General features: G+C 50.8%; 49 protein-coding genes and 1 pseudogene (2 of these 50 only partly in view). 10 read left to right on the forward strand and 40 right to left on the reverse strand.

Going from position 1 to position 57,671, the window contains the following annotated elements; translation table 11 throughout:
* Positions 1-67, forward strand: partial view of a hypothetical protein gene (locus tag PGR79_RS02225; RefSeq protein WP_015366303.1) — the end only. It extends 128 nt beyond the left edge of the window; only the last 67 of its 195 coding nucleotides appear in the window; its start codon lies off the left edge, out of view; its stop codon occupies positions 65-67.
* An 80-nt stretch (positions 68-147) separates the two neighbouring features.
* Here PGR79_RS02225 and PGR79_RS02230 read toward each other — a convergent pair whose 3' ends face one another.
* Complete coding sequence (locus tag PGR79_RS02230; protein WP_430920991.1) at positions 148-906, reverse strand: hypothetical protein; 759 nt, start codon at positions 904-906, stop codon at positions 148-150.
* A gap of 465 nt (positions 907-1,371) precedes the next feature.
* Here PGR79_RS02230 and PGR79_RS02235 point away from each other — a divergent pair, with 465 nt between their 5' ends.
* Together PGR79_RS02235 and bdcA are read left to right on the forward strand one after the other, a co-directional pair.
* Entirely contained in the window at positions 1,372-1,938 is a 567-nt protein-coding gene (locus PGR79_RS02235; protein ID WP_430920993.1) for a DJ-1/PfpI family protein, read from the forward strand.
* Between the two features lie 162 nt (positions 1,939-2,100).
* The gene (gene bdcA, locus PGR79_RS02240) at positions 2,101-2,814 is read left to right on the forward strand and encodes an SDR family oxidoreductase (RefSeq protein ID WP_213316229.1); all 714 of its coding nucleotides are present in this window, start codon (positions 2,101-2,103) and stop codon (positions 2,812-2,814) included.
* 50 nt (positions 2,815-2,864) lie between these two features.
* On the opposite strand, the gene PGR79_RS02245 is transcribed toward bdcA, so the two are convergent.
* The 20 genes and pseudogenes from PGR79_RS02245 to PGR79_RS02340 form a co-directional block, all read right to left on the reverse strand.
* Positions 2,865-4,211 carry a VasL domain-containing protein gene (locus PGR79_RS02245; RefSeq protein ID WP_316424039.1) on the reverse strand — a complete coding sequence of 449 codons (1,347 nt, stop codon included), beginning with the start codon at positions 4,209-4,211 and terminating at the stop codon, positions 2,865-2,867.
* 21 nt (positions 4,212-4,232) lie between these two features.
* On the reverse strand, positions 4,233-4,676 hold the full coding sequence (gene tssE, locus PGR79_RS02250) for a type VI secretion system baseplate subunit TssE (RefSeq protein WP_087859431.1): 444 nt from the start codon (positions 4,674-4,676) through the stop codon (positions 4,233-4,235).
* A gap of 1 nt (position 4,677) precedes the next feature.
* Positions 4,678-5,214 carry a type VI secretion system lipoprotein TssJ gene (gene tssJ, locus PGR79_RS02255; protein WP_183269068.1) on the reverse strand — a complete coding sequence of 179 codons (537 nt, stop codon included), beginning with the start codon at positions 5,212-5,214 and terminating at the stop codon, positions 4,678-4,680.
* The gene (gene tssG, locus PGR79_RS02260; RefSeq protein ID WP_395226337.1) at positions 5,195-6,220 is read right to left on the reverse strand and encodes a type VI secretion system baseplate subunit TssG; all 1,026 of its coding nucleotides are present in this window, start codon (positions 6,218-6,220) and stop codon (positions 5,195-5,197) included. The genes tssJ and tssG overlap by 20 nt, the downstream gene beginning before the upstream one ends.
* Before the next feature lie 29 nt (positions 6,221-6,249).
* Positions 6,250-8,013 carry a type VI secretion system baseplate subunit TssF gene (gene tssF, locus PGR79_RS02265; RefSeq protein ID WP_430920995.1) on the reverse strand — a complete coding sequence of 588 codons (1,764 nt, stop codon included), beginning with the start codon at positions 8,011-8,013 and terminating at the stop codon, positions 6,250-6,252.
* Positions 8,014-8,051: 38 nt separating this feature from the next.
* Complete coding sequence (gene tssA, locus PGR79_RS02270) at positions 8,052-9,623, reverse strand: type VI secretion system protein TssA (protein WP_113373194.1); 1,572 nt, start codon at positions 9,621-9,623, stop codon at positions 8,052-8,054.
* Entirely contained in the window at positions 9,623-13,069 is a 3,447-nt protein-coding gene (locus PGR79_RS02275; RefSeq protein WP_430920997.1) for an ImcF-related family protein, read from the reverse strand. The genes tssA and PGR79_RS02275 overlap by 1 nt, the downstream gene beginning before the upstream one ends.
* Positions 13,056-14,225 (reverse strand): hypothetical protein, encoded by a 1,170-nt coding sequence (locus PGR79_RS02280; protein WP_113373192.1) that lies wholly within the window; start codon positions 14,223-14,225, stop codon positions 13,056-13,058. Before PGR79_RS02280 ends, PGR79_RS02275 begins: the two co-directional genes overlap by 14 nt.
* A 4-nt stretch (positions 14,226-14,229) precedes the next feature.
* A complete protein-coding gene (locus tag PGR79_RS02285; protein WP_087859424.1) occupies positions 14,230-14,496 on the reverse strand; it encodes a PAAR domain-containing protein in 267 nt (88 codons plus the stop codon).
* Between the two features lie 167 nt (positions 14,497-14,663).
* The gene (locus tag PGR79_RS02290) at positions 14,664-17,552 is read right to left on the reverse strand and encodes a T6SS effector BTH_I2691 family protein (RefSeq protein ID WP_113373191.1); all 2,889 of its coding nucleotides are present in this window, start codon (positions 17,550-17,552) and stop codon (positions 14,664-14,666) included.
* Between the two features lie 13 nt (positions 17,553-17,565).
* Positions 17,566-18,561 carry a DUF4123 domain-containing protein gene (locus tag PGR79_RS02295; RefSeq protein ID WP_430920999.1) on the reverse strand — a complete coding sequence of 332 codons (996 nt, stop codon included), beginning with the start codon at positions 18,559-18,561 and terminating at the stop codon, positions 17,566-17,568.
* Between the two features lie 10 nt (positions 18,562-18,571).
* Positions 18,572-20,941, reverse strand: a complete 2,370-nt coding sequence (locus PGR79_RS02300) for a type VI secretion system Vgr family protein (protein ID WP_113373469.1) — start codon at positions 20,939-20,941, stop codon at positions 18,572-18,574.
* Positions 20,942-21,054: 113 nt separating this feature from the next.
* Positions 21,055-23,685 (reverse strand): annotated as a pseudogene (tssH, locus tag PGR79_RS02305) (type VI secretion system ATPase TssH).
* 171 nt (positions 23,686-23,856) lie between these two features.
* The gene (gene hcp / locus PGR79_RS02310; RefSeq protein ID WP_047067878.1) at positions 23,857-24,348 is read right to left on the reverse strand and encodes a type VI secretion system effector Hcp; all 492 of its coding nucleotides are present in this window, start codon (positions 24,346-24,348) and stop codon (positions 23,857-23,859) included.
* A 5-nt stretch (positions 24,349-24,353) separates the two neighbouring features.
* Positions 24,354-26,063 carry an OmpA family protein gene (locus PGR79_RS02315; RefSeq protein ID WP_113373188.1) on the reverse strand — a complete coding sequence of 570 codons (1,710 nt, stop codon included), beginning with the start codon at positions 26,061-26,063 and terminating at the stop codon, positions 24,354-24,356.
* 3 nt (positions 26,064-26,066) lie between these two features.
* Positions 26,067-26,720, reverse strand: coding sequence for a type VI secretion system protein TssL, short form (gene tssL / locus PGR79_RS02320; protein ID WP_087859419.1), 654 nt, complete (start codon positions 26,718-26,720; stop codon positions 26,067-26,069).
* The gene (gene tssK / locus PGR79_RS02325; RefSeq protein ID WP_430921002.1) at positions 26,717-28,057 is read right to left on the reverse strand and encodes a type VI secretion system baseplate subunit TssK; all 1,341 of its coding nucleotides are present in this window, start codon (positions 28,055-28,057) and stop codon (positions 26,717-26,719) included. The genes tssL and tssK overlap by 4 nt, the downstream gene beginning before the upstream one ends.
* 15 nt (positions 28,058-28,072) lie before the next feature.
* Positions 28,073-29,608 carry a type VI secretion system contractile sheath large subunit gene (gene tssC / locus PGR79_RS02330; RefSeq protein WP_087859632.1) on the reverse strand — a complete coding sequence of 512 codons (1,536 nt, stop codon included), beginning with the start codon at positions 29,606-29,608 and terminating at the stop codon, positions 28,073-28,075.
* A 41-nt stretch (positions 29,609-29,649) separates the two neighbouring features.
* Entirely contained in the window at positions 29,650-30,141 is a 492-nt protein-coding gene (gene tssB / locus PGR79_RS02335) for a type VI secretion system contractile sheath small subunit (RefSeq protein WP_087859417.1), read from the reverse strand.
* Positions 30,142-30,667: 526 nt separating this feature from the next.
* A complete protein-coding gene (locus PGR79_RS02340) occupies positions 30,668-32,050 on the reverse strand; it encodes a carbohydrate porin (protein ID WP_113373186.1) in 1,383 nt (460 codons plus the stop codon).
* A 594-nt stretch (positions 32,051-32,644) separates the two neighbouring features.
* Here PGR79_RS02340 and PGR79_RS02345 point away from each other — a divergent pair.
* Both PGR79_RS02345 and PGR79_RS02350 read left to right on the forward strand, forming a co-directional pair.
* Entirely contained in the window at positions 32,645-34,084 is a 1,440-nt protein-coding gene (locus PGR79_RS02345; protein ID WP_162750133.1) for an MFS transporter, read from the forward strand.
* Between the two features lie 43 nt (positions 34,085-34,127).
* A complete protein-coding gene (locus tag PGR79_RS02350; protein WP_113373184.1) occupies positions 34,128-35,807 on the forward strand; it encodes a glycoside hydrolase family 43 protein in 1,680 nt (559 codons plus the stop codon).
* A 184-nt stretch (positions 35,808-35,991) separates the two neighbouring features.
* Here the strand turns inward: PGR79_RS02350 and PGR79_RS02355 are convergent, their stop codons facing one another.
* Both PGR79_RS02355 and PGR79_RS02360 read right to left on the reverse strand, forming a co-directional pair.
* The gene (locus PGR79_RS02355; RefSeq protein ID WP_113373183.1) at positions 35,992-36,552 is read right to left on the reverse strand and encodes an Ail/Lom family outer membrane beta-barrel protein; all 561 of its coding nucleotides are present in this window, start codon (positions 36,550-36,552) and stop codon (positions 35,992-35,994) included.
* A 352-nt stretch (positions 36,553-36,904) separates the two neighbouring features.
* The gene (locus PGR79_RS02360) at positions 36,905-37,807 is read right to left on the reverse strand and encodes a LysR family transcriptional regulator (protein ID WP_113373181.1); all 903 of its coding nucleotides are present in this window, start codon (positions 37,805-37,807) and stop codon (positions 36,905-36,907) included.
* 141 nt (positions 37,808-37,948) lie between these two features.
* Between PGR79_RS02360 and PGR79_RS02365 the strand changes: the two genes are divergently transcribed.
* Positions 37,949-38,878 (forward strand): aromatic alcohol reductase, encoded by a 930-nt coding sequence (locus PGR79_RS02365; protein WP_113373180.1) that lies wholly within the window; start codon positions 37,949-37,951, stop codon positions 38,876-38,878.
* A 121-nt stretch (positions 38,879-38,999) separates the two neighbouring features.
* Here the strand turns inward: PGR79_RS02365 and PGR79_RS02370 are convergent, their stop codons facing one another.
* The 4 genes from PGR79_RS02370 to PGR79_RS02385 all read right to left on the reverse strand — a co-directional run bounded on the left by PGR79_RS02370 (position 39,000) and on the right by PGR79_RS02385 (position 43,447).
* Positions 39,000-39,593, reverse strand: coding sequence for a TetR/AcrR family transcriptional regulator (locus tag PGR79_RS02370; RefSeq protein ID WP_316552512.1), 594 nt, complete (start codon positions 39,591-39,593; stop codon positions 39,000-39,002).
* A gap of 247 nt (positions 39,594-39,840) precedes the next feature.
* Positions 39,841-40,710: an aldo/keto reductase gene (locus PGR79_RS02375; RefSeq protein ID WP_113373179.1), complete on the reverse strand. Its 870-nt coding sequence runs from the start codon at positions 40,708-40,710 to the stop codon at positions 39,841-39,843.
* Positions 40,711-41,076: 366 nt separating this feature from the next.
* On the reverse strand, positions 41,077-42,279 hold the full coding sequence (locus PGR79_RS02380; protein WP_430917319.1) for a multidrug effflux MFS transporter: 1,203 nt from the start codon (positions 42,277-42,279) through the stop codon (positions 41,077-41,079).
* Positions 42,280-42,655: 376 nt separating this feature from the next.
* A complete protein-coding gene (locus tag PGR79_RS02385; RefSeq protein ID WP_113373178.1) occupies positions 42,656-43,447 on the reverse strand; it encodes an SDR family oxidoreductase in 792 nt (263 codons plus the stop codon).
* A 147-nt stretch (positions 43,448-43,594) separates the two neighbouring features.
* Between PGR79_RS02385 and PGR79_RS02390 the strand changes: the two genes are divergently transcribed.
* Positions 43,595-44,488, forward strand: a complete 894-nt coding sequence (locus tag PGR79_RS02390; protein WP_086630276.1) for a LysR family transcriptional regulator — start codon at positions 43,595-43,597, stop codon at positions 44,486-44,488.
* Between the two features lie 33 nt (positions 44,489-44,521).
* Here the strand turns inward: PGR79_RS02390 and PGR79_RS02395 are convergent, their stop codons facing one another.
* From PGR79_RS02395 to PGR79_RS02410, 4 genes are all read right to left on the reverse strand, one after another.
* Positions 44,522-45,511: an aldo/keto reductase gene (locus tag PGR79_RS02395; protein ID WP_113373177.1), complete on the reverse strand. Its 990-nt coding sequence runs from the start codon at positions 45,509-45,511 to the stop codon at positions 44,522-44,524.
* A gap of 26 nt (positions 45,512-45,537) precedes the next feature.
* Positions 45,538-46,389, reverse strand: a complete 852-nt coding sequence (locus PGR79_RS02400) for an aldo/keto reductase (RefSeq protein ID WP_113373176.1) — start codon at positions 46,387-46,389, stop codon at positions 45,538-45,540.
* 206 nt (positions 46,390-46,595) lie between these two features.
* Positions 46,596-47,078, reverse strand: coding sequence for a DMT family transporter (locus PGR79_RS02405; RefSeq protein WP_113373175.1), 483 nt, complete (start codon positions 47,076-47,078; stop codon positions 46,596-46,598).
* A gap of 8 nt (positions 47,079-47,086) precedes the next feature.
* Positions 47,087-47,521, reverse strand: a complete 435-nt coding sequence (locus tag PGR79_RS02410; protein ID WP_087859630.1) for a DMT family transporter — start codon at positions 47,519-47,521, stop codon at positions 47,087-47,089.
* Positions 47,522-47,620: 99 nt separating this feature from the next.
* Here PGR79_RS02410 and PGR79_RS02415 point away from each other — a divergent pair, with 99 nt between their 5' ends.
* The gene (locus PGR79_RS02415) at positions 47,621-48,571 is read left to right on the forward strand and encodes a LysR family transcriptional regulator (RefSeq protein WP_087859402.1); all 951 of its coding nucleotides are present in this window, start codon (positions 47,621-47,623) and stop codon (positions 48,569-48,571) included.
* A 166-nt stretch (positions 48,572-48,737) separates the two neighbouring features.
* On the opposite strand, the gene PGR79_RS02420 is transcribed toward PGR79_RS02415, so the two are convergent.
* From PGR79_RS02420 to PGR79_RS02450, 7 genes are all read right to left on the reverse strand, one after another.
* Positions 48,738-49,844, reverse strand: a complete 1,107-nt coding sequence (locus tag PGR79_RS02420) for a PTS fructose transporter subunit IIC (RefSeq protein WP_087859401.1) — start codon at positions 49,842-49,844, stop codon at positions 48,738-48,740.
* 43 nt (positions 49,845-49,887) lie between these two features.
* A complete protein-coding gene (locus PGR79_RS02425; RefSeq protein ID WP_001028229.1) occupies positions 49,888-50,199 on the reverse strand; it encodes a PTS fructose transporter subunit IIB in 312 nt (103 codons plus the stop codon).
* A 46-nt stretch (positions 50,200-50,245) separates the two neighbouring features.
* A complete protein-coding gene (locus PGR79_RS02430; protein ID WP_087859400.1) occupies positions 50,246-50,710 on the reverse strand; it encodes a PTS sugar transporter subunit IIA in 465 nt (154 codons plus the stop codon).
* Between the two features lie 270 nt (positions 50,711-50,980).
* Positions 50,981-51,658: a D-allulose 6-phosphate 3-epimerase gene (alsE, locus tag PGR79_RS02435; RefSeq protein ID WP_087859399.1), complete on the reverse strand. Its 678-nt coding sequence runs from the start codon at positions 51,656-51,658 to the stop codon at positions 50,981-50,983.
* A gap of 21 nt (positions 51,659-51,679) precedes the next feature.
* Complete coding sequence (locus PGR79_RS02440) at positions 51,680-52,942, reverse strand: PTS ascorbate transporter subunit IIC (protein ID WP_087859398.1); 1,263 nt, start codon at positions 52,940-52,942, stop codon at positions 51,680-51,682.
* A gap of 31 nt (positions 52,943-52,973) precedes the next feature.
* Positions 52,974-53,240 (reverse strand): PTS sugar transporter subunit IIB, encoded by a 267-nt coding sequence (locus tag PGR79_RS02445; protein ID WP_087859397.1) that lies wholly within the window; start codon positions 53,238-53,240, stop codon positions 52,974-52,976.
* A 10-nt stretch (positions 53,241-53,250) separates the two neighbouring features.
* Positions 53,251-53,691 carry a PTS sugar transporter subunit IIA gene (locus PGR79_RS02450; protein WP_020078611.1) on the reverse strand — a complete coding sequence of 147 codons (441 nt, stop codon included), beginning with the start codon at positions 53,689-53,691 and terminating at the stop codon, positions 53,251-53,253.
* A gap of 222 nt (positions 53,692-53,913) precedes the next feature.
* Here PGR79_RS02450 and PGR79_RS02455 point away from each other — a divergent pair, with 222 nt between their 5' ends.
* A complete protein-coding gene (locus PGR79_RS02455) occupies positions 53,914-54,966 on the forward strand; it encodes a LacI family DNA-binding transcriptional regulator (RefSeq protein ID WP_015366285.1) in 1,053 nt (350 codons plus the stop codon).
* A gap of 179 nt (positions 54,967-55,145) precedes the next feature.
* On the opposite strand, the gene PGR79_RS02460 is transcribed toward PGR79_RS02455, so the two are convergent.
* Positions 55,146-56,762 (reverse strand): ABC transporter substrate-binding protein, encoded by a 1,617-nt coding sequence (locus PGR79_RS02460; protein ID WP_113373174.1) that lies wholly within the window; start codon positions 56,760-56,762, stop codon positions 55,146-55,148.
* 188 nt (positions 56,763-56,950) lie between these two features.
* On the opposite strand from PGR79_RS02460, the gene mpaA reads away from it, so the two are divergent.
* Complete coding sequence (mpaA, locus tag PGR79_RS02465) at positions 56,951-57,664, forward strand: murein tripeptide amidase MpaA (protein ID WP_113373173.1); 714 nt, start codon at positions 56,951-56,953, stop codon at positions 57,662-57,664.
* Here the strand turns inward: mpaA and ycjG are convergent.
* Positions 57,655-57,671, reverse strand: the end of a protein-coding gene (gene ycjG / locus PGR79_RS02470; protein WP_113373172.1) for an L-Ala-D/L-Glu epimerase. 949 nt of this gene lie beyond the right edge of the window; 17 of the gene's 966 nt are visible here — the last part of the coding sequence; the start codon falls outside the window, past its right edge; its stop codon occupies positions 57,655-57,657. The genes mpaA and ycjG overlap by 10 nt on opposite strands.

Here is a 57,671-nt window from a genome sequence, read left to right on the forward strand (position 1 = left end):
AAAGACCGGCCTGGAAGCAAAGCGTGTGGAAGCGGTAGCTCGCGATTACTTTACCAACGTGGATTAACGCAACGCTTCAGTATCACCAGAAAATACTAAAACGGCACCTTAAAGGTGCCGTTTTACATTCACTTCACTGATAAATAATTACGCTACGGGGATTTTTGAAATAATATATTCTAATGATTCATCAATATTCTCACCTGCCAGCATTTTCTTGCGCACGTCAAACGCCCGTCCGGTACGTAAGAACTTTAAAGAAACCTTATCATTATTCACCCCTTTATCGGTTAATACGACTTCACTCAACGGAACGATAAAGGTGTCTGAGTACAACTTTGGTTTAACTATCAATTTATCGCCAGAAAGACCAATCATAACGCGCTCCTTGAGGCGTACCCCATTCCAGATATTGAGAACTCCTACTGCGACCAATAAGTAGCCAATTCCCACGCCCATCACCAGAACAATAACCCCCATGCATAAAGCAATAGCTCCGGTAGGAACAAATCGGGATGTATCGCATGTTAATTTATAACTTTTGTCTTCAGGCTTCGATATATCAACCGCAGTTTTAGTACTGTAAATATCAAGACCTGCGTTGCAGTATCGTTCGTAGCTAAAAAGATAACCGATTAAAAACACCAAACCAATCGGCACCATAGTAATTCCACCGATATAAGCAAACACAATACCAACACGCGGAGCTTTCGGTAATAACAGAACGCTTGCAACCTGAGCAACTATAGCAAGGGGAAGTACTATTGTGACCAAATCTTTAATCAAACGCAGCGTTCGATCGTAGCCATAATAATCTGAAAGCGAGTTAACCTCATTGAGCACCAAAAGAAACATGGCTAAGTTAATAATAATACCAATCAATGTCAGACGGTGAATTTTATTCATTCATACTCCATTATGCTTACTCATCGTAAAATATTACTTTAAATAATAAATTTACACTATACCGGCAATATTAAAAGCCATTATTAACGCCCGCCAACGCTCAACCACTCGAGATACCCGAATATATTCACAGGTGTGAAAAATGGAAAGCATATATACGGCAGACAGTATATCCCAACGGATTACCCCCCCCAATTAAATAGAGGATAAGCCGATATTAACAAATACATTGCACCCGTCAACCAAAAAGGCAAAACTTAGAAAATAGAAGTTACTTATTTATCGATAAATTTTTTGCCACTCCATTTAATTCATATTTTAAATTTATTAGACATTATCCAACACACCCAAACTATATTTTATCGCTATTGTCGCTATCCTGTCTTATTCATACGTTAACTGTTGGCATTGTTCATTTTACCAGGCTATACCTTAGGCATCATTATTCATCAAGGAGCTGTCGCAATGGGCAAGAAAATATTGATGCTGGTGGGTGATTACGCCGAAGATTACGAAACCATGGTACCGTTTCAGGCGCTACAGATGATCGGCTATCAGGTTGATGCCGTTTGTCCTGATAAAAGCAAAGGCGACTATATTTTGACGGCGATTCATGATTTTGACGGCGCGCAAACCTACAGCGAAAAACCCGGTCATCGCTTCGTGCTGAACGCCGACTTCGAAAGCGCAGAAGAGCAAGACTACGACGCGCTGCTCATCCCCGGCGGCCGTGCGCCCGAATATTTACGCCTGAATGAGCAGGTAATTAAGCTGGTACAGGCTTTTGACGCTGCGCGAAAGCCGATTGCCGCCGTCTGCCACGGCCCGCAAATTCTCGCCGCGGCGGGGATTCTCAAAGGCCGTACCTGTAGCGCTTATCCGGCTTGTGCCCCGGAAGTGCGACTGAGCGGCGGCCAGTATGCGGATATCGGCATCGACCAGGCGCACGTTGACGGTAATCTGGTCACCGCCCCCGCCTGGCCCGCGCACCCACAGTGGCTGGCTAAATTCATCGAATTACTCCCGCAGTAAGGTTCTGGTCTTATCAGGGACTGGCATTCATTATCGCGTATCTGCTGTAGTGCCAGTCCTGCTAATCACGGACATTTTGTATCACTCACTATATTATTTCTTGACAGCTTTCACCGCTGAACAATATTGTATCAATCACTACAATATAGTGAGGCAAAGGTCATGGCTGTATTTGATAACAAATCGGTACTGGTATTGGGCGGGAGTCGCGGCATTGGCGCGGCGATTGTACGGCGCTTTCGTGCCGACGGCGCGTCGGTGGCTTTCAGCTACGCGGGTTCAGAGCAAGCGGCACAGCAGTTGGCTGGCGAAACCGGCAGTACCGCGGTATTTACCGATAGCGCCGATCGCGATGAAGTGATCAAGCTAGTTCGCGATAGCGGGCCGTTGGATGTACTGGTCGTTAATGCCGGTATAGCCCTCTTTGGCGATGCGCTGGAGCAAGATAGCGATGCGATCGACCGTCTGTTCCGCATCAACATTCATGCCCCCTACCATGCGGCCGTCGAGGCGGCGCGCACGATGCCGGAAGGCGGTAGAATTATCATAATTGGTTCGGTGAATGGGGATCGCATGCCGATGCCTGGCATGGCGGCTTACGCGTTAAGCAAGTCCGCGTTGCAGGGACTGGCGCGCGGGCTGGCGCGAGATTTTGGCCCCCGCGGTATTACGGTGAATATCGTGCAGCCAGGCCCTATTGATACCGATGCCAACCCGGAGAACGGCCCTATGAAAGAACTGATGCACAGTTTTATGGCGATTAAGCGGCATGGCCGCCCGGAAGAAGTTGCGGCAATGGTTGCCTGGCTGGCAGGCCCGGAATCATCGTTTGTGACGGGGGCAATGCACACCATAGATGGCGCATTTGGCGCCTGATATACAGGAGGGCTAGATTAGCTAGCCCTTTATCGCAGCAACCATAACGACTATTCCTTCATGTCTAATTTCAGCAAGGCATAACGAGTAATCAACTGCTGCAAATGCTGTTCTGCCTGATGTTGCTGCGCTGAACTTTGGGCCTGCTCTTGCGGCATCTCCGCCAGCTGACGCAGTTGTTCTTCGACCGGAACAGTACGATTAAACGACTGGGTCATTGCGAACACCGCTGATTTCAGCTCGCTTACGGTTAGATATTTTCCCTTTTGTTCATCCAGCGCATCAAGGCGCTGGGCCAATTGCTGCAACTGCTTCATTCCTTGATGCCATCCATTGAGATTTTCAACCGGCAGCGCGGCGGCGGCGAGCTGTTGCCGCCACTGCCGGGAGAGCGTTTGAGCCTGCTCAGGCCACAGCGTTAGCGCCTGCTGCACCAATCGCTCTCCATCATCGATAGCCCAATCCGGATTGAGCTCAGCCAGCCGCGCCAGCTGCTGCTGGGTCTGAAGTATCCCCTTATCAGCTGACGGCGAGCGCGGCTGAAAGGAACGCAGCTGCTCAGCCGAAAGCGCCACGGGCAATGGCGCCAGGCTGGCGGCGAATTGCACTTGCTCCTGGTCTGATGAATAGAGAACCCGCCATCCCCATATCGTCGCCACCGTTAACAACAGCATGGTGATCATACCGGCAGCAAAGGGGCGCCAGCGCTGTACCGCCGACGGAAGGTCACAAGCTGTCGCCATCTCCGCAGCGGTATCCGCGGGGGCAATGTACACCCGTTTTATCCGTTCAACCGACTCATCAACCTCAATAATTGCGTTCCCCGGCACGGTCACGCCGGCGTGCTGCGAATTATCGGCGCGAGCTATGCCATCGCTGTTTTCCAGCCGCACGGCGGCGTTATGTATCAGAGCGACCAGGACATCCAACTGACCGGCATGCTTTAGCTCGAGCCGTTGCAGGGCTGCATCGAGCGCTTTTAGATGTGTTTCCGCTTGATATAATTCGCTGAGGTCGGCATATGCCAGGGTTAACGTGCGCAGCGCCTGCTGTAACCGCTTGCTCAACCCGCAGACGATTTCCATCCGCGCATGCACCGGCTGCGGCCACAAAGCGCCCCATTGACGTGTAATCAACGTTTCAAGAATAGCGAGACCTTCATTGAGACCAAATAATCCAGCCAACTGCGTGCGGGCCAGCGTGTACCAGGCTGCTGTCTGAAGATCCACACCGTTGCGATCAAACAGCGACAGGCATAACTGTTCCGCATATCGCCAGTTAACGTCCGGGCGCGCCGGGTGGCTGAGCTTTTGCATTTCTTCACGCAGCTTTGCGTAGTCCGCCTGCGTGCGCGGGTCCCCCCCGGTAGTGAGGTGGCGTTCAGAATATGTCGTCATAAGGATTAACCAAAGTGAGTACTAAATGGCGGTACGGGCGTCCAGGTACTGTTGCTGTTTGAGATGGCGAATTAGCACCCTGCCCTCAGGCATAAACTCCGTGCCGTAACGTACCAGACCAATTTCCTTCAGTTCCGCGTCAATGGCATAACGCAGTTCGCCAGGCTGTGTCTGTTCCAACATCTCAACGCGGATGCTGCTTAGACGCGGCTCGTATTTGAGTAGTACTGCAGACAGCGTGGTCATAAGCTGGTGCGCGGTGCCCGGCATCCCCTGGAGGATTTTTGTCATATCCGGCAGCCCGTAGTCCGGGAGATGCGCCAATGCTCCCGCCCGGCAATTAAGAATACGCTGCATGTTATCGAGCACCGAAAGAATGACCTGATTTTCTTCGCTGACCTGATGCAGGTCGAGACCGCCGGAAAAATTACCGAACAACGTGTCGTAAAGCGAGGGGCGCGGCATCTTAGTTATCCTTCAACGGTTGCAAGGTTAAACGGTTATGGCCGGCTTCAATAACCCGCGGTTTGTCCGCGTCAAGATCGTCGCGAGTCAACACCAGCCGCCAGCTGTTACCAGCCAGGTCAGGCGCCATAAACATCCCCGCGATCGCGACGTATTGCGTTGCCGCCTCCAGCGGCATATCAACAGCCACGGATTCTCCGGGGCGCAGACGAATATCTTTCTCGGCAAGCCAATCGCCTTGGATCGCCTGGCTATCCTCAGCAAACAGCGAAGGATAATCTGTATCATCAAACACCTTACGATCTTTGAGCTGGTATATACGTACTACGGTCGCCAGCGATGCCCCTTGCGCATTATTATTCACCCCTTCCCGGGCGCGAATATCCAGATGCAGTGTTTTCACCTGCTTATAAAAAATAGACCTGGTCACTGAGACCGCCCCGTCCTTCACACTCTGCGTCAAGCCGCAACCGGCCAAGGCCGTCGAGAAAATCATCGCCAATAACGCAGCGGAATATTTACCAGCGATAGTCGCCATCTTCATCGTGCTCCCTTCGGTGAATATTTTCCTGGACGCGCTGATAACGCCCTGGATGAATGGTGATAATGTCATTCGAACTGCGATGTGGATTTAGCGGGCGCAGCACTGCAGTACGCCCTAACCGCACCGCTTTTGTTAACTGGCAGGTAAGCTGCGCTTCCGGCAATAAATGACGGGCGACGCATAGTTGAATGCGCACATCCAGGTGTGTGCCGAGCCAAACATGCAGCAACGCCATGAGGTCCTGGAGTCGTTCCCCCCCGGGCAACCATCCCTGCGCTTCCTCATGGTTGCTGGTCGTTAAACGTAACAACACCTGACCATTAACATCCGTGCCGTGGGTTCCCATGACCGGCCTGGCCGCCAGGCTAACGGGATGCCTCACGCTCATGGTCAGCGCCTTTTTCAACGGAATACGACAGCGGTCGTGATGAAAGATCTCGGCACGAGTTTCCGGCGCCAGCAGTTCAACCAACGCCCTCATTCCTTCCTCCGTTCGTCCCGGAAGAAGCATCAATGGCAGCAGCGCCAAAAAACGTGATAACGGTATATCCACCGCGGCCGCGCACCCCGTAATCCCCAACCCGGCTAACCCCAATAGGTACTGCGAGGTATTGTCTGTGCCGCCAGCCTGAAATGTCGCCGGATATGAATATTTACGCCAGATGCGGTAATACTGGCTAATCAACCGATGGTTGAAAATATCCAGAAAATCCGCTGCGGCGGCATACCCCTCGCGGCGCTGCGCGATATCATCAATATAGTGCGTCGGCAGCGGCGACTCGACTCCGTACAATCCCATAAACGTGACGCGAAGCGAGGGCGGTAAGTGCGAAACATCCGCTTCAGGCATTTCAAGTTGCCGAATTTCACTGGCCGGGAATCCCATTCCCGGATGTGGTCGAAAGCGTATCGGTTCATGCCGTATTTGCCAGCCTCCACCGGTCAACGGCGCCTCTGGCTGGCTCTGTTCAAGCAGCTGACTGAAGCGATAAAAATTCATGTACGGCAACCGCTCCCGAGCCTTCGCTATCAACCGGGCAGGCGCGGATTGTGATTCTCTTTCCACCGAATATATTTCCCTTCTGGCTGAACAATAAGCGTAAGCTGGTTGAATTGATTCATATCGGCATAGAGGGCAAAAAAGCGATTCAGCATTTCGCCGAACAGATGAATATCCCCTTCGCCGGTGAACCCTCGGCTGTCGAGGGTCACTTCAATTTCCAACCCTCGTAACAGGAACCCATCTTCAAAACGCTGAAGACGATGATGCTTGACCGACTGGATTGCCTCAAGACGGCGGTAATTCAGCTCATCATCACGCCAGTTATAGAGTGACAGCGTGCCGCGAAGTACCTCGGCGTTACTCATCATGTTTAAAAAACGAGTACCCAGATGGCTCATAACCCGCCAGTGAAAGCGATCCTCTGCGGGCGGATAAGCAGGCAACGTCGGCTTACACAGATTCCGCACGCTCAGCTGCGTTTCTGAAACCTGGTCACAGCGGTCAAGCACGGTGCTTTGCAACGCCCGGCGCGGTAATTGCCCGTTGGTGCCAGTGATACGTAGCGATACGGTTTCTCTTTCAAAACCCCGATCGGCTTCCCAGCGCTGACCGCCCAGGATTAACCAGGTGTCGTGCATTCCGCTGAAGCCGCGCTTCACGCGCGTATGGTAATACCGCTCCGGCGCATGGCGGCGCATCATTCCTCCCCGATGTCGGAAACTGGTAAAAGGGACATATCGCGCCTCGCCCGATCGCCCTGAGCCGGTGACGCTATCAACGGAATAAATCTCAGTATGTCCGTCCTGCAAACGTTTCGGCCGCAGCAGGTATTCGCTCTCCAGGCCGCTGATAGTTAACGGATCCGCTTCCAGGGTGAACAGGTTAATCACCGGTACGCAGTGCAGGCGTAGGCAGTCTTCGGTTATGGGTAAATCGCTTTGCCAAAGTTGGTTGAACACCACCTCGATATCAAAATGAGTTATCCCAGCAGGAAAGGTGTAATTGTCCAGACCCTGCAGATGGACAAACATAAATTTTTCGCGGAAGGAAAAATATTCCAGCAATAGCTGATAACCGCTAAAAGCACTCTCTACCTTCGGCCACAGGCCGTCCTCCTCGCCGAATCCACCCGGTGAGAAATAGCCGTTAATCTTTATCCGCTCAACTTGCGTTGGCAGGCGCAGATACATCGCGGCCTGGCGTTTGGTAAGCCACAAATGCAGGGCGCTGCCGGTTACAGCGTCTTCTCCGAGATAAAGCGGCAGGCGGCGCAGATCGGCGTGGGACCAGTCAGCCTGGCCACTGCAGGCAAAACGAATCCTCAGGAGCGAACGCCCGTCCGACTCGCTGACCATGGCAATTTTCGCCACCGTTATCGGATTCAGCGTCACATCGCGAGTGGTACGGTAGCGGCAAAGGGTATTTTTCGGCCCCACCGGGCGGGACGTTATCTCAAGACCAGCAGGTACCGTTTCCGCCATTTTCATCGCCGTAAGTTCCGGCATGAGAGCCACTATCGATAATGACGGAATAGTGCGCAGGTAATGTGGCCACAGCATACTGACCAACCCTTCGGTGAGCTCCGGTAGATCATCGTCGATCTTTTCACGCAGGCGGCCCATCGAAAACGCAAAGCCTTCAAGCAGCCGCTCCACGTAGGGATCCGGCGTACCGGCTTTGTCGAGATCCAACATTGCCGCCCGATCGGGGTGCGTTTGGGCGAACTCTTTTGCCGCTTCGCGTAGATAACGCATTTCAGCGTCAAAATAGCGTAGGGTTAAATCTTCCATCGTAGGTTTTCCGTTATTCATCCATGACGATCGGGCTTTTAAACACAGAGTACCGCCGCTCGGGCGGGATTAATGGCGATCAAATCCGCCAGTAAGCGGTCCATCAGCGGCTGCAAACGATTTTTGTCCGTTTCACTGCGCCCGGCCTTACCCCGCAAAAGTCGAAGATGGCGGGCCCAGACCTCAAACAGCAGCTCTGGTTCCCATTGCGCCAGAGAAAGTGTGGCGGCCTGCGCGTCAAGATCCGCCAACAAATGCTGCGCCAGTTCATTTTTTCCAGTCTGTTCGGCAACCCTCGCCATCAATAATCGCAGCAGCCAACGGCTTCGCGGAGTCGTTATTCCTGGACGATGCTGTAACCAGGACAGCGCCGCATCGGCTCCCTCGCTGTCGGCTAGCGCCAGCGCTTCGGGCTCCAGTTGAAGGATAGGGTCATCGCCGGAAGCCGTTACAGCGCCAGACACGGCATCGTCCCGGAAGGCGGCATTATCCAACACCAGTTGCTGAATCCAGTTTTGGGTCACCTCATCGGCAAACGGCGTGCCGTCGTTGAACGCCAGCTCCTCCAGGCCAATTAAGCGAGCCAGAAGTCCTTGTAGGTCATGTTGAATAATATTGGCTTCCGCCTCGCGCCCGGATTTCAGCAACGCCTGGTGAACATACCACTGCAAATCCAGCCACAGATGATTCGCTGCGCGGGAAAACATCTCGCTGGCCTGCTCCAGCAGCTCCAGCCAGCTCTGCTGCAGATACAAGCGCTTCAGCAACGCCCGCTGATCCGGTTTTGGCGGATCGATACGGGTCCTGCCGTCCGCCAACAGAGGGGGTAATTGGTGCAGCGTGTCATGGCGGATACTTCGTATCAGGTGATAGGCAGAGAGCCAACCGTCCGGTCGATCGCTGAGATATTTTGCCAGCACCCGCGCCTGTGTCAGAAGTTCCTGACCAGACGTAATCGTACCTGTCTGCGGCGCACTACTGACTGCTGCCGTTAGCGGTGTATCGCTGATATTCTGCGGTACTACGGCCTCCGGGCCGCCGGATTTCATCAACCGGGTTTCGAGGACGCCGCACAGCGCGCCGGGGACGGCCCCCTCCTCTGCCTGCTCGATAAGCAACAATGCTCCGGTAATGCGCATCGCGACGCTATTATTCACTTCGGGGAATAGCGAGAGGCTGTCGAGCATTCGCTGGCTGGCCAGCCAGTCAAGAGCCGCTTTTCTGCTGCGCTCCCGCTGCGGGTGCAGATGAAGGCCAAAACGCTGCATTAACCCCGCCAGCAATTCCAGCCCATCGGCCAGGCCGGCTTCGCCATCGCGATGCAGGCGAGCCCAGGCGTAGTAGGAAGCGACGCGGATATCACGAGTCACGGTCGTTAACAGTTTTTCCGCAAGCTGGCAAATGAGATCGGTATCCGCTCCCGAAAGCTTATTCACCTCTTCGCGCATCAGCTGGAAATCATCGTTATAGCCAGGGTCGTTGCCGGTCGGCGAATCGGCTGCGACTGGCTGCAGCCAGCTTTCCCATAGCAGCAGACGTTGCTGCGTTTGGGCAACCAGCGTTTCAGGCACGGCCTGGCAAGCATTAATCAATGTAAGAACCGATGCCATTAATAAATATCCTCCCCTCGGCTTTCACTCTCCAGGTCACTGTCTGTCGTTTCTGCGCTGACCATAAAAATGGTCTCTGGCAGGGTAAAGTTGCGCAGCGCCAACAGCGCCAGCGGCCCCTCGCCGGCTTCGGTACGGAGCGTATAGTTCAGCATCAGTCCATCCGGCGCTTTCCAGCTCAGGCTCCAGCTACTGCCTGTGCCCGGATAAGCTCTCACCGCGGCTTTATCCAGTAACCGGATCCAGCCCCACGCCCCGGTCAGGTCAGCGTACTGGCGTGTTCCCGCCCGGGTGCTGATCCAACTTAAACTGGCCCCCGGCGCTTCGGTGTCCGCCGGCCAGCTAAAGCGACGCCAGGCCGGCATCTGGTTCATGTAATTCAGTTTTTGACGATCGACCTCCAGCATTGTTTGCATCACGCCTTCCGCGGTTCCCGGACGCAGTTCGAAGTGCATTCCAGCCTCGCCGTTGGTAAACGCCACATCCGCAATATGGCTCAGGGTATTCATCGCACGCAGGAAGGCTGGGTTAAATGTCAGCCCCTGGGCATTGATGCTGTCCGCCACCCAACGGCTTCCCTCTTTATGCAGCACCCCATTAAGCCGGGTCTGCAGGAAATGACTGATGCGGCCACTCTCTGCATTGAGATACTTCGCCAGCAGAGGTAAAGAGACCTCGCTGCTCACATTTTTGAAGGGATAGCGCCCGCCGAATGCCCGGTTCCAGTCATCAAACACCGCGCTACGCCAGCGGGCATTGAGGCTTTCTGCCGCCGGAGTCAGCACCTGCTGCCAGGCTTGCTCCATCGGGCGGACAAACACCGTTTGGCCGAAGCCACGCCACTCCTGCCCTAGCCCTGCCGCCACCAGGCTACCGTAGTCTCGGGTGTCGGTAAGATCCACCGCGCGACCTTCAAAAACCGTCTGCGCCAGCGCCAGCGTCATCGCCTGCGGATCGGCCGCATTAGTCACCTGCTGCAGACGCAAACGAACCTGTGTCACGCGGGTCAGAAACGTTTGTAGATTCAAACGACTACCAGACATGCTGCCATCGCGATTATCCATCAGGGCGAGCACCGGGCCGAAAGTCGCATCCAGTGGCCCCCGCAGGCCGCCTTGCTGATCGATAAGCGGCTGATCTTCACGGTTAAACAAATTTTTCGCTGATTTGACCAGCGAATCGGTTATCGCCTCGCCGCGCTGTCCGGTTCGTCCCTGTACATTCAAGGTATTCATCAACGCAATCAGCGGCGACTGACGCACATCCGCCATCAGAGTTAGCTGATCGATGGCATCCGACAGCGTGGCGGCGCGCTGCCAACGTAGACTATTGAGAAAGTTCAGCCAGGCGCCGCTGAAATCGGCAAAATAGCGTTCCGCCAGGCGTTCGCGAAGCGCTTCCGGCGTCGCCGCCTGCGCTACCGGAAGCTGGTTATCGCTGAGCACCCAGTCGATTTCATCGCGGCGCGCGTTAACCACTTTTTCAATAGCCGGCTGCACGGCATGCTCCCAGGCGTTGCGGGTGAACATACCCGGGACTACCGCATCGGTGGTATACAGGCGTGAGGCGTCGGTGTCACCGGTCATATCCGCCAGATGCATATCAGCATACTGGTTCGCCACCTGCGCCAACATTTGCTGATAGAGGGTGGATTCGCTATTACGTTTACCTAACTGGCGAATTAACAGCGTACGGGTCTGGCTGACCAGCGTGGGATCGGCCGGCAACCGCCACTGCGGATGTAACGCCAGGCTGGCTGCGTAAAATCTCAGTAGAGACGTTCCGCGGCCCTGCCAGAAGCCGTCCGTCACGCCATCCCGCTGCGGCCAGTTGCGCATCAACTCGCGAGCAAACCAGCCTGCATCCATTTTTTCCGGGCGGGCGAGCATGAGATAGAGCTTCAATTGGTTATAGGCGGTTTTAGCCAGCCGTTCACGTAGCGGACTTTCCGGCGGCAATTGCACGAAAGCCTGTAACAGCTGCTGAAGATGTTCCGCCGCCGCATCACGAACCAGCGGTAGCGCCATGACGCCGTAGCGTGGGTAGAGCGCCGCCAGCAAATCATCATTCTGGCTTAATCCGGCGCGCGCGTACCAAGGCGCCCCGTGCGCTTTGCGGTATGTCAGTTGAGCCAGCGTTTTCTGCACGGCGGCCAGCGCATGCAGGCGTTCGGCAAGTGGCTGTTTTTGCGCTGCGGCTCGTTGCACCTGCACCTGCGCTGTGACCAGCAAATGGCGGTTGGCCGCAAAAGAGACGAACATAGCGCCTCCCCACAACAACATCAGCACCGCGCTGATAACGGTCATGATTTTTGCTAGAGAATAACCCGTTTTATGGGCTTTCAGTCCCGCGGGTAACGTCGCAAGCGACTCAAGCAGAACATCCCAGCGATTATCCTTCCGCCAGTAATGATCCGCGCCATGGGAGAGCTCCTGGACCTGAGATCCGAACATGATACCGGCCAACGGCAAAGGCCGCGCGGGTGACAAGAATGCGGATAAGGGACTAACAATAGATTCAGGAAACCGGGTCAATTGCTCGGCAAGGCGCAATAAAAATGCGTCTTCATGGCTGTCACTTACTGAGTGTATTCCACGAGCGATCAGCTGCCCGGCCAGATTATCCACCAACTGACGGAATTGCTCTGGCGTGCAATTGGCAGGCAACAGGCAACCTATTGATTGTGTTATTTGTCCTCGTCGTTCCCCAGCTCGCGGGTGTAAGGACCAGACGTATAGCGGTAGACGCCTGCGCTGCTGAACATAACGGGCATTCAGGGTATGGGCGATGCTGTCTATATCCATAGTGGATAAAGCCGGAGTTATTGCATCCCCACTCAGCACGGTCAGCTGGTCGAAGGCCGATGTTATCCATATGACGCCATCGGGTTGGCGGCGAAGCTTACAAACCGCATTATGCTTGGTGCGATCGCCCTGTTTTGTCAACTCAGCGTCCCACAGCAAAACGGTTCCATTCGCCTCAAGCCAGTATTGATCGATCAGGCCAGGAATAGCTTGCTCCACATCAGCGCTTTTACCCGTCACCATCAGGATACGAACTTTCGACGGCCAGAAATAACCATACTGCTGTTTCAGGTAGTCGTTTAATTCCGCGTAATACCTATTTTCTTCGCCATTGGTTTCATCATTTTCAGGCGTGCGGTAGGTATGTAGCGCTGAAAAGCGTTTCGCCAGGTATGATGTCGATGGATTTGCTTTGGTTGCATAAGCGTAGCGTTTGAATACTGAAAAATAGGAATTTAATCTAAGGAGTTTAAATGCGCATAAAAAAACAAACATAAAAGCAAACCAGCAAGATACTTTCCCCGCCTTACCTGTCAGTCCAAAATCATCTCCCCATAAATGTATTGCTATTGCAGCCAAAATGCCAATCACGCCGACCAATATGGCAACACCCAGTAATCTTAGTAAACTATATTTTTGCATCGCGCTTCCCCAGGATCTTTATTTTAGATAGCACGATCCCAGCCTCATCCTCTGACACAATAAGATTTACAGAACCGTTATCACCTGATGATGCCAGTGATAGAGATAACGCTGCCCACATATTATTTCTTCCCTGCCTACCCAGTATAAATTCCGTAAAATGATGTCTGACTTTTTCTTCACCATTATTAGCATTGAGAATTTTAATAGCTTGACCTAATGCTGCTTGATTCTTAAGTTTACCAATCCATATTTTTTCGATAATACCCGTAGACAACTGAAAGTTGAGAACATCTGCCAGGTCTTGAGTTAACTCAGCGGAATTTGTCGCCATCGCACGATAAATTCTGATTTTTTCCTTTAGCTGTTCATTCTTATCTGTTGCAGGAGGCGCGCAAAGCCACGCGCAAACACCATCGCTGGCACTATTTGCCCCATTACCGACAAGCGAAACCAGGGGGTCAAAAGTGATAATTAAGCGAAAGTTATTATCGGTATAATTAAGCCATTCATCAATTTGCTCAGCATAGTGAGTCATCATCCACGCAGGTGTTTGAATGCTCTCCTCCTGCATCCCTAATTTTCGCCATGCCAGCGTGAAGGATTGCCATGCTGCAGTATCAAGAGGCATACCCATAGGGAAGGCAATTTTCAATTTATTCTTTTTTGCTAATGTAATTAAAACAGAACGTAGTGGTGAAAGCAGTTCGTAAAATAATGTATTATAATCAACGTTAACAGGAAACATCACCGGTTGTTGCCCGATAATGTGTATCTCACCGCCTTGTTTCAGGTTCTCAACTTGCGCCTGCTCCGGGAACATGAAGTGATAATCTATAATACTGATATATTCCGACGCCCACGCAGAGTAAATCTTGTCCAATGCAGCATTCTCTGCCTTAATTACTGCATTTTTTTCAAGACAAATACCAAGCTGAAATGAACGCCATCCGGCGAACAGCAAAAGTATCGCCAGACTGCTTGCACATAATATAAGCGCATACAGGACAGAATTCGCATCATGCGTAAAATAATACCATGAGACACATGCAACCGCGATCGAAATTAGAGAGACAATGAAGAACAGTGTCATTTTTCCCCATGCGACTGGTGACACATCAATTAATTTTTGTTTCTCCGGTATATTCCAGGCCATTATATTATCCTATTCCCGTATCAGACAGACTAGAGATAACATAACAACCGCACAGGCATGCACAGCGATCAACGGCAACGGGTTTGTTATCGGATATCCACTGAAGACAACCCTCAATAATATAATTCTCACCATGGCCATCTAGCGGACATATTACTTTATCACCCAACAAAGCAACTGGTTGTCCGTCAACGATCGTTGTTGACGATGCCGAAATGACACGACCACCACTATTTAGCCGATCATTTAACCTCACAACACCTGTTAACATAAGCTTTCAATAATCCTTTACAAACAGTTTCCGTTAATATTACTCAATTACTGCGTAAGGTCGCCACAATAAGCTGAAAAGAGATAGATGGTTGAATAGTTCAGGTTTATACGCCCTGTTACTTCATCAATCCATCAATCAATACCTGTTGCCAGTACAGAAACAACTTAACCCTTATAAATAGGGTATGGTGATCTCTTTTTCCATTCATCCTGTTTGGTTTTTTCCTCTAGTTTAGAAACTAGCGGATCTTTATAAAGTGGATAAGATGACTCCTGAATTATTACATCTTGTTTAATCTCTTCTTGCGGTTCCGCCATTTTACTTAGCGCATATTCTAATGACTGCTGGCAGCGAGCTATTTCAGTACTGATGTCCTCTGCAGTAAAATCATCGGTGTTTTTTTCACACTCATTGCCAAAGATGCCTTGTTCAAACCACTTTTGCAGCTCATCGCGAGAATAGTATTGCGTCGCGACATAATCAACGAGCATGATCAGCAGCGACACTTGCCAGGAGGAAAGTAATCCTACCCATTCGATAGCTATTAGTGGACTGAGTGCCGGCTTTACCAGTCTTCCCAGCCATGTTCCGCGCGAAGCAACGGCGGTTTCCCAGCCAAAGCGGGCAATCAGCGCTTCCAGCAGCTTACCATTCGCTTTAACTATCGCTGCGAGATCGCTCAGGACTTTTACACTATAAAGACCAAGGAATAATTCTCGTTGTTCTGTATTATATTCTTGATACACCTTAGCTACATCCAGGCCAAGCAAAATGGCCGACGCAATCATCGTGCAACCGGCGCCCGACATTTTCAGATACTGCAAACCATTTTTCCCCTGCCAGGCCTTTTCCATTGCAGGCATAGCTACATCGATGATTCCGCTGGTCGTCACAAGGGCGGAGCTGGCGATTTTCGCCTGGCTGGCGGCATCGCCCTTGCTGTGACGATACAGATTGCCAAGTTCATAAATATTCAAGAAAGTTACCAGGATTCTGATACTGGTCGTCTTGAATACCGCTGCGCCTTCCTGTTCCTGGCCATATTCGGCAAAAGTTTCATTCAGTTTGTCAAAACGACCTTTGGCCAAATTAACATTAGCCTTCGCGAGTGGTTTATCCGGATTATAAAAAACGTTGCCGGAAATATAGGTATGGCGCTCATACATCCAGCCGAAATACCGGCTGGCAAAGGCTTTGGTTTGCGCTACGGATTTTCCTGCAGAAAGAGAAAATATCGCATGGATAATAACGCCGCGAATATTATCCAGTATGCGGCCGATTCCCGTGGCCGAAAAAATTCGTGCGCCGACGGTCGCCATATATTGGTCCATACTGTAAAGCACTTTTTGCGATAGTACGGAATTCTTAGCTAAATTACTTTTCAGGGCATCCGTGGCTTTTTCAAAGCCTTTAAAAATCTTAATCAATCTAACACTATTGGCGTCAAAGAATTCAAGAACCTGCTCCGGCAGTACCACGTCAGTTTCCGCCTGCCGGGCAAGGGTAAGTAATGCCTCTGCTTCGGCCATGATTTCCGGGTTATTATAAAAGTGCGTTCGCCAGACCAAATTCTCCGCATTAGCGGTACTATATTCAGCAATCCAGCGATCCAACAGTAGTTGGCCGTGGGGATGGATATCAATACCCGAAATCGCGAAGGCGACTATTTCACGGTAGCTAAGATTATCGACCGGATCGTTTGAATTGAAATCCTGCGTCTCGGCAATAAATAAGGGGGTTTGTAACCACTCAATACGGAACTCAATTAACCAGGTCAGCAGGTTACTCACTCGCGTAGTCAGTAAATCGACGGTTTCATTAAACGAACCCAACCGCGTTGGATTCAACATCCAGTCGTATTTCTCAAGTTCGTCAGCGGCGATACTGAATGCCATGGAGTCTATATAACCACGCGTATTCCAGGTTTCAAAATCCTCACGACTACGAATATCGCGTACATCAGTACCATCCTTTTTTTTATCCTCAAGATACCGTCGATATGTCTCATCCATTGCGGCTTGACCCAGCTGCGTTTTTTCAAGGCGTTCGGTTAACCGTGGATAATTACTATTGATAATAAGCTGCCTTACACCATTAATAAGATTCAGGGTCGATAACTCTACTTGCCGCTCGTCGGCAAATTTCTGCTGTAGCGCCAAAATACCGTTAGCCCAACCGGTGAGTTCATGGATTATACCCGTGGCATCATGTAATGCCATCATCAATGGCTTAACCGGGGTACCCTCAGCGCTGACCCCTCGTTGCTGCATTTGCTGCAGCGTACTTCCTACCGCGCGATTAGGCCGCCAGGGGTATAAGGTCCACTGCGGCTTTATCGCAGAGCCCGCTTTTATCTTCTCGCCCCACAACGAGGCTACCCAGCGCCGCCATTGCGGCAGCGTTTCATCGCACAGATGATATTCATATTTGGAAAAATAACTCACTTGATCAACAACCCCTTCATAAGGAAGTAGTTGGGCCGGACTTAATTGATTTCCCCGCATAGGGATATAATCAAGCACCGCCGATAAACTGTCTTCCGTCGCATCCGTTACTGGTGCTGTTGATGTTGGCCTATCCCAGTGCGATTGGCTCAGGCATTGCATTCTGGCCTCGCGACGATCGCTGTCGTTTTGATAACTATCCAGCGTTGTCTTGCTCCATTGACGCTGGCTGAACGCTATCCAGATATCATTTTCCAGCACATGCGCAGGCAAGGTTATGAAATCTTTGCCGCCCTGATTGTAGGACCCTTTAATACAATCCGGTTGCGATTTCGGCTGCACGTTTTCCGCGGAAAGTTGTTTCCATAAGCTGCCATCATCGCTTACCGACCAGGCCTCCCATGAAGGTATATGCGGGTAGTAGATATAAATAAATCCCCGGCGCATAGCACGTAACGCATAATGATAGCCGTCGTGATGCGGATAATCACTCGTCGCCGGCCGCGCCCACTGTGGTAATTCCCCTTCGATACTGTCTGGCACCACAGCATAACGTACCGGTAATAATGCCGGCCCCTGCGCCTTACAATGGCATTGATGATTAGACATCCCTGTACTCCTCTTATTGTTCGCCCTGGTATTGATATTGCGTGCACTCTTCCTTTATTCGCTGCCATTGGCGCTCACTGAAATTTGCCACCCTTGCACGATATGTTTGATTGCTTTCTATTGGGCCTTTCTGAAGCGCCTGCAATAAATCTATATGGCGATCAAAATCGGGAGATATGGTTAAAGCATGCGTGCCATAAAGGGTCAAATCTTGTGGTTGATGAAATGGAAATTCCCATGCACGGCGGAGCGCCGGAATAATCCGGGTAAATACCTGCTGCTCGGAAAATCTCAACTCATTAATATATGAACAGCGATATTGGCACATAATGCGATTTACAATGCCGATAAACTGAATATCGCGCCAATTATCTTCACTCAATGACAGAGAATAAGATAATCTAATATTCTGTTGTTCCGCCCCCTTCCTTTGAACCCATTGACCATCTCCATCAATAGAAAACCAGGCTGCTAATGGTCCAAATAAACGTTGCTGCTGCCAGTTATCTAATAATGACCATAACGGCAGCGCGACGGCAGGATCATAAAAGCGTAGCAGCGTATTCTGCCCTTCACGCTCCTGCAGCGCGCTTTTCGCTAAATGAAGTGCTAATGCCTCCGGCGAAGTCGAACAAGAAAGCCAGCCACATATTAACCGGCCATATCCTTGAGTGATACGTTGCGGATGAATTTCATTACAAGCCAGCTCTGCGCTCATCTCCAGCAACAGCACATCATCAGCAATGGATAAATCGAGGGGAATTAAACGTGGTTCGAACTCCGCTGACAGATAACGAGGCGCAACAGGAACTCTGATATATTCCCTTGCCAGTAGAGGCGTATATAGCGATTGTTCTTGCTGACGAAATCTGGCGATCGCGGCGTCGATCATTAAAATACACAACTGATTTTTGGTGACAAAGCTATTATTAAGTTGCTGCTTGGTATTTTTAATCTTCAAGCGCAAGACATCTTCAGCATAATTATAATTTACTGACGCTTTCATCATTTATTGTTCTTTAATTAAAGGTTACCGTTGGACTTTGAGTTCCGCCAGCGGTATCCATGGCTGAAGCACAGGGTGCAGGGAGATCTATGCTGGAATGCAAGGACGCAGCCGCCATTTTTTGCAGGTTTGTACATTTCAGGCGAAGACTACCTGGAGCGCCGATTTCAACATCGCCATTTTTCAAGCGAATATAGGCGCCGCCGCAGTTCAGCAACAGTTCTGTCGCCGCCGAAATAATCACTTGTTCGTCTTTGCTGGCAATAGTGAGCGTTTTTTGGGCCAGAAGATCCAGTGCATCATTTTGAGCCTGAATGTCGACTTTACCTTTACCGGCATAAATTTTTATTCCCATCAATTGCGCAAATAAACTAATCGTTTCTTTCACCCCGAGACGGAATTTCTTGCCAATGCTGATATCCGCATTCGAGCCGGAAGTAACAATTAAATTATCGCCTGATGACAGCTGCATAGTGGCGGGAGTAACCTGCGCAATCCCGGCAGGGGCTGACAGTAACAGCGCCTGTTGTTTTAATTCCGCTAATGTTTCGGTCAGTAGTTGTTTTTGCTTTTCAATATCCGTCAGTTCAGCTTTTGCTTTCTCGGCGGCAGCACGAATACCTTCCACGTCCTGAAGCGCAGCCTGCAACGCATCCTTCGCAGCCTGCATATCCAGCTGTAACCCTCCGGCTTTTGGTTGCAGATCGGCGCTAATAAACAGGCCTTTCCCCGCACGTATCGCCCCCCACGAATCGGTACGTAGTTCAAAGCCTTCCCCGCGTAGCGCGCGCTCGGCATTCACCTGATGCCCCAGATTCAGCTGTGTTTTACCGCCATATTCGGTACTGAGTTTGATATGCTCTTCACCGCGCTTATCCTCCATCCGCAGCTTGTTGTTGGTCGGCGTGCGGATCACGTTGCGCGTACTGTTCTTTTCCGTCACCAGATCAACATGGCGGGAATCGTGTAAGGCATGAGCGATATATGGGCGGTCCGGGTCGCCTTCATGGAAGGCGATTGCCACTTCCGTTCCCTGGATCAGTGGGAAATGAAAACCGTACTCGTCACCACCGTAAGGTTTGGCGAGGCGCACCAGCATACTTTCCCGTCCCGGCGACTTTCCATCCCGATCGGCGTCAAATTTCACCCGATACAATCCGCAGGCGTCCTGCCAGGCATAGATATCACCGGTTTTAGCGCTGGTCACTCGTGCCGTCATCGTGCCGGTCACCAATGGACGCGGTAGCAGCGGCGGACGCCAACAGATTGTCTCACGATATGGTACCGCCTGCAGGCTGACCTGCAGCGCGTCTTTGCGGCTGGCGCTTAGCGCAACGCCGGTGATCAACAGAGGGTCTTGCAATAATGCAGGTAAAGCCGGCGGCAGATTATCAATGAGAGTCAGGACTTGTGCCGGCGCTAGCCATGGCGCCGTGCTAACGCCAGTGACTAACGTTTGACTGGCCAGAAAACGCTCATGGTCGAGACGCGCGTAAAAGTTGGCGGTTTCCACCTGCGGCTCGATTTTGTCTCCGCGCGCCAGATGACGCGGCTGGTAGTGATACACTTCGCCATACGTGTTGCCTTCGCCATCCCCGCGAGTCATGTCCGCAGGCGCTGACTGAAGGATGCTCTGCGCGTCTCGGTGGTTATAATCCCGGGTGATAACACTCGCTTCAACCACGTTATGCGTCGAACTCAGTCCCCAAATCGATTCTTCTCCGCTGTCGCTCATCCCTGATGGGCTATTAACCGGAAGTGTTTTACCAAAGATCAACGCGCGCTGCGCATCAGCAAAATGCACAACTTCGCTCTGCGCCTCCTGCTGCAAAGTGAAGTAATAAAATATGCCTACTTCGGCCAGCAAGCGCTGAATGAATGCCAGATCGCTTTCCTGATATTGGTTTATCTGCTCACGTTTTGGATAATTATGTTTGAGATTAAACTCATACTCCCAGCCGTGTAGGTTATGTTCCTGCAGGATCTGCACGACCACTTCCGGCACCGACTGGTTAACGAAAAACCGGTGGCTGCGAAATTGTTTATCGAGCAGGGATAAGTACGGTTCCAGGGTGATCTGATAGGCAGCCTGATCGGCAGAGCTGCTGATGCGGCTGAAGGCGGTGATAACGCCGTGAACCCGCCGACTTTGCGCCAGGCTTCGTAGAATACCGCCCCCCATAGTCAGCGAGGCGGGTTTGCTCAGCATATGCGCGACATCAATATCTTTATCCGCGCTGGTAAAGCTGATGCTGTAATGATAAAGCTGGCTTAACATTTCTGTGCCGCTAAACGATTCCACATCAAGCGGCGATGGGCATGAGGGTATATCCAACTGATAGCGATTCAGGGCAATTGTACGTTCACCGATCAGCGCATCCATCAAACTCATTCTCTTCTCTCCATGAAGGCCTCAACGCCCTGCAAGTTTAGTTTTGCTTTTTCATCTCCCGCGCCATAACGTTTTTAACCGTCACTGGCGCGGCAAAATAACCATCAGGCCTCGCGGAACTCTATAACCACTCCGCCGTCTTCATCGACCCCCAGGAACAGATGCTGAGGTTTTTGACCTGCCGCTATATGGCTTAACAGTTGCTGACTCAGGACCGGAAGGATTTGCTGATTAAGCAGACTATCTACGTTCCGTGCGCCGGTATCAGGCAGCAGGCAGGCATCCGTCAATGCGTCATAGAGGCCTTCAGCTACCTCAGTTGTCATACCGTAATGACGATGCAAACGCTGACAGACCTGCTCGAGCTTCATGCCGACAATCCTGCGCATTGCTGGCTGGCTGAGCGGCTGATATATCACCGTCTGAAAACGAGCGAGTAAGGCGGGCTGAAAATGATCGCGCAACACGGGTCGCAACAGCTCATGCAATTCGGGACCCGTCGCTTGCGGCGCCTCCTCCAGCATTTGCATTAGCAGATCGCTACCGAGGTTTGAAGTCATCAGGATCACCGTATTGCGAAAGTCGATTTCCCGGCCTTCGCCGTCGCGCATAAAGCCGCGGTCAAACACCTGATAGAATAGATTCATCACATCTCAGTGGGCTTTTTCGACTTCATCAAGCAGCACCACGCTGTACGGCCGCTTACGTACCGCCTCGGTGAGAATACCGCCCTGCCCGTAACCGACATATCCCGGAGGGGAGCCCTTCAACTGAGAAACGGTGTGCGGTTCCTGGTACTCGGAAAGATTGATGGTAATAAGCGATTTCTCACCGCCGAAAAGCTCATCAGCCAGCGCCAGCGCGGTTTCCGTTTTGCCGGTGCCGCTCGGCCCCACCAGCAGAAATACGCCCTGCGGGCCGTGTTCAGACGCGAGCCCGGTTTTGGCGGCCCGCAGTCTCTGGGCGATGGCGCTCAGCGCATTATCCTGCCCCACAACCCGTTTACCGAGATTCAACTCGAGGCTTAAAAGTTCGCTCTGCTCGTCCTTCAGTAATGAAGAGAGCGGAACCCCCGTCCAGTCGGCAATTACCGTCGCCACGGTGCGTACATCCACATCCAGTCCCAGCAGCGGGCTATTACGTTGTACATCGGCGAGCTGGCGCTGTAATTCGCCGATCTCTCCCCGGCGTGAGGGATCGGCCCGGCAAACCAGCAATTGCTCTGTCAGCTTCAATTCCTGGCCGTACTGTGTTTCCAGTTCGTCGAGCTGTAAAATGATGCGCACTTCTTCCTGCTCAATTGTCGCCAGCCGTCCATTGTCGCTATCGTTACCGAGTATGGCATCTTCCAACAGCGCCTGTTTTTCCAGTTCCAGCGCCGTGATTTGCCCCTTCATCCGCGTCAGCGGTTCCGGTACGGTATCGATACCCATGCGAATACGGGCAGATGCGGTATCCAGCAGATCCACCGCCTTATCTGGTAACTGTCGGCCGGTAAGGTAACGGCGGGAGAGCGTAACGGCCGCGCATATCGCTTCATCAGTGATATGCACACCATGGTGTTCGGCGTAGCGGGATTTCAGCCCGCGCAACATCAGGCAGGCGGTATCGTCGTCCGGTTCATCAACTTTGATCATCTGAAAACGACGCTCCAGCGCAGCGTCGCGCTCGAAGTACTGCTTGTATTCACTCCAGGTTGTAGCAGCGATAGTGCGCAGTTCGCCACGGGCCAGCGCGGGCTTCAGCAGATTGGCGGCATCCGCGCCTCCTGCCTGGTTACCTGCGCCGATAATGGTATGGGCTTCATCGATGAACAGCAGCACCGGTACGGGCGACTGCTGTACCGCTGCGATAATATTCTTCAGCCGCTGTTCGAACTCGCCTTTAACGCCCGCCCCGGCCTGCAACAAGCCAAGATCCAGCGTGCGTACCGTAACTGGCTTCAGGCTGTCGGGAACGTTACCCTCCGCGATACGTAACGCCAGTCCTTCCACCAGCGCGGTCTTGCCGACGCCCGGCTCGCCTACCAGTATTGGATTGTTTTTTCTCCTGCGTGACAGGATGTCCACCATTTGGCGAATTTCACTGTCGCGGCCAAATACCGGGTCGATCTTGCCCTCACGAGCACGGGTGGTGACATCAAGAGTGAATTTATCCAGCGCGTTCTGTAGCGCAGGATTCAGCTCGCCGGCTTTTTCAACGGTTTCTGCCGGGCGGCCGACAAACTCGACGTCGCCAGCATGATTCAGTTCTTCTGATTGTAATTCCGGACGTTCATCTGATTGCGTATCCAGTAGCGGGCGCAGATGCTCAAGCTGCTTTTGCCCAAGCGTTAATAGCGGCCATAGACTATCGCAACGCACCCGGGCAGGATTATTGACCAGCGCCATCAGCAGATGAACGCTGCGAATAGACGTTTCTCCCGCCAGCGAAGCTCTCAGCCACGCCTCCTGCATCAGACTCTGAATGCTGCCGGATAGTTGCGGCCGACTATGCACCGAACGCGGTAGTTTTTCCAAAAAAGAGAGCAGGTCTTGCCAGATAGCATCCATATCCCACTCATAACGCCGCGCCAGCACCGTCAGGTCGCCCTCGCCCTGCTCTAACAGTTTCAACAGCCAGTGTTCGGGAAGAATTTGTGCATGCGCGCGGGCCTGACACAGCGAGGCTGCGCCTTCCAACGCACGGGCGCAGTAAGGGTTTAAACGGCGTAACAGGATGGCTGGATTTTCCATGAGACTCTCTCTTTATCGATTCCGGACACGCTACCGCCCATCGCTGTTTCCCGTTATACAGGAGACCAAAGCGCACGAGGTCGAGCAGGCAAATTGTGTTTTCTTTGCTAAGCACCTGCGATAACAGAGGCTTAGCAAAGAAAAGCAGACGGAAACCGTCTGCTTACGGGATTAGGCAGTCGTACGTTCATTCCATGAATCGGAATGAATGATGTTGCCGTCTTTATAGGTCCAGGTGATTTTTTCGTAGCGCAGTTCAATCTGCTCCAGATGATTGTGCTTCTCGTAGGCTGGATTCTTAATGTCATGCATCATTGGATTAACTTTCACCACCTTCACGTTTTCCAGTTTGGTGTTGAAGTACTCGACTTCCTGACCGGCATCGTTGATTTTGTACCACTTGAACTCGGCAGATTTCAGGGTCTGGCCGGTGGTGACCGCCTTGTACAGGTACGGGCTGGAGGAGTCGATTTCCTTGGTAAACAGGAACGGCGTATGGATACGCGTGCCGGTCAGTTTGCCGGTGTTGTTATCGGTCGGGATGTACAGGTTATGTTCCTGTGCGACAACTTCAATGCTGCCTTCACGATCTTTCACATCCACGGAACCTTTGATGTCCGCGCCGCCATCATCCTTGAGCCAGAGATAGACTGGTATTGCCATGTTAATTACTCCATTTCATTTTTTGACGCGCCATCATCCTGAGATGGCGCAGGTGTGTTGTCTGACGCCAGACAGGCGGTCGCCTGTGGTACCAGACTGATTTCGACACGACGGTTCAGCGCCCGGCCTTGCGGCGTGTCGTTGCTGGCGACAGGACGGCTTTCGCCATAACCCTGCACCGCAAAACAGCTCTCCGGCACATCGCCGGTGTCACGCATCCAGTTGCGCACAGATTCCGCACGTTTCAAGGACAACGCCCGGTTTGCAGCATCATGTCCGACGCTATCGGTATGCCCGGCAACTACGATAAGCCAGCCAGGTTTTGCCTTAATATTCACCAGTGAATTCACCAGCAGCCTGGTGGAGCCGGGTTTCAGCGTCCATTTGCCAATGTCAAACAACGACATGCTATTGAGACGGATAGTTTGTGGCCCTTGTATAATCTTTTTGATTACTGGCCGGGGCGGCGGTGGCGGCGTCCAGTTATTAATCGCGGTTTCAATCAGCGGTATCAGCCGTGCCCCAGGATAGAGTCCGAGCCCGTAACGCAGCGGCTCGCCGCGCCGCTGCCAATCGTCCAGTAAACGGCTGTCGGCCTGCAGACGCCGTTGCGCCAACAGCTTGGGCGCAGGTGGTGTTCCACTAAGCTGCTGATACGCAGCCAGATGGTCGCCAATGCTATCCAGCAGCCGCTGGTTATTAATAAAAGATGCCAGCATTGCCAGCGCCAGAAAGAGGAAACATGCCCCCCCAAACAGGCGCGCGTCCTGCATGCGGCGACCGATCCCGTGATTGCGGGGTAAATAAGAAAGAAGGAGATCCGGAAGCGGTAATATTCCGCTTGTTTTAGCGCATGCCGGGGAGAGCGAGGTCACCTCAGCAAGCTGCTGTTGCCACATATTCCCGGCGCATGCCGCTACCGGCGTAAGGCAGATACCAACGGCGGAGAAGCCCAGGGGAGGAAGCTCTCCCTGCCGGACGGACAAAGGTTGAAATATATGCTTCGCCATTAGCGCCAGGATACTGTCTAACCAGAGTACGTGCCCAAGAGCTGACGCGTCATGTCCGTTTGCCCGCTGCCATTCGGCAATCGGTACCGCCACATCGTCATTCTGTCGTACCTGCATTCCCGCTAGTTCAGGCGTTACCGTGAACCAGCGGTGCTCGTCTGCGTTCTCGAGGCTTGGCGGCGAAACCCAGGACACGCACCAGACCGGCGGTTTGCCATTCAACCATGTCCGACACAGCCCAATACTACGACGCCATCCCTGCAAGAACTGCGTAAAGCGCTCAGCGCAGTCGTGAGATTCCGGGGTGATTGCCAGTAGTACGGAAACCTGCGATACCAACGCAGGGCGCGCCGCTGACAGACGCTGCGCCAGCAGGGGGAGCTGTTCCGTATTTGCCGCCCGTAAATACCAGGCTTTTTGAGTTTCGCGGTAAGCCGTGTTAGCTGGAAATAAAGTGAGGTTATCGCCGCAAACCAGCACCACCGCCCCCAGGAAATTCTCCGGCGGCAGGTCAACTACGCAGATCTGTCCCGCTAGCAAATGACGTCGACGATGCTGGCGCCAGAGCTCGGCGCCGCATATCAATAAAATACCGGCGCAGAGCACCGCTCGATTACCGGCGGAAAATGAGCAGAAACCCAGCGCCAGCCACAGCGCCAGTATGGCGGCAACGACCGTGAGTAGACCACGGAATCCAATGCGCATGCCTTAACCTCGCCCTGCTATCTGTAATACCATTTGCGATAACACAGACGAGAAGGTGAACCATAACCCAGCCAGTACAACGATGCCCGCTACCCAGCCCAGCCAATAGCGGCGGCGACCGCTGCGTAGCCCCGCGGCCCGAACCACTACCGGCGCCTCCTGCGTCAGTGAGAATGGCGGTACCCGCTGGCTGAGCATCCGTACCACATCCTCCCGCCGTTCGTCGTCAACGGCGCGATATGCTCCGACAAAACCGAGTTGTAGCGTTCTGAACAAGCAGGTTAGCACCATGACATCAGCGGCAGGTTCACGCAAAATCGCACGAATGCGATCCCATAATTCTTCTCCGGCATTCAGAGTCCCGAAGAATTGCGCCTGCAGAGGGTCCTTGCGCCAACGGCGATAGCCGTCATCCTGTAGGTCGCGGTTCAACACGCTTTCATCAAGCAGTGCGCAGTAGGCATAGAGCATCCGTTCGCTGTTTGTCGTGCTAACCCCGGCCTTCGTCAGAGACTCGCGAGCCTCAGATATCCACCGACAGGCGCGGCGATACAGCGCATCGCCGTCTTTAATCTGCTGACCGTTACGTAACTGGCTAACCATCAACCAGCCAGGATAAAAGACTCTATTGATCATATCGATATCAGGCGTTTTCATGAGCGCAGCACCGCAAACAGTTCAAGTTTCACTTCACCGAGAGACTCCGGGGTATAAAACGTACAGTTTCCAGCTTCCAGCATGGTGCGAGCCGCATCTGTCGACAGATCCAACGCAAAGTATTGGTTTTCCAGCCGTAAGGGAATTGCAGCAGGCACATGACTCAACGGTTTTATGACTATGCCGCTGAGAGCAACATTCACGACTTCTGACACATCGTCATGGCTACCAGCCTTACACAGCTGCGGAAAACGATTCTGCAACTGGTAATTAGGCATCGAAGAGCGTACGGACAGATAGAAGTCCGCGCCTTCGCGCAGCCGCGAATCGTGTAATTTCCCACGCCAAATCTCCCTGTCCGCGCCCTGCTCCAGCGCGATGGCGATGACACGGGACGGCAGGCTGGCCTCAAGTAAGCTATCCAGTAGCGCAAACAAAGGCGGGAAAACTAGCTCCGGAGATTGGTGCTGGTAAAGGGGAATATCCTCCACGTGGTGTTCGAGGGAAAATGTCAGCAAACTCCCCGCAAGCCTTACTAGTTCACGGTATAACAACTCCGGATGACGCGAGGGCGTTTGGTGTAATTCGGTCAGCACCGGCGCCATGCTATTCAGCGCGTTAAGCAACCAGAACAAAGCGACGTCCGCTACCGCAAAATCAGCCATCCGTTCGTTACTTTCCCGGCGCATAGCCATCAGGCGTCCACGCCGTATCTGCAGGCGATGCAGTAAATCGCCAAGTTCGCCGACCAAGGTTGGGCAAGCGGATAGCGCCAGCATCGGCGGAATAAATCGCCGATCGAGAGTCCATACTCCCTGCGCATTGCGGATGAGCCTCGCGACCGGGCATGTCAACCATGCATCGTTTTCCTGAGTGGAAACACGTAGCGTTAGCCCATGCCGCAATACCGCCAGTTCGCTACGTTCGTGGCCCGCAAGTTCCTGTACGATTACCCTCTCGGATCGCCAACGATACGGGCGAACGCTCTCTTGTCCGTCGTCGAGATTACCGCCGCTGGCACTGAGCAGCGGTAAGCACAGTAAAACATCAACGCTTTCCTGTTGCAGACCCGAGAGATCGCAGACCGGCGGCAAGGTATCGGCCAGATCGGTGTCAATCAGCGTACCGTCCGTAAAACGAACCACCAGACGAGTGGCATTGAGTCGGGATAACGCCAGCGCACCTTCATCAAACTCAGCCGCCAGTACCCCCCAGGGAAAACCTAGCGCCATCTTTGAGACCGTATCCGCAACATGAGCTTCCCAACGAGACTGCTGCTGGAACTGTTGCGGCGTCAGAAAGGCGCCATCACTCCATAACGGACGGTAAATCTTCATCACACCTCCTGTACGTTACGCTTTTGCCTTCGGCATCTGGCTAACCAGCGACAAATTGACGTCCATACCTTCAACCTGGAAGTGCGGTACCGCATACAGCTTCACGCGGAAGAAACCTGGATTATCCTCAATATCTTCCACTACCACTTTCGCGTCTCGCAGCGGGTGAGAAGCCTGCAGTTCATCGCCCGGATCGGTCATCTCAGTCACCAGGCCACGAATCCAGGTGTTGAGCTCGAGCTCAAGCAGGCGTCGGTCCTTAGTGGTACCGATGTTTTCACGTTGAATCAGCTTCAGGTAATGCGCGATGCGAGACAGCAAGAAAATATACGGCAGGCGCGCGTTGATACGGCTGTTGGCGGTCGCATCAGCGGTGTCATACAGCGCTGGTTTTTGAGTAGAGTTAGCCGAGAAGAAACAGGCGTAGTCACGGTTCTTGTAATAAGACAGCGGAATGAAGCCCAAATTAGCGAATTCGAACTCGCGAGTTTCCGGGATCATCACCTCAGAGGGGATTTTCACCTGGTTGCCCGTGCCGAGGTCGTAGAGGTGAATAGGCAGATCTTTCACCGCGCCGCCCGCCTGCGGGCCACGGATTTGTACGCACCATCCGTTCTGGATGAAGCTGCGGACCATATTGGAGGCAAAGGCGAATGATGCGCTGGTCCAAAGGTATTTTTCGTGATCCGGACCTTTAACCTGTTCTACGTAGTTAAAACTGCGTACCGGTACGGTATCCGGACCATATGGTAGTCGACCCAATACGCGCGGCATCACCAGCCCGATATAGCGGGCATCATCAGTTTCGCGGAACGATTTCCACTTTATATATTCGGCACGATCGAAGTAGTTGCCGATATCTTTAATCGCCGCCACTTCTTCCATGGTATCTTTCATAAAGAACGCAGGCCCAACTGCGCCGATAAACGGCATATGGGCAGCCGCGGAGACTTTAGAAATATTGCGCAGCAGCGTCATATCCTGCGGGCTGGCATCAAACTCATATGCCGAGATGACCGAACCGATTGGCTCGCCGCCCGGGGTGTCATATTCCGCCGTGTAGGTATGCCAGTACAGACCACTCTGAATCAGCTCAGGCGCGTCTTCGAAGTCCTGGCGGAGATCATCCTTTGAAACATCCAGAATTTCGGTTTTTACGTTCTGACGATAATCAGTGTTGTCCACCAGCTGTTTTAATCCCCGCCACAGAGATTCCACTTTCTGGAATTCCTGATGATGCATGACGACATCAAGCTGACGGCTAATTTGATAATCCAGTTCGGCGATATGGTGGTCTATCAGCGTCTTGTCGAGCTTTTCCACCTGTTTGCCAGATTGGCGGATGCAGTCCATAAAGACCTGCATCGCAGCCGTCAGGCGTTCGCCTGCCGTCGCATCTGACAGCACGGTATCATCTAAAAAGGCATTAATATCTCCCAGACTTGATGCTGGGCTCAGATTAATTTTTTCAAACAGGGAAGCATATACCCCCTCTTTGTTCAGTACGGTCGTCTGCCCCTGAACGAGGCTTGTTTCAGTATTTACAGACATCAGCATATTCCCGGTTAATCCATTAAAAGAGACGATCCAGATTATTTCTCGGCAAGCGCATTCATTTCAGCGCGCAATTCGTCGGACAGTGCCGGATCTTTAAGAATTCGCTCAAGCTCTTTTCTGAAAGTTACGTTATCAAGTAGGTTTGATTTGAGATCACGCAATAAATTACGCATCGCCAGCATGGCACGGAGTTGAGGTATTTGCCGGGCCACCTGCTCTGGTTCAAAATCTTTTATATTGGAAAAGCTCAGTTTAATGCCTTCCTCTGAACCGTCTCCCGATAGCGTATTTGCAACAGTGAGGTTGACCTCCGGGTTTAATTCAGAAAGTACATTGTTAAAATTATTTTTGTTGATATCTAGCTTCTGGCGCTCAGCTAGTGGCCGATGTTCTTTGCCATTGCTGAAATCGCCAACGGTCAGGAGTTTAAGCGGCAGCTCAACTTTCTTCTGCGCCCCTCCGGTATGTAACGCCAATTTTAAATTGATACGTGCCTTTGGCACCTCATTCTGGAATGAATCAGCCATAACGCTCCCTTTTCCTTAAGGAATGAATGTGGAGGAAATCTCATTTGGTCAAAAGTCATGTTTGAAAAAACCCGCACAATATAACAAGCGCGTCATTCTAAAATCCAGCGCAAATAAGATTACCAGTAATTTAACACAAACGCCCACAGCACCAGACGCTATAAAGTAGCGACACTTCACAAAAGAATGTTGACGAATAAAATAAAGACAACATAAAAACCCAAAACAATAGTGAAAGGCAGTTTTTTATATAAACTCATTGTTTTTATTGGCACAGATCAATATTCCCATTGAGAAATAATCATGATCAATGCATTAAGTCATCACAATCTTTAAATCAATAAACATCGCAGAAAATATATAATTAAGGAAATTATTAAAACGCAGAGTTATAAAATTATTCGATGGAAACGGATTGGTTGAATTGGAGTCAGAAAAAGAACGGCCATCTAGTCCGTATAAGATAAAAGAATTAATGAACAGGCTGGCATAGGCCAGCCTGATTTTTTGTTAAATCCATCAATTTTTAGAACCATGCCTCAAACATACCGCCGATGTTCAGCGAATCCAGTCGCTCGTCGCTGGTGCCGTCTACTTTCGCGGTGTGCTCGTTATTCACCTGACCGCCGGTCACATAGAAGCGCAGCATCGGGCGGAACTCCGGCCCCATGCCGATGGCGATATTCTGCGACAGCGTCAGCTTCCAGCCGTGGTTATCCCCGCCCTGGTCGTAGTCAACGCGCTGGTAGCCCGCTTCCAGCCAGGTCGAGTGCACATCGTTCCAGAAGTACATCGGCCGGACGATCGCACCGTAGTTTTTACGGTTGTCGGTATTGTCCTTGCCGTTGTCGTAGTCGTGGAAGGCCAGCAGATATTCGATCTGCGCCTGCTGGGTGAATTTATGGCTGCCCTCAAAGCTGGCGTAGACCGTGGTCAGGTCGTCGGTTTTGTTGTAGACGCTGTTATCCGAGTTGTCGGAGTAGCGCAGGATCACCTTGTTCACCCCGCTGTCGTTGGTGTGGCTCAGCACCAGCCCGCCCTGCCAGGCATCGAGGCGCGCGTCGCTGTCCACCGCTTTTGAGTCAAAGCCATAGTTGGCATATACCTCTACGTCGATCGGCCCGGCCTTGATGTTGTGGGTTTTGGTGGTCAGCGCGTAGTGGCCGTTATCGCCGGTATCGGAGCTGCCGGTACAGGTGATGCGCGACGGGTTGGTCTCGTCGGCCATCACTTCCGGGCTACAGGATTTCACCTGCGACACCGTCGCCACGTCGAACTGCACGCCGCCGATATCGAAGTTCTTCACCCCGGCGCCCTGGCCGTCGTGGTTCATCCAGAAGTAGTCGTTGATCCCCTGTTGCGGGCGCTGGTGGAAGTCGCGGCCGGCCCAGATATAGGCGTTGGGGTTGGATTCAAGGACGTTGGTGACGCCGACGTAGGCTTTTTTCAGGTTAACCTCGTCGCTCCAGTGGTCAAACATGACGTTGAGATCCCAGATGGCCCCCTGCGCGCTTTTGAATGCTTTGCTGATCTGGAATTCGCCGCCGTTGCTTTCGTTACCGAGACGGCCGATCGCCGAGGCGCCGTTATAGGAGCCGTCGACGCCGACATATTTCTGGTCGCCGGTCTGGAAGTGGGCGCCATAGCGGGCGTAACCGCTAAATTTCAGGCCGAAGGGGATCGCCAGGTCCGGCGAAGCGGCGGTGGTTTGCGGGTTGGTAATAACATCGACCTTTTTATTGGCCGCGGCGTCGATTTTCGCCTGGCGGTCGGCCAGCGCTTTATCGACGGCTTTCGCGACGATAGCGTCGATCTGCTCCTGGGTAAACTCTTGGGCTGTTACAGAGGTAAACGGAGAAAACGCGGCGATGACCGCCATAGTTAATGGAAGCTTTCTTATCATTGTCATCATTATCTCAATAGAGGTTAATTTTATTCAGGCAATAACAACCTCACTCTGGCCACGCAGAATATGTTGCTACTGTGAGAACAATTTAATTTTTATTTTGTACGGCTACAGAGGTTTTATACGAATAACGTTCTCCTTTCCCACAATTAAATTAATGATTAGCGCTAAAACAAGCAACGCCGCAGAGACTTGCCGCATGGATTTCATTGTATGGTGAACAAAACCATTAATCGTGCTGCACTTGACCTAAGATTGCATGAACGCTCCAATATTGGTGGATGTAAGAAATGTAACAACTATGACACATCCTGTATTCTATAAACCGGTTGCTCAATTACGTTATTTCACTCAGCGATTGAGAAAACACTCAAATGTGAGCCATCTCGCAAATATCACTTTCATATAATCAACATCATAAAATCCATATAGAGTACAGAGATAATGCCAAACGACCTTTGCTTTGAGGATCACAGAAGTAAAAAAACATAATTAATTAATTTAAAAACGTAATAGATTCTTCGAGATCATTTGTGTCAGAAAGTGTTTCACATTCACACAACAAACCGGAGTCTGCTCAGAATGAGTAAAAACATAATGCAAAATCGCAATGATGAATATCATAAATTAACTCGCGGGGAACGTATTGGCTACGGTATGGGCGATTTTGCGCAAAACCTGGTTTTTGGCACGATCGGCGGCTTTCTTGCTCTACATATGTTGACGGTAAATACGATCAGTACAGCCACTGCGGGGTTCATTTTTCTTTTTGTCCGAATCATCAATGTTTTTTGGGATCCGATGGTTGGAACCTATGTGGACAAAAGGACATCCGCGGCAGGGAAATATCGTCCCTGGCTATTAAGAGCCGGCGTGCCGCTAGTGATCCTTTCCGCTTTGCTTTTTGCCCCTATTCCGGGCGTCAGAGGTTCCGTACCGTTTGCTTTTATCATCTATTTAGCGCTGGATTTAGTTTATTCCCTGGTCAATATTCCTTACGGTTCTCTTAATGCCTCGCTAACAAGAGACCCGGAGTCGATTGATAAATTAACCAGTACGCGAATGATGCTGGCTAATAGCGCCAATCTTCTGGTGTATACCCTGTTCCCAATGTTCGTGCAAATGGCGTCACCAAAAGATCGTAACCTAAAGGATACTGGTTTTTTTGGCATAGAACTCAATCTGGGAAACTATACCGACCCATCCGCAAATTACGCATGGTTCGGCGTCTACTCTGTTTATATGTTATTAGGCGCGGTGGCACTTTTTATTTGCTATAAATTCACTAAAGAACGTGTCGTTGCAACCGCAGAGCAGACGGCAAACGTCAAAACAACCGATTTGTTCCTTGAGCTCAAAAATAACCGTCCCCTTGTCATTCTTGGATTATTTTTTATGCTGGCCTTTACCTTCATGTTCTTTATGAACACGGTTAATGGCTTTTTCAATCAATATGTGGTTGGTCACTCTGAGTGGATGGGTGCCGTTGGCCTGGTCGCCTCAATACCGGGTATTGCGTTCCCCATTTTTTGGCCAAAACTCAAGAAAATTTTTGGAAAGAAAGGCTTCTTCCACATTTTCCTGGGGATGTTTATTGTCGGTGAGTTATTAACGTATGTCTGGTCACGGGAAGGTATGCACGATGCGCTGTGGCTTGCTTATATCGCCACATTTATTAAACAGTGGGGCTTAACCTCAGCCACTGGATTTATGTGGGCACTGGTACCTGAAGTTATTGCCTATGGCGAATTAAAGTCTGGTAAGCGAAATGCGGCAATCATCAACGCAATTATGGGACTCTTTTTCAAGATTGGCTTTACCATCGGCGGAGCCATTCCTCTGTGGCTGCTGGCCGTCTATGGTTTTAATGAAACCGGCGCACAACAAAGCGCGAGCGCTATCGACGGGATCATGATGACAGCGGTTTGGATCCCCATCGCCTTAGCGGTTGTCTCGATGATCGTCATGCAAATTTATCCTATCTCAGACAAACACGTCGGCGACATTAACCGCCAACTTGATGAGATTCGGGTGTAAAACCAATACGAATTAATTTTTAAATTTATAAAGGTGTAATGATATGTCTCTTATCCAAAACCCTATTTTGCGTGGCTTTAATGCCGACCCCAGCATTATCCGTGTTGACGACACCTACTATATCGCCAACTCAACGTTTGAGTGGTTTCCCGGCGTCCGTTTGCATGAGTCAAAGGATCTGCAGCACTGGAATCTGCTGCCGTCGCCATTGTCGACCACTACTCTTTTAGATATGAAAGGCAATCCGTCTTCAGGCGGCATCTGGGCTCCGGCGCTCTCTTACGCGGATGGCAAATTCTGGTTAGTGTATACCGATGTGAAAGTCACCGAAGGTGCCTTTAAAGACATGACAAACTACCTGACTACCGCAACAGATATTCGCGGCCCGTGGAGCTCGCCGATAAAACTGAATGGCGTAGGCTTTGACGCTTCACTTTTCCATGACGATGATGGCCGTAAATATATCGTGCAACAGACTTGGGACCATCGGGAGTACCACCATCCTTTTGATGGGATTACCTTAACAGAACTTGACACAACAACTTTAAAATTAATGCCGGAAACTGCGCGTACCATCTATCGCGGTACCGCGGTGGCGCTCGTTGAGGGACCGCATCTCTACAAACTGAACGGTTATTACTATCTCTTTGCCGCTCAAGGGGGGACGGTGTTTACTCATCAGGAGGTGGTTGCCCGTTCCACGACGTTAAACGCGGACAGCTTCGAAACTGAACCAGGAGAAGTATTTTTAACTAACGTTGATACCCCGGACAGCTATATCCAGAAGCAAGGACACGGCGCTTTGGTTTCGACGCCCGAAGGCGAGTGGTATTATGCTTCGCTGTGCGCGCGTCCGTGGAATCGTCCTGGGGAATCAATCTATGATCCTCGCGGCTGGTCCACGCTTGGCCGGGAAACGGCTATCCAAAAAGTGTACTGGGATGAAGATGGCTGGCCGCGCATTGTAGGCGGTCACGGCGGTAAAACGTTTGTCGAGGGGCCAAAAGACGCCATTTATACCGAAAGCGCGAAAGATAATAGCCAGCACGATGAATTTACAACGCCAACGCTTAATCTTAACTGGAATACCCTGCGGGTCCCTTTTAGCAAAAAAATGGGTACTACAGGCGACGGAAAGCTCACCTTAATCGGCCAGGGATCATTAGCGAATACCCATGATCTGTCGTTGATTGCCCGCCGCTGGCAAGCCTTTTATTTTAATGCCCAGGTTAAAGTCGCCTTTAATCCTTTCAGTTACCAACAGATGGCCGGATTAACCAATTACTACAACGATCGCCACTGGAGCTTTGCTTTTGTTACCTGGAATGAAATTAACGGAAGAGTCATCGAGGTCGCCGAGAACAATCGCGGAAAATATACTTCGTACCTGAAAGATAATGCGATTAAGGTCCCTGACGACGTCGAATACGTATGGTTACGGACGAAAGTCAGAAAGCAGACCTATAGCTATGAGTATAGTTTTGACGGCGTCGGGTTTATTGAAATTCCGGTAGTTTTAGATGCCGCCGTTCTTTCTGATGACTATGTCCTACAGAGCTATGGCGGTTTCTTTACCGGGGCATTTGTAGGGCTTGCGGCAGTAGACTACTCCGGCTACGGCGCCTGTGCTGATTTTTATGATTTCAATTATCAGGAGCTTGGCGACTCGTTAATTGGCACGGATGTTTATAGTTGGGAGGCCGGGGAACGACGAGCTAATTAACCAGCACTGCGGCGGTTTAAAATCACTACAGGCAGGAACTGGCCTGGCAAGCCGGTTCCTGACCGACTGTGACACCGTCGGACTCCTCCGGCGTAAACCTGTCACCTCTGTTGCCCGTTTTGTAGGCGGGCAATAAAATTCTCCCGAGCGGAAGATCCGACCGGGAGGGAGGCTGTTTTTATTATCAGAAACGATAGCCAATGCCAACGTTAAAGCCATTAATTGAGTAATTACCTGCCAGGTCTGCTTGAGTTCCTTCATATCCGATATTAACGGAAAGGTTCTCCACAGGATTAATAATCACACCGGCGCCGTAAGCGAAAGAGGTCGATTTTTCAGAGATATCTTCATAATTAGCGGTAACATCTCCTGCATTTATCCATTTCGTCGAGCCTGTAGCTTTAACATAGGCCGCACCGCCCAGCGCATATAACGAGACATAATTGTTAATGCGGTACGCTGGCCCCACGAGTAAGGAGTAGTATTTCACATCGACACTATTTTTTATTGAGTCGCCATAGTATAAATAATTCTGCTCACCGTCGCCCTGCATATAAGAAAAAGAGGCAACGACACTTAACGTGGAGTTAAACTCATAACGATATTGCAGATTTACACCATTGATATCATCAAAGTCCTGCACTTTACTTTGCGCATAACCGATTGATACCGTATGATTATCAGCCAACGCCATGCCGCTTGCCATCGCCGTTGTCAGTAATACCGCCACACAGATTTTATTCATATGTATAGTCCCTTAACATTAATCCTTAAATATAATATCAGCAAATACATTACGCAGTACTCAGGCTTACTATTTGCGCTATGCATACTGAAATAAAACCACAAACAATTCTATACCTTTTCTCAAAAATAATAAAAATTAGGATTTCGTTTAGACGGAGCTGATTATATAAAAACCATAAACAATGACGTTTTAAATATTTTCTGAAGCCTGGTACTCTTCTTATCCCCTGGATTTTCTGCTGTTTTTTTAATCCCCACACGGATATCCGTAGCGATGCATTTTTTGGCTTCCGGCTGCTTTCTTCTCACTTCAGCAACGTTAGTTTGAATCAGGCATGCCACGATTTTAATCATCCGTTAATGGTTTGATGCAAAACCGCTCTGCTCCACTCATAAAAAGCGCGTACCGAAGGAGGAAGATAGCGGTTTTGCGGATAAACCAGCGAAAGCGGTAAATCAAAAGAGAGGTGCTCCATACAGAGAACGAGCGCTCCGCTTTGCACATAGGGCGCAACCAGATAGCTGGCGACACGAATCAAACCAAAGCCTTGTATTCCAGCCTGGATGTAAGCGTCAGTATCATCAACAATCAGCGTCTCTTTCATACGGAGCGCGCAGTCACCATCATCCAACGTAAAAAACCAGTCGGTGGTACGCCCGGTGCGATGATTCAGGTAGCCAACGGCGTGATGTCTTTGCAGGCTGTCTACGTTATCCGGTTTACCATGGGCGGCAATATAGTCTGGCGAAGCCAGAACCATCCATCTGAAGTTCGCGAGCGGGCGGGCGACCAGCGTCGTTGAATCTTCGATCCTGCCGGCGCGGATCACGCAGTCATATCCCTCCTGAATGATGTCTTCGACGTTATCACTGGAACAAAGTATCAATTCCAGCTCAGGATACTGATGCAGAAATGTAGCCAGCCGGGGAAGTATGCAATGGCGGGCGAGCGACTGCGGCATTCCGACTTTGAAACGGCCTCTGGGTTGTGCAGACCTGCCGGGAAATGAAGACTCCATCGTCGCAATATCAGCCAGCACCTTTTTACATTCATGATAGTAACGTCGGCCGTCGGCGGTCACGCTGAGTTTGCGGGTGGTGCGTTGTAATAGTTGAATACCCAGGTACGTCTCAAGTTCCTTAACGACCCGCGATACCGTTGAACGCGGTAGTCCCAGCACTTCTGCCGCCCTTGCGAAGCTATGGACATCTACCACGCAAACATAGACCTGCATTGATTCCAGCTTATCCATATACCCACCGCGCCTGAACGCATTGATTATCCCATTTATACGAACAGTCTAACCTGCATTCATTGTCTTATCGAATACAGAACACTGACATAACCTCTCTCTACTCGCTAGTAACCGGCGATTTACCAAAAGAGGTTCAATATGAAAGAGCGTGATATTACAACGGGTGAAAAAGTATTAGTGCTTGGCGCGGGACAACTGGGCGCTGCTGTGCTGCACTATCTGCTTCCAGAGGTCATAGCGCGTAATGGCAGCATCTGCGTTATTGTGTCGCCAGGCGCCATGGATGAACAGGGTAAATTGTTTTCTGATGTTCATCAAAAACTGGCTGACGCGGGAGCTGAGTTTATCTCTCTTGATGTCGCCGCCAGCACGACTGAAGCGTTAACAACCTGCTTTATGAATTTTGAAACCATTATCAACTGCATGGGCTTTGTCGCCGGTCCGGGAACACAGATAAAGATCGCACACGCCGTCGTGGATGCTGGCGTTAACCGCTATTTCCCCTGGCAGTTTGGCGTAAATTACGATGTGGTAGGTAAAGGCAGCGGTCAGCCCGTCTGGGATGAACAGTATGACGTCAGAATACTGCTGCGGGCACAGAAGACCACGGAATGGGTCATTGTTTCAACCGGCATGTTCACCAGTTTTCTCTTCGAACCCGCATTTGATGTGGTGAACCTATCTGAAAAAACCATCAAGGCATTAGGAGGATGGGAAACTCAAGTCACTGTGACATCACCGGAAGATATTGGTCGGCTAACCAGCGAAATTTATTTGCATCAGCCGCGGATCGCTAACGAAGTGCTCTTTGTCGCAGGAGAGACGACTTCTTATGGAAAGCTGGCTGAAACGGTTGAACGCGTGACCAAACACACCTTTGACAAGAGCGTATTAACACTCTCAGGCTTACTGGACGCCCTGCGTTTAAATCCTGACGATCCGATGCTTCGCTATCGCGCGGCTTTCGCGCGAGGAGATGGCATGTGGTGGCCAATGAGCGACACCTGGAATGTACAGAATCATATAGCGACCCAGGATATTGAAGCCTGGCTTAAAACCGTTATTTAACTCACACAATACTGTAGCTGTAGCCTGGTCCGCGACAACACCGATGCTCACGCGCAGTTTTGCGCCCCGCAGCGAGGTGTCGCGCGGACAAACCTTCTCACCCGCAGAAGCAAGGCCTGTGTCACCGTGAAAGTATTTGACGCAGCGCCAGCCCCGCCAGGCGCACGGTTTCCAGTAACCGCTCCAGGCTATCCCCTGCCCGCGCTTTCGCAGAAAGTCCGGACATCAACGTACTCATAAAGTCAGTTAAGCGAACGGCATCCTGCGGATATTGCTCCGCAATATAGTTCCGAATACTCTCTTCGGCAGCAACATGCAATTCACAAGCCGCTTCACGTGCCTCAGGATCGTTGCAATGGGTTCCTTCCAGTACCAGGCAACCAGCAGCGCTCCGGTCGGCAACGTAGCGCCTTGCCGCCTCATGCAGAACATCAATCAAACATTCAACCACCGGACGATCGGCACGTAAAAGCGTCGCAAAAGGGATTGCGCCGGTGCGGCTATAGCGATCCAGTACGCAGGTATATAACCCAAGTTTACTGCCAAAAGCGGCATAGAAGCTGGGCGGGTTAATCCCGAACGCTTTTGTCAGGTCAGCAACGCTCACCGCGTCATAACCTCGCGAGTGGAAAAGGTGTTGCGCCGTTTCCACCGCCTGCATTGGATCGAACTTACGTGGGCGCCCTGGGGTTCGATTCGCTTTCGTCGTGCTCACGACATTACTCCTTGAAGACATGATCTTTCGAAGCATATTGTAATCGTTATTACAATATCATAAGAAACAGGTCTACGGTCATCCAACGATACAGATGCCCTGAAGAAGTGGTGGGTTGGTTTACAACGTTCGGCTTACTTTTTCTCCGCGTTTTTGGCTGCGGTGGTCGCATTATTGCAGGCAGCCACTTTTGTACCGTGGGATAAATAGTACTTCGCTATCCGATCTCGCACCCTTTTCTACCCGCTCAGTCATGGATTTTAACCCCCAGACAACCGCGAACAAATTCAGGATTAAAATGTTTCACCGCTTCACCCACATAGCCTAAATCCAGCGCGCTGATTTGCGCCATTTCGCTATCAGTCAATGAGAAATCCCAGAGGGAAAAGTTTTCTGCAATACGTTCCTGCCGGGTAGATTTAGGAATTACCGTGACACCGCGCTGCACGTTCCAGCGCAGAACAATCTGAGCAATGGTTTTTTGATGGGCAGCGGCAATCCCCTGAAGCATTTCATCTTCATACGGTTTATGTCTTCCGCCGCCTAACGGCGCCCAGGCTTCAGGCTGAACGTTATAGCGCTTCATGGTTTCCAGCGCGGCGGGTTGCGCGAAGTAAGGATGTAATTCTACCTGGTTCACCATAGGCTTAATTCTGACGGTTTCACAGAAATTGGCTAAGACATGCGCATAGAAGTTGGATACGCCAATGGCTCTCAATTTACCGGCTTCATAAGCCTGTTCCAACGCGCGCCAGGCGCTGAAATAATCGCCCATGGCCTGATGCAACAAATAGAGATCAAAGTATTCCAGACCCGATTTTTTCAGCGACGCCTCGATACCGGCTTTGGCCATATCGCCGTTGGCCATGTCCTGAACCCACAGTTTTGAGGTAATAAATAATTCCTCACGGGTACACAGCCCTTCGGCGATGGCCTCACGAACCGCGTCACCTACGGCATCTTCATTACCGTAGACGGCTGCGGTGTCAATAAGGCGATAACCGGTACGAATAGCGCTTAACACCGACTGCTTACACTCTTCCTTATCGGTGACCTTAAACACGCCAAAACCGACCATCGGCATTTTGAGGTTGTTACTTAATACTGAGTATTCCACGGCAAAGCTCCCGTTATGTTAAAACACCATTTTAGGCGAGGAACGCCACCATGATTAGCCCGTCATTCATGATTTGACCTATGCTGTGAATTCATAAATACAGACAGGTTATTTTGGTAAAGGCGCCAGAACCCCAGGAAAGAATCAGGACTCAGCGATCAGGTTTATTACCCTGACTATAAAGTAAATGACAGAGATACTCACTCAAGGACCAACCTCTACGTTCGGTATGATCCGGCCAGGTGACCCCATTTCAGGTGTACCAGGAAATTAAGTTGGCGATGTCAGAAGCGCCGGAGAACACCACAGAAAAATGATGGCAAATAAAACGCGGATCCCCTGAAAACGCAACGGACCGATCCGCCATCAATGCACTTTTCGTTTGATTACCATTACCAGACTCAACAGTGTAAATACCATCATGATCCACGACATTGTCCACGGCGTGCCGTCGCTCATCGCCGAGAGTAAAAGCGATGACACAATCCCGCTGCCGTACTGCAACGAGCCGATCAACGCCGAAGCCGACCCCGCCATATTGGATGGCACGGTATCCAGCGCCGCCGCCGTCGATGCTGCGGCAATAATGCCGTTCATGGAGAAAAAGATAAAAATCGTCACGACCATCATCGCCATGCCGCCAGTCTGCATTTTCGCGCCAGCGGCCAGCACAACAGTTGCCAGAGCGGCAACAAGCGCCGCAACCCGCAACAACGTATGCAACGGATGACGCTGCACCAGACGGCGATTAATGGAGCTCAGTCCCATCACACCAATGATATTGATGCTAAACAGCCAGCCGTAATGCTGTGGGTCAACATGGAAATAGCTGATGTAGACAAACGGCGAACCGGCAATAAAGGCGTAAGCGGCCACGTAGAAAAAGCTGACGCAGAGGGTATAACGCATAAATTCGCGATTCTGCAGTAACGAAATATAGTTGCCGAAGGCGCTGCTCAGCGGCGTTGTCAGTCGCTTTTCACCCGGCAGCGTTTCCGGTAACCACCAGAGCGCAATAAACATCGTCCCACCCAGTACCACCAACAGCCAGAACACGGCGCGCCAGGAGGCAACGGTGACAATCTGCCCGCCCAGTAGAGGGCCAATCACCGGCGCGATAGCACTGATGATGACCAGCGTCGAAAGCATTTGCGCCGCGCGCGTGCGGACATAGAGATCGCGGATCATCGCCCTTGCCAGCATTGGTCCGGTACAGGCACCAAAGGCCTGAAACACGCGCCAGAAAACAATCTGCGGCATACTGGAAGACATCGCGCATCCGGCTGAACCGATCACAAACAATACCATGCCGATAAACAATGGCACGCGGCGTCCGATACGATCGCTGATTGGTCCCCAAATCAACTGCGCCAGCGAGAACCCTATCAGAAAACCGGTAATGGTCAGCTCCACATTCCCCTGCAATTCAGAGGCCATCATCGGCATAGAAGGCAGATAAATATCGGTGGAAAGAGAGGTAAAGGCCATTAATGCGCCGAGAATAACGATAAAAAAGACGCCGGATGTCGCAGCGCGCCCGGCCGGAGAAATGTTTTTTTGCTTGTTCATAATGCCCTGATACTGTTTTGATGGGGAAAATCGTAAACGCGTTGCCAGCATTCATCGCAGGGAATAGATCAATGCGGCAGACGCTGAAGTTTTGTGAAGCCGCGACCCAACCGGGACGGGCACCGCAGACGTTCTGGCTGAGACTATGATCATCTCTTCTTTCCATCTGCATAATTTAATTGCTGAGCTGCAGATACGGTATTCGCAGAAATAAATCCTATGACCAATGTAGTAATAAGCAGTGCTTTCATCTCTAATGCCTGTTTAAAAGAATATATTTGAAACTGGACTCATATCAGGAGGAGCGTTCTCCGTATGTATATTTAAATATACAAACCTCAGCTATCATAAGACTGCCCACTATTTGACAAAATTGTCAGGCTTTTTGATTGGTTAAATTTTTTAAATAGAAATTGAGCTCGTTAATAATGCACTCAGGTTCTTCCACGAGTGGCATATTGTCCATATCTAAAACCCCATCATTTTTTTGCGGATTATCCGCCTGCAGGTCTGCAAATAGAGGCGTAAGATCCTGCTGCGCTTCGCCTCGTTCAGCGACCAGCTCAAACGTTTTATTTTTTGCCGCGTGGTTGCCCAGGGCACTGACCAGAACCCGGGCGATTTGCTCCCGGGATATCACACCATCTTCTGGTGTTCCTGTATGGCGTCGATCCCCCTGGAGCATAACGATTTTGTGCTCATCATCATTGTTGTAATCAAACCAGCCGGGCCTGACGATGGTATAGGGGTGACCACTGGCCCTGACCAGACGTTCGGCACGCCTTTTCCAGTCATGAACTTCAGTGCGTTGATTCCAGGTGCTGAGCCGTTCAGTTACGCCTATCGTGGTCATTAAGGCGATGTGAACAGCCGTCTCCCTGAACATTCGGACAATGTTACGCACACCGCCGTAATCTATCGCTCTGGCGCCAATACGCCCCTGTCCATCTGAGCCGAGCGTAAAGACGATGGCATCAATATCTTTTGGCAGATCGATGAGAGTTTCAGGCATTGAAACATCGCCGTAAAATACCTCCGTTCCACGAGGAAGCAATTTTACTTTGTGCCTATTTCTGACCAGCGCAACGGGCTGATGGCCCATTTCGATAGCGATATTGACGACATGAAGGCCAATGCTTCCTGTTGCCCCCGCCACGAGTATTTTCATGATAAACCTTCTGAAAGTTCAGACTTATTTTCGATACAGTCAGAATATCAATTATCATTATTGTCAGTAATAGGGCTAAAATGATTGTGTCTATGAACCCCCTTCATGAATGCATATTGAAGGGTATGCTCCCCTAGGAAATCACCGATGCTCAAAGAAAACTTCAATGAACTCCAGATCTTTCTTGTGGTGGCAAGAGAGCGAAGTTTTACCAAAGCAGCGGGTAAGCTCGGTGTGTCTCAGTCAGCTCTCAGCCATGCGATGAAGGCACTGGAGGAAAGGCTAAATATCCGCCTTCTGACCCGCACGACACGAAGCGTTGCCCCGACAGAAGCCGGTGAGAGAATTATTGCCTGCCTTGAACCCCGCATTGCCTCCCTTGAGCAAGAACTGGAAGCGCTGGTACAACTCAACGGCACCGCCTCCGGTAATATCCGTCTATCTGCCGGGGAACATGCCGCGCGGAGCGTGGTATGGCCAAAACTGAAACCTTTCCTCAGAGAATATCCGGAAATTAACCTGGAGCTGGTGGTCGATAACGGTTTTGTCGATATTGTCGAGGGGCGCTTTGATGCCGGGATACGACTGGGTGAAAGCGTTGATAAAGACATGATTGCGGTGCGAATTGGCCCGGACATGCGCATGGCTATTGTCGGTGCCCCATCCTATTTCGCCACGAACCCTGCACCTCACACGCCGCACGAGCTACAACATCATCGCTGCATCAATATGCGGTTACCGACTGCCGGTGGTCTTTATCACTGGGAATTTGAGAAGGAAGGAAAACCTTTACGGGTCAGAGTTGAAGGACAGGTAACGTTTAATCTGCAGGCGGAAAGGCTTGATGCTGCTTTATCCGGTTTTGGCATCGCCTGTATACCTGAGGACAGGGTGCAGGACTATATAAAGTCAGGAGAGCTCATTCAGATTCTGCAGGAATGGTGCCCTTCCTTCCCTGGATATTACCTTTATTACCCCAGCCGCAAACAGCATCCACCGGCCTTTGCGCTGATGATCGATGCGCTTCGCTACCAGGAATAACGGGTCCGCCATTCGTGCGGACCCGCCCGGCTATTAACGACCCACGCGAGCCTGATGCTCAGGCGAGTAACGTTCGCCGACAATTTTAATTGATTCAAGCGCCCGGGTTATCTGTCGCAACGCATCCGACGAAAGAATGATGTCAGCAGCCCCCAGGTTTTCCCCCAGCCGGTGCAATTTCGTGGTACCAGGGATGGGAACAATCCACGGCTTTTGCGCCAGCAGCCATGCCAGTGCGATTTGCGCAGATGTCACACCTTTCTCTGCAGCCAGTTCACCCAACAACGAGACCAGCTTTTCATTGGCTGCAATCGCCTGTTCGGCGAAGCGTGGCACACGGCTGCGGAAATCATCCTGACCAAACGTCGTTCCTGACTTAATCGCTCCCGTCAGGAAGCCTTTACCTAATGGACTGAATGGCACAAAACCGATACCCAGTTCCTCCAGCAATGGCAGGATCTCCTGCTCAGGTTCACGCCACCACATGGAGTACTCGCTTTGCAGGGCTGTGACGGGTTGTACCGCATGAGCACGACGGATGGTTTGCGCACCCGCTTCGGACAGGCCGAAATGTTTAACTTTGCCTTCCGCTATCAGGTCTTTCACTGTTCCCGCAACCTCTTCAATCGGGACATCCGGGTCGACACGGTGTTGATACAGCAGATCAATAACATCCGTCTTCAGGCGGCGTAATGACCCTTCCACGGCTTCACGGATATGCTCCGGACGGCTGTTCAAAATCTGCTGCTTGTTGTCCGCACCGAAGGTAAAACCAAACTTGGTGGCAATGACCACACGGTCACGAAACGGTTTTAAGGCAAGGCCGACAACCTCTTCATTAAGGAAGGGGCCATACACTTCGGCGGTATCAAAGAAGGTGACGCCACGTTCAACCGCAGCGCGAATGAGCTCGATAGCCTGACGCGTATCGGTCGCCGGGCCATAGCCGTGGCTTAAGCCCATGCAGCCGAGCCCAAGCGCGGACACTTCGAGTCCTGATTGACCCAGATAACGTTTTTGCATTGATTAATTGCCTCTTTTATCGCGACTTAAACATCCAGTTTGCGACCGGCCAACCATTCAACTCTGGCAGGATCGCGGTGTGAGAAGAAAGCACTTGTTGCGGTGTCGATAGCAGTAATCTGCAACATATCTTCATCACTCAGTTCGAAATCGAGAATGTTGATGTTCTCTTCCATGCGTTCTTTTCGCACTGTTTTTGCCAGCGAAACGATGCCTCGCTGGAAAATCCACCGCAGCACAACCTGTCCCACGCTTTTACCGTACTTCTGGCCAATCGCCGTTAATACGGGATGCTCAAACAGACCATTTTTACCTTCTGCAAACGGCGCCCAGGCTTCCGGCTGAATACCCCGGCTTTGCATCCACGGCACGGGATGCAACTGCTGGTTGAAGGGGTTTACTTCAATCTGGTTTACCGCCGGGGCAACGTGGTTGAAGGCAATGAGATCGGCCAGTCGGTCAGGATGGAAGTTACTGACGCCAATGGCGCGAATTTTGCCAGCCTGTTGCAATTCTTCCATGGCACGCCATGCCCCATGGACATCACCGTAAGGCTGGTGAATCAGGTACAGGTCAACATAATCAAGTTGCAGTCGATTCAGGGAGCGTTCGAACTGTGCTTTAGCGCCTTCGTAATGAGTATCCTGAAGCCATAGCTTGGTCGTTACAAAGAGCTCGTCACGGGCGATGCCGGTCTGTTTCAGTGCATTCCCGACCTGGGTTTCATTCTGGTAAGACGCGGCGGTATCGATCAGGCGGTATCCCGTATCGATGGCATCGATAACGGCTCTTTCGCATTCAGCGGCATCAGACATCTGAAACACACCAAAGCCCAGCAGGGGCATTTCAATACCGTTGTTCAGTTTTACAGTTTGCATCACGTTATCCTTTGGCTGTTGTTCAGAAAAAGCATAACGCGAAGTGATTTATTCGATTAGATGGGGTAATTAGCTAGGGTTTATTAGGTATATTCATCAATTTGGCGATATTAGCTCTGGATATCATCAACGGAGCATTTACTTTTCATAAGGGATGCAGATATTTTTAGTCCGTATCCCTTATAGATGAACGTGACTGATTCTATTTAGCTCGATGACAGAACGTCTTGTTTTAAGGCGGTCGCCTTTACTTTATTACTTGAGTAAATGAAGAAAAGCGCGATACCTAAGCAGACGATGGCCCCCAGACGACTCATCGAAAACGAAATGGATTGATTTCCCAACCAGCCAAAGTTATCGATTAACATGCTCATGGTTAACTGTCCGAAGATCACGGCGACTGTGGCAATCGCGGTCCCTATTCGTTGTACGGCTAAAACCATGATAACGATATAGGGTACGCCAAACATGGCGCCCAGCAGTTGCCATTTAGGTACATCCATCAGTGTAACCAACTGTTTTGGTTCAAAAAAGAAAATAAGCAAAGCGGTGATAATTGCGCCTACGGAAAAGGTCAGGAACGCGCTTTTAAATACCCCTACCTGACTACCCAATTGTCCATTAATGGCCGCCTGAATACTCAACATGGAGCCGCCTATAACGGCTAAAACGATCATAATAAATGTCATAGTCTCACTTATCCTCTGGCAACCAGAATTAATGCAGCGATGATAAAAATAAGGGCGATAATTCGCTTACTGTCTATTTTCCTGGGGGGTGTACCGAGTAAACCAAAATGGTCTATTATCAGGCTCTTAAATACCTGACCAGCTAAGATACCGATCATCGTCATCGCTATCCCAATGACTGGCGTGGCCACGGTCAGAATAACGACATAAACTGGCCCGAGTACGCCACCAAGTAGCTGCCACCCAGGCAAAGAGAAAAATGACGGGCTATTGCGTGGGCTGAAAAAAAGCATCAGCAGGAAAGTCAGTGCAGCGCCTACGCCAAATATGCTGAACGTTGCCCATAAATCACCAACCTCTCCCCCTAGCGGCCCTAGTATTCCCGCCTCGACTGACAGCCCCATACCGCCAGCGATAACTAACAAAATCAGTACAAATTGCATAGCAAACAATCTCCAGATGTGCAGGCGATGAAGACTACGCCTGAACATAAATGAGAAAAATGCCATAATTCAATAAACACCTGTGCAGGAATTGCATTAATGTATGATTTAAGCCATATCAATATCCGATCGCTCTTCATTTTCATTGCAGTGTATGAAGTGCAGAACTTTTCCACTGTGGCTCGTCGCGAAGGCATTTCTGCCTCTCAGGTTTCACGCGTCATTCATCAGTTAGAAGATGCGGTCGGTCAGCAACTTTTCTATCGCAATACGCGCGCCATTATTCCGACAGAGAACGGTCATATTTTTATCCGTTATGTTCGGGCGGTTACCAGTAGCCTGGACGCTGCCCGACGGGAACTCAATGAAAGGACGCTGGAGCCTTCCGGGCTAATCCGCATAAATGCTCCCGTTTTTTTTGGACAAAAGCATGTCGCGCCCAAATTGGCGGGGCTGACGGAACGTTACCCGCGCCTCAGTATTGAGCTGACGTTAACTGATGATTACATTGACCCACATAAAGATGCCGCTGATGTCATTTTTCGTATTGGTGAGCTTACTGACTCATCTTTTCATGCACGCATTTTGGGGCAACAGTGCTATCGCCTGGCAGCATCACCGGCTTATCTTCAAAAGTATGGCGTACCTGATAACCCGGCGGATTTAAGCCGACATAAGTGTCTCGTTTACCGTGGTTCATCCGGGCCGAATCGCTGGCTGTTGCGTCGAAAAGGTGGAGAGTGGATACACTATCCGGTCTCTGCGTTGATGTCTTCTAATAATGCCGAGACTTTACTTATTGCAGCATTGGGCGGTATGGGTATAGTTCTTTTTCCGGACTGGTTGATTGGCGAAACGCTACAGAGCGGCGAGCTTATTGAATTAATGCCGGATATGGAAACGGCGATTAAGACCGAGCCACAAAATATTGCTGCTATTTATCCACATACTCGTCATCCAACGTTAAACGTCAGGGCCGTAATTGATTATTATGTAGAAGCATTCGGTTCGCCGCTATACTGGCAGCTAAGCGATACTCTTTCTAAGTAATTGTGATGATATGCCTGTAAGAAATGGGTCACGCTGGCGACCCATTTCTTACTCGTGACGATTAAAAGAGAATGCAGCAAATAGTATATAGCGCGATAATAATATTCTATTATCACAATTCATTGTGAGCGCGACAGCATGTTACTGCATACCATTATGTATATACTTAACTAATTTTAATGTCATCGAAGTTGATATCTTCCTCTTCTTGATCATTGTTTATAACAACATCGCGAGGTACATCTTTTTTGATGACAGCATAGACGGTTGCTGTGACTAATATATTAACTATCAACGCCATAATACCCGCCATGGGGTTTGACATTGTTGGCAGCATCAATACACCACCAAAAGGTACAGTTGCATCTGCGCCATATACCATGGTGATTGCACCGCCACAAGCACCGCCGATTGCCGCTGCTGCAATACCGCGAACGATATCATTCATCACTATAGGTATAGCTCCTTCAACAATATTCACTACCCCCATAGGAACCGCCGATTTTAGCATTTCGATTTCTTCGTTATTATAAATGTTTTTGCGAAACAGTTTGGCGATAAAAAATGCCAGTCCAAAACCGATGGGTGTTGCTGTGTTAACTAACTGCAGGGCCGTAACTGGCTCATTTATACCCTGTGTCTGGAGAGTTAAGACGAATGCGAAGCACGTCTTATTGATCGGCCCACCAAAGTCAACGATACACAACGCTCCAATGACAGCACCTAATAGTAAATTAGATGAAGTACCCATACTTCTCAGGAACGATGTGAGTGCATCGGTAAAAATACCAATAGGCGTGCCGATGATATAGACCATGAGCAGAGCACTGAAAATGGATGCAAAAAAAGGCACAATCAATGTAGGCATTAAACCCCGGGCCCAACCAGGAACCTTTACATTTTTAATGATAGCAACAGCAATATACCCGGAAATATAGCCGCCGATCATGCCACCGATAAAACCCGCACCAATAGCATTAGCTGCCAGACCGACAACAAAACCAGGGGCAATACCCGGCTTACCCGCGATTGAACCGGAAATTCCGATAGCAATAACGACGGGCAATAGTCCGAGCGCCTTAGCCCCCATTGTTGCAAAGGCCTGCCACAGATCAAATTGACCCGATACTAAAGTGTCCTGAACCGTCCCCCCAAAACCCATACCGATGGCAATAATAAACCCAGCACCACAGACAATCGGAATCAAGAATGAGATGGCAGTCAGCAGATGACCTTTAGGGTTTGCTGCTTTCCATATTTCTTTTATATTCATAAATTACGCCCTTTAATTTATATAGGATACGCATGGGTAAGTGTTATGAATTGACTAATTCACCAAGTTTTTCGATAAGCTTATTTGGTGATTTAACCGCCATTTCCGTTGGTACTTTGACGACTTTCTTGCCGGCAAACCTTTCTTCACCGGAAACTTTAACATCGGCGGCTAACAGGACGATGTCGGCTTGGGCAATTTCTTCAGCGGTCAAGGCATTCTCGATACCTATAGTGCCTTGCGTTTCAATTTTGACATTGTGCCCGGCTTTTTTTGCTGCTATTTCAATTTTCTTTTGCGCAATATAAGTGTGTGCAATGCCTACAGTACAAGCTGTAATCCCAACAATATTCATCACTACTCTCCAGGAGTTGATTATTTACGATGCTATGATGATTAAATTAAGCGCTGGCACCTTCAGCGTTTAAAAGATCAATGATTTTCTGAGGGGAATCTTCCATCAGTAATTTGTCCACTATCTCTTCATCGGCAAGTGAACCCGAAACTTGCGATAACAATCGGATGTGGGTGGCATTTTGGTCGACCAGGCATACGGCAAACAAAATAATACAGCGAACGTCGCTACCATCCATCGTTTCCCATGGGATTTGATGTTGGGTGCGTCCAATGGCCAATGCCGTACGGGCTACTCCTGAGGATTTGCCATGCGGGATCGCAATATGATTTTCGAATCCAGTTGAGCCCTGTTCCTCACGTAGCCAGACATCTTTCAGAAAAATATCTTTATTAATGACCGCCCCATCACGAACTAATAAGTCAGCTAATTCTTCAATTGCCTCTTCTTTACTCTTAGCCATCATGTTCAATTTGATATTTTTTACATTAAGTACACTCGAAATGTCCATAGGTCACCTTCGTTAATATAAATAAATGATCATCAGTAATCAGCAATACCGGCTTCTACCACCACGCAATCTGCCAAACCCGCCGGGGCCCACAGCATCAATAGAAAGCATTCGCAAGCGTGCGACGAGTCGTCACGAACGAACTCCAGATATAAAAGGGTTACAGCGCTCTCAACCATATAAATCTAACGCGAAGGCAAAGAGACAGACCGGTTAAATAGACTCTTTGCACTGCACAATGACTCAATACGGCTGAGCGCGCTGCAATTTTCAGGCAGCGACTTCGCGCTGGTAGATATTGATCATTTTATCCCATGCATCGCCGACATTATCCGCCAGGGAGAACAGGCCCGAGGTTCCCACAATAAAGACGTCAACGCCCGACCGGGAGATAACATTGAAGGTTTTCTCGTTGCAGGAGCCGTCGATCTCGGTCAGATAGTGGTAACCATGCGCTTCGCGCATCGCAATCAGTTGTTTGATTTTGTTGAGTGATTCCGGGATAAACTTCTGGCCTGCGTAGCCTGGGTCAACCGACATGACGGTCACTTTATCCAGCAGGTGCGCGTACTCTTTAATAGCCTCCGCCGGAGTAGCCGGGTTCAACACCACACCGCAGCGACGGCCCGCATCTTTAATCTGGTTCAACAGCCGGAATATTTTGTTATTCGCCGTCTCAGGATGGAAACTGATAATATCGGCCCCGGCATCAATACACATTGGAATAATATCTTCCGGATGATTCACCATCAGATGTACGTCGATCGGCACATCGGTAATTTTTTTCAGGTTTTCGATAAAAAACGGAGATAGAGTAATATTCTTCACATAGTTACCGTCCATTATATCGACGTGATAAAAATCAGCCCTACCGTTCATTGCCGTAATTTGCTCTCTGAACTGCGTTAAATCCATACACATTAACGAGGGCGAAAATTTAGCTGCCATACCTCACCTCTATAAAATTAGTTAGTTAAACAGTGACACGACATGCCCAAGAATGATGCCAACAACGCCAAAGTCCGCATCGCCAAAGGTGGTGGATGCAAAGCCAAGGTCGCCCATCAGAGGCAGCAAAATCGCGGGCAAAAATGAAATCAACAGACCGTGAGCGAATGCCCCCACCACCGCGCCGCGACGACCGCCGCAGATGTTGCCATAAACGCCCGCCGTCGCGCCGCAGAAGAAGTGCGGCACCAGGCCGGGAACAATGACGCTTAAACCAAGCAGTGGGCAGAGGAACATACTCACCAGACCAGCGGCAAAACTTGACAGGAAGCCGACTATCACCGCGTTCGGGGCGAACGGAAAGACGGTTGGACAGTCGAGCGCCGGTTTAGCGTCTTTCACCAGCTTGTCGGCGATGCCTTTAAAGGCCGGAACAATTTCGGCAATAATCATGCGAACCCCCGCAAGGATGATCCACACGCCTGCCGCGAAGGTCAGCGACTGGATAATGGCGAAGATGATAAAGTTCTGACCACCGCTGATGCTGGTCTCAACAAACGCTTTACCTGCGACCAGTACCAGAATCAGGAACAGGATCATCATCGTCAGTGAGATGGCCACCGAGGAGTCACGCAGGAAGTTCAGCGTTTTCGGCACCTTCAGCTCTTCAATCGACGGGCTGCCTTTACCGATCGCTTTTCCCACCAGCGCCGACAGCAGATACCCGGTTGAACCAAAGTGGCCCAGCGCCAGGTCATCAGTGCCGGTAATTTTGCGGGTAAATGGCTGCAGAATAGCCGGAGAGACCACCATCATGATGCCGAGGATCACCGCCCCCACCAGTACCACCCAGAACGGCGACAGACCACCGACAGAGAGGATGACGGCCAGCATCGCCGACATATACAGCGTGTGGTGGCCCGTCAGGAAGATGTATTTCAGCGGCGTAATTCGGGCAAGGACAATGTTAAACAACATCCCCAGCACCATGATCATGGCTGTCGCGGTACCATAGTTTTTCTGCGCCAGCGCCGCCATGGCGTCAGTATTGGGGACAACACCCTGAATATGGAAGGAGTGCTCAAACAGCTGGCTAAACGTCGTTAACGTCGTGGCGACAATCGCCGCCCCGGATGTTAATATCACAAACCCCATAATGGTTTTGAGGGTTCCGGAAATAACGTCGGAAACTGCTTTTTTCTGCAATAATAAGCCGATCAGGGAAAACAGACCGACCAGTATTGCTGGTGTGCCCAACACATCATGAATAATAAACTGCAGCATAGAATGACTCCGTAAGGCCGCAAATAATTAATCAGAGATTCTCGGAAAGAATTTCTTTTATTTTATTGTTATCCAGCAGGTTAGATAAACCAAAAACCTGCGCAGAATGGCTGGACAGATGTTCAGCTATATCCCTGGCGCTAAGAATAATATCGGCAGTTTCGCTTTTTGCCGAAGTCAGATCGGTATGGGAAACCTCTGCTTCTTTATTCAGCTCTTTAATAATTTTTTTTACATTCATTTCAACGATAAAGCTACTACCTAAACCGTTACCGCAAACAATCAGAACCTTTTTCATCTCTACCTCACTATCCATTGATAACGGCTTGAATTTTCGTCATTGATGAGGCTTTCAGCAGTGCTGAGAGTCGTTCATCATCGCTAAAAATGTCCGCCAGGGCTGTAATCATATTGATGTGTTCATCTCCCGAAAGCGCACACAGCATAATCACGACGTAAATAGGGTCATTCTCTTCCGAGCCAAAAGAAACGCCTTTTTTAATATGCAAAAGCGATAAACCATTTTTAATTGCACCTTGCTCCGGGCGAGCATGAGGCATCGCCAGACCAGGCGCTAAAACATAATAAGGACCAAGTTTTTCATGGCTGTTAAAAATGGCCTGAATATAATCTTCAGTAATCGCCTCTTTCGCCAATAAGGGTTGAGCCGATAACGTAATTGCCTGTTTCCAGTCACTGACTGAATCCACAATCTGGATATTTTCCGTTGGTAACCAGGTCGTGATCATAAATTCCCCGATAGCATTGAAAGTGAGCCTACTATAGTGGAATCTCTTCGCGGCTTACCGTGATCTTCATCTCAAAGTTAGCGCTAACACGGCAATAATGTTAAAATTCTTGTTACCGCTAACTTTGTTATCCATACTTATCATTACTTTGCAGTTGGGCAATGCGCAAAATGCCAAACATCATTTACAATGGCTGCCCAGTCAGGCGAAAGGAGGACACCAGTGCAGACGTTAGAAGCGGACGATAGCGCGAGAGAAAAACGCAGGAAAAACACCGGTAAAATTACGCTTGCTGAAGTGGCAAAACTGGTCGGCGTGAGCACGATGACCGTGTCACGCGCGTTACGCATGCCTGAAAAAGTGAATCCTGAACTGCGTACACGCATTGAAGCCGCAGTAAGCGAGCTGGGCTATGTGCCAAATCTGCAGGCCCGCAACCTTGCCTCTGCTGACTCCAGTCTGGTGATGGGCGTGGTTCCCTCTTTTTCCTCCCCGGGCTTTCTTGCCGTCTCCGAAACACTACAGACCGTGCTCACGACCCAGGGCTATAGCATGATGTTTATCGAGTCCGGTCAGGGTGGACAGAGTGAAGAAAAAGCTTTTGCGCAAATGCTCGCTTACAACCCGGCTGCGATTGTTCAATTCAATATTGATAACATCAGCAGTTGTTCGCAAATGATAAGTAACACCGGCGTGCCGGTGGTTGAGATTGGCGCCATCAATCGCGATGCGAGCTGGGTCAGCATTGGCGTTGACTATGCCGCAGCCATCAAAAAACTGGTCACATCGCTTGTACAGACCGGATATAAAAATATCGGCCTGCTTTGCACGGCTTCCAATAACATTATGTTTCGCCAGGTACTAAGCGGTTGGAACAGCGCGATGCTCTCCGTTAACCACTCCCCGCATCGCGTGGTGACCTCTCACCTGCCGGCAGGCATTACGACCGGCCTGAACCTGCTCGGCGATATTCGTATCACCTGGCCTGAGCTTGATGCGCTGATTTGCACATCCGATGAAATCGCCTGCGGTTGCATTATGGCCTGCCATGGCGCGGGGCAAAAAGTGCCCGACTCTCTGGCACTGGCAAGCCTGAGTGGGGGGACTCTTGCCGCCGTTTGCTCACCGGCGCTGACTGCCGTCGAATTCCCCTGGAGTGAAACGGGAACCCTCGCAGGACAAACATTGCTTGAGCTACTGGCGGGCAATTCGACGGATAAATTCATTGAATTACCCTCAGCGTTACAAGTTCGCGCCAGCACCAGAAAGCAGTAGTGTTGGCGACATATTTATTGATTTGTTATCCCGCCGAATACGGCAGGATAACTATGCGTTAGAAAAGTTATGCTTTCTGCTGTGGCGGGTAATGGTCAGAAGGAGAAACTGGCGCTGTAAGCCGCGCCAGTTCTGAGGTTAGCGATGGTTGCCTGACGCCATCAGGCAACCGCTACTGATTAATGCTTCACAATATACATCGTGCGGCTGTAGGCCACGTCTTCCGGATTGGTGATCGGGTATCCTTTTAACCACGGCTTGATCAGGCGGCCGTTGGTATACTGATATATCGGCGCAATAGGCGCTTTGGCCATGATGATTTTCTCTGCCGCATTGTAATCATCGTTACGCGCTTTTTCCGAGGTTTCCTGCGCCGCCTGGATGAGGATCTTATCGTATGCCGGATCGTTAAAGCGCGAGATATTACCGCTATGAGTAGAAGTGAGTAGCGACAGGAAAGTCGACGGCTCGTTGTAATCCCCTACCCACGATGCGCGGATAACGTCAAAATTACCGGTATTACGGCTATCGATATAGGTCTTCCACTCCTGGTTTTGTAGCTTCACATCCACACCGAGGTTTTTCTTCCACATCGACGCCACGGCGATGGCGATTTTCTGGTGATTTTCCGACGTGTTGTACAGCAGCGTCAGCTTCAGCGGACGGTCCGGGCCATATCCTGCCGCCGATAGCAGCGCTTTAGCCTGGGCATTCAGCTCGGCCTGGCTCATGCTCTCAAACTGCGAAGGCTGCGGGGTAAAGCCTGCGGTAACGTCAGGGGTGAATCGCCAGGCCGGTTTCTCACCGGTGCCGAGGATCTTCTCCGCCATAATCCGCCGGTCGATGGTCATACTTAACGCCAGACGCACGCGTTCATCGGCGGTTGGCCCTTTCTGGGTATTGAAGGCGTAATAATAGGTACCTAACTGCGGCGGCGTGTAGACCTGTCCGGGAATATCCTTCAGCAGTTTCTGATACATATTTTTCGGGAAGGATTCGGTGATATCAATATCACCCGCCAGATAACGTTTGGTCGCCGACGATTCCTGGTTAATCGGCACGAAAGTCACCTGCTTAATCACCGTTTTGGCGTTATCCCAGTACTGTGTATTCGGCACGACGACCAGCTTCTCATTCACCACCCGGTCTTTCAGCACATAGGCGCCGTTGCCGATAAGACTGCCCGGGCGCGTCCAGTTAGCGCCGCTTTCAACATTCGCTTTCTGCACCGGGTAGAACGCAAAGCTTGCGGTCAGGTTGCTGAACCACGGCAGCGGTTTATCCAGCTGCACGCGGAGCGTGTGGGCATCGACCGCCGTCACACCGAGAGTGTCCGGCGCCGCTTTACCATCAATAATATTTTGCGCATTACTGATACCCGCTAAGGCGGCAAACCAGGCGAATGGCGAAGTGGTTTTCGGATCCACCAGACGCTGCCAGCTATAGACGAAATCCTGCGCCGTCACCGGAGAACCGTCGGACCAGCGCGCGTTATCGCGCAGGGTAAAGGTCCAGACGCGGTTATCGTTGCTCTGCCAGCGGGTCGCCACGCCAGGGATGATATTGCCCTTCGCATCCTGGTTTACCAGCCCTTCGAACAAATCGCGGATAACCTGAATTTCCGGCAGGCCGACGGCTTTAGCGGGATCTAATGAAGCGGGCTCGTCTTTTATATGGCGTACCAGCTGCTGTTTTTCAGCTAATACGGTTCCTGGAGGCACATCCGCCGCCCAGGCAAGAGAAGAAACGCTGGCTAACCACAGCGCGCCGCATGTCAATGTGACAGGATACTTCATGAGATCCCCTTTTAAATGAACAAACCAGTGCTGGCAGAGCGATAATTATTTGTTTCCCCACCTGAAATTGCAAACGGCTTATGATAGAAAATTGACATGACGAGTTTTTTCGCCAGAGAAGGAAAGCGTTTGATTCCGGGACGCTTTTCTACAACACTGCTAACAATAACCTGATGACAGGATACCCTATGCCCGTTTCACGTCCTCGCCCCCTGCGCGGCGCTTTCCCGCCAGGCACGCAACGTTACGGCCAGTCGCATCTCGGCGCGCCGTTGTTGTGGTTCCCCGCTCCGCTGGCTGATAGCCGCAGCGGTCTGATTATCGCCGGCACGCACGGCGACGAAAACTCGTCGATCGTCGCCCTCTCCTGCGCGTTGCGCACGCTAAAACCGGAGCTGCGCCGCCATCACGTGGTATTAACGGTCAACCCTGACGGCTGTCAGCTAGGGTTACGCGCCAACGCCCGCGGTATCGATCTCAATCGAAACTTCCCGGCCGCTAACTGGAAGGCGGGAGAAACGGTGTATCGCTGGAATAGCGCAGCAGAAGAGCGTGATGTGGTTCTGCTGACCGGTGAAAAACCGGGTTCGGAGCCCGAAACCCAGGCGCTGTGCCAGCTGATCCACCAGATCCATCCGGCGTGGGTAGTCTCCTTCCACGATCCGCTGGCCTGCATTGAGGACCCCGGGCACAGCGAGCTGGGACAATGGCTCGCCGGGGCCTTTAATTTACCGCTGGTAGGCAGCGTCGGTTACGAAACGCCGGGCTCTTTTGGCAGCTGGTGCGCCGATATCGGCCTGCCGTGCATTACCGCCGAATTTCCGCCCGTCTCCGCCGACGAAGCGACAGAAAAGTACCTCGCGGCGATGACCGATTTACTGCACTGGCACACTCACAGATGAAGCACGC

The organism is Klebsiella sp. 141161, from assembly GCF_050600815.1.
Lineage (GTDB): Bacteria > Pseudomonadota > Gammaproteobacteria > Enterobacterales > Enterobacteriaceae > Klebsiella > Klebsiella aerogenes.

Bases quoted from the DNA above. Each gene is read 5' to 3' on its own strand.
- PGR79_RS02230 (WP_430920991.1), bottom strand. From the start codon at position 906: ATGAATAAAATTCACCGTCTGACATTGATTGGTATTATTATTAACTTA.
- PGR79_RS02235 (WP_430920993.1), top strand. From the start codon at position 1,372: ATGGGCAAGAAAATATTGATGCTGGTGGGTGATTACGCCGAAGATTAC.
- bdcA (WP_213316229.1), top strand. From the start codon at position 2,101: ATGGCTGTATTTGATAACAAATCGGTACTGGTATTGGGCGGGAGTCGC.
- PGR79_RS02245 (WP_316424039.1), bottom strand. From the start codon at position 4,211: ATGACGACATATTCTGAACGCCACCTCACTACCGGGGGGGACCCGCGC.
- tssE (WP_087859431.1), bottom strand. From the start codon at position 4,676: ATGCCGCGCCCCTCGCTTTACGACACGTTGTTCGGTAATTTTTCCGGC.
- tssJ (WP_183269068.1), bottom strand. From the start codon at position 5,214: ATGGCGACTATCGCTGGTAAATATTCCGCTGCGTTATTGGCGATGATT.
- tssG (WP_395226337.1), bottom strand. From the start codon at position 6,220: ATGAATTTTTATCGCTTCAGTCAGCTGCTTGAACAGAGCCAGCCAGAG.
- tssF (WP_430920995.1), bottom strand. From the start codon at position 8,013: ATGGAAGATTTAACCCTACGCTATTTTGACGCTGAAATGCGTTATCTA.
- tssA (WP_113373194.1), bottom strand. From the start codon at position 9,623: ATGGCATCGGTTCTTACATTGATTAATGCTTGCCAGGCCGTGCCTGAA.
- PGR79_RS02275 (WP_430920997.1), bottom strand. From the start codon at position 13,069: ATGCAAAAATATAGTTTACTAAGATTACTGGGTGTTGCCATATTGGTC.
- PGR79_RS02280 (WP_113373192.1), bottom strand. From the start codon at position 14,225: ATGGCCTGGAATATACCGGAGAAACAAAAATTAATTGATGTGTCACCA.
- PGR79_RS02285 (WP_087859424.1), bottom strand. From the start codon at position 14,496: ATGTTAACAGGTGTTGTGAGGTTAAATGATCGGCTAAATAGTGGTGGT.
- PGR79_RS02290 (WP_113373191.1), bottom strand. From the start codon at position 17,552: ATGTCTAATCATCAATGCCATTGTAAGGCGCAGGGGCCGGCATTATTA.
- PGR79_RS02295 (WP_430920999.1), bottom strand. From the start codon at position 18,561: ATGATGAAAGCGTCAGTAAATTATAATTATGCTGAAGATGTCTTGCGC.
- PGR79_RS02300 (WP_113373469.1), bottom strand. From the start codon at position 20,941: ATGGATGCGCTGATCGGTGAACGTACAATTGCCCTGAATCGCTATCAG.
- hcp (WP_047067878.1), bottom strand. From the start codon at position 24,348: ATGGCAATACCAGTCTATCTCTGGCTCAAGGATGATGGCGGCGCGGAC.
- PGR79_RS02315 (WP_113373188.1), bottom strand. From the start codon at position 26,063: ATGCGCATTGGATTCCGTGGTCTACTCACGGTCGTTGCCGCCATACTG.
- tssL (WP_087859419.1), bottom strand. From the start codon at position 26,720: ATGAAAACGCCTGATATCGATATGATCAATAGAGTCTTTTATCCTGGC.
- tssK (WP_430921002.1), bottom strand. From the start codon at position 28,057: ATGAAGATTTACCGTCCGTTATGGAGTGATGGCGCCTTTCTGACGCCG.
- tssC (WP_087859632.1), bottom strand. From the start codon at position 29,608: ATGTCTGTAAATACTGAAACAAGCCTCGTTCAGGGGCAGACGACCGTA.
- tssB (WP_087859417.1), bottom strand. From the start codon at position 30,141: ATGGCTGATTCATTCCAGAATGAGGTGCCAAAGGCACGTATCAATTTA.
- PGR79_RS02340 (WP_113373186.1), bottom strand. From the start codon at position 32,050: ATGACAATGATAAGAAAGCTTCCATTAACTATGGCGGTCATCGCCGCG.
- PGR79_RS02345 (WP_162750133.1), top strand. From the start codon at position 32,645: ATGCAAAATCGCAATGATGAATATCATAAATTAACTCGCGGGGAACGT.
- PGR79_RS02350 (WP_113373184.1), top strand. From the start codon at position 34,128: ATGTCTCTTATCCAAAACCCTATTTTGCGTGGCTTTAATGCCGACCCC.
- PGR79_RS02355 (WP_113373183.1), bottom strand. From the start codon at position 36,552: ATGAATAAAATCTGTGTGGCGGTATTACTGACAACGGCGATGGCAAGC.
- PGR79_RS02360 (WP_113373181.1), bottom strand. From the start codon at position 37,807: ATGGATAAGCTGGAATCAATGCAGGTCTATGTTTGCGTGGTAGATGTC.
- PGR79_RS02365 (WP_113373180.1), top strand. From the start codon at position 37,949: ATGAAAGAGCGTGATATTACAACGGGTGAAAAAGTATTAGTGCTTGGC.
- PGR79_RS02380 (WP_430917319.1), bottom strand. From the start codon at position 42,279: ATGAACAAGCAAAAAAACATTTCTCCGGCCGGGCGCGCTGCGACATCC.
- PGR79_RS02385 (WP_113373178.1), bottom strand. From the start codon at position 43,447: ATGAAAATACTCGTGGCGGGGGCAACAGGAAGCATTGGCCTTCATGTC.
- PGR79_RS02390 (WP_086630276.1), top strand. From the start codon at position 43,595: ATGCTCAAAGAAAACTTCAATGAACTCCAGATCTTTCTTGTGGTGGCA.
- PGR79_RS02395 (WP_113373177.1), bottom strand. From the start codon at position 45,511: ATGCAAAAACGTTATCTGGGTCAATCAGGACTCGAAGTGTCCGCGCTT.
- PGR79_RS02400 (WP_113373176.1), bottom strand. From the start codon at position 46,389: ATGCAAACTGTAAAACTGAACAACGGTATTGAAATGCCCCTGCTGGGC.
- PGR79_RS02405 (WP_113373175.1), bottom strand. From the start codon at position 47,078: ATGACATTTATTATGATCGTTTTAGCCGTTATAGGCGGCTCCATGTTG.
- PGR79_RS02410 (WP_087859630.1), bottom strand. From the start codon at position 47,521: ATGCAATTTGTACTGATTTTGTTAGTTATCGCTGGCGGTATGGGGCTG.
- PGR79_RS02415 (WP_087859402.1), top strand. From the start codon at position 47,621: ATGTATGATTTAAGCCATATCAATATCCGATCGCTCTTCATTTTCATT.
- PGR79_RS02420 (WP_087859401.1), bottom strand. From the start codon at position 49,844: ATGAATATAAAAGAAATATGGAAAGCAGCAAACCCTAAAGGTCATCTG.
- PGR79_RS02425 (WP_001028229.1), bottom strand. From the start codon at position 50,199: ATGAATATTGTTGGGATTACAGCTTGTACTGTAGGCATTGCACACACT.
- PGR79_RS02430 (WP_087859400.1), bottom strand. From the start codon at position 50,710: ATGGACATTTCGAGTGTACTTAATGTAAAAAATATCAAATTGAACATG.
- alsE (WP_087859399.1), bottom strand. From the start codon at position 51,658: ATGGCAGCTAAATTTTCGCCCTCGTTAATGTGTATGGATTTAACGCAG.
- PGR79_RS02440 (WP_087859398.1), bottom strand. From the start codon at position 52,942: ATGCTGCAGTTTATTATTCATGATGTGTTGGGCACACCAGCAATACTG.
- PGR79_RS02445 (WP_087859397.1), bottom strand. From the start codon at position 53,240: ATGAAAAAGGTTCTGATTGTTTGCGGTAACGGTTTAGGTAGTAGCTTT.
- PGR79_RS02450 (WP_020078611.1), bottom strand. From the start codon at position 53,691: ATGATCACGACCTGGTTACCAACGGAAAATATCCAGATTGTGGATTCA.
- PGR79_RS02460 (WP_113373174.1), bottom strand. From the start codon at position 56,762: ATGAAGTATCCTGTCACATTGACATGCGGCGCGCTGTGGTTAGCCAGC.
- mpaA (WP_113373173.1), top strand. From the start codon at position 56,951: ATGCCCGTTTCACGTCCTCGCCCCCTGCGCGGCGCTTTCCCGCCAGGC.